General features: G+C 69.3%; 59 protein-coding genes and 3 pseudogenes (1 of these 62 cut by a window edge). 20 read left to right on the top strand and 42 right to left on the bottom strand.

The features are described from left to right. The 4 genes and pseudogenes from VMD50_RS25760 to VMD50_RS25745 form a co-directional block, all read right to left on the bottom strand. Nucleotides 1–490, bottom strand: the 5' end (the start) of a protein-coding gene (locus tag VMD50_RS25760) for an FAD-binding domain (RefSeq protein ID WP_325432081.1). The gene continues 695 nt to the left of window position 1, outside the view; only the first 490 of its 1,185 coding nucleotides appear in the window; the start codon lies at nt 488–490; the stop codon falls past the left edge of the window. A 287-nt stretch (nt 491–777) separates the two neighbouring features. Further along, nucleotides 778–2,148 (bottom strand): amino acid permease, encoded by a 1,371-nt coding sequence (locus VMD50_RS25755; RefSeq protein WP_325432079.1) that lies wholly within the window; start codon nt 2,146–2,148, stop codon nt 778–780. Between the two features lie 59 nt (nt 2,149–2,207). Further along, nucleotides 2,208–2,951: a class I SAM-dependent methyltransferase gene (locus tag VMD50_RS25750; protein ID WP_414686178.1), complete on the bottom strand. Its 744-nt coding sequence runs from the start codon at nt 2,949–2,951 to the stop codon at nt 2,208–2,210. Between the two features lie 112 nt (nt 2,952–3,063). Next, a pseudogene (locus tag VMD50_RS25745) lies at nt 3,064–3,210 on the bottom strand (MFS transporter); the annotation flags it as partial. Here VMD50_RS25745 and VMD50_RS25740 point away from each other — a divergent pair. Then, entirely contained in the window at nt 3,200–3,337 is a 138-nt protein-coding gene (locus VMD50_RS25740; protein WP_325432190.1) for a hypothetical protein, read from the top strand. The pseudogene VMD50_RS25745 and the gene VMD50_RS25740 sit on opposite strands and share 11 nt — an antisense overlap. On the opposite strand, the gene VMD50_RS25735 is transcribed toward VMD50_RS25740, so the two are convergent. Both VMD50_RS25735 and VMD50_RS25730 read right to left on the bottom strand, forming a co-directional pair. Next, nucleotides 3,334–4,488: an LLM class flavin-dependent oxidoreductase gene (locus VMD50_RS25735; protein WP_325432075.1), complete on the bottom strand. Its 1,155-nt coding sequence runs from the start codon at nt 4,486–4,488 to the stop codon at nt 3,334–3,336. The genes VMD50_RS25740 and VMD50_RS25735 overlap by 4 nt on opposite strands. An 87-nt stretch (nt 4,489–4,575) precedes the next feature. Continuing rightward, nucleotides 4,576–6,258, bottom strand: a complete 1,683-nt coding sequence (locus tag VMD50_RS25730) for a phospholipase C (RefSeq protein ID WP_325432073.1) — start codon at nt 6,256–6,258, stop codon at nt 4,576–4,578. 97 nt (nt 6,259–6,355) lie between these two features. Here VMD50_RS25730 and VMD50_RS25725 point away from each other — a divergent pair, with 97 nt between their 5' ends. Both VMD50_RS25725 and VMD50_RS25720 read left to right on the top strand, forming a co-directional pair. Further along, complete coding sequence (locus VMD50_RS25725) at nt 6,356–7,234, top strand: alpha/beta hydrolase (protein WP_325432071.1); 879 nt, start codon at nt 6,356–6,358, stop codon at nt 7,232–7,234. A 9-nt stretch (nt 7,235–7,243) separates the two neighbouring features. Continuing rightward, the gene (locus VMD50_RS25720) at nt 7,244–9,403 is read left to right on the top strand and encodes an acyltransferase family protein (RefSeq protein WP_414686170.1); all 2,160 of its coding nucleotides are present in this window, start codon (nt 7,244–7,246) and stop codon (nt 9,401–9,403) included. A gap of 243 nt (nt 9,404–9,646) precedes the next feature. Here VMD50_RS25720 and VMD50_RS25715 read toward each other — a convergent pair whose 3' ends face one another. Together VMD50_RS25715 and VMD50_RS25710 are read right to left on the bottom strand one after the other, a co-directional pair. After that, on the bottom strand, nt 9,647–10,345 hold the full coding sequence (locus VMD50_RS25715; RefSeq protein WP_325432069.1) for an Rv0518 family GDSL lipase: 699 nt from the start codon (nt 10,343–10,345) through the stop codon (nt 9,647–9,649). Between the two features lie 162 nt (nt 10,346–10,507). Next, nucleotides 10,508–11,752, bottom strand: coding sequence for an acyltransferase family protein (locus VMD50_RS25710; protein WP_325432067.1), 1,245 nt, complete (start codon nt 11,750–11,752; stop codon nt 10,508–10,510). Nucleotides 11,753–12,039: 287 nt separating this feature from the next. Between VMD50_RS25710 and VMD50_RS25705 the strand changes: the two genes are divergently transcribed. Beyond that, nucleotides 12,040–12,471 carry an STAS domain-containing protein gene (locus tag VMD50_RS25705; RefSeq protein WP_325432065.1) on the top strand — a complete coding sequence of 144 codons (432 nt, stop codon included), beginning with the start codon at nt 12,040–12,042 and terminating at the stop codon, nt 12,469–12,471. Here the strand turns inward: VMD50_RS25705 and VMD50_RS25700 are convergent. The 7 genes from VMD50_RS25700 to VMD50_RS25670 form a co-directional block, all read right to left on the bottom strand. Continuing rightward, nucleotides 12,455–12,721 (bottom strand): hypothetical protein, encoded by a 267-nt coding sequence (locus VMD50_RS25700; protein WP_325432063.1) that lies wholly within the window; start codon nt 12,719–12,721, stop codon nt 12,455–12,457. The two genes, VMD50_RS25705 and VMD50_RS25700, sit on opposite strands and share 17 nt — an antisense overlap. Further along, nucleotides 12,718–13,242, bottom strand: a complete 525-nt coding sequence (locus VMD50_RS25695; protein ID WP_325432176.1) for a DUF3093 domain-containing protein — start codon at nt 13,240–13,242, stop codon at nt 12,718–12,720. The genes VMD50_RS25700 and VMD50_RS25695 overlap by 4 nt, the downstream gene beginning before the upstream one ends. A 14-nt stretch (nt 13,243–13,256) precedes the next feature. Further along, nucleotides 13,257–14,246: a porphobilinogen synthase gene (hemB, locus tag VMD50_RS25690; protein ID WP_325432061.1), complete on the bottom strand. Its 990-nt coding sequence runs from the start codon at nt 14,244–14,246 to the stop codon at nt 13,257–13,259. Between the two features lie 244 nt (nt 14,247–14,490). Further along, a complete protein-coding gene (locus VMD50_RS25685; protein ID WP_325432174.1) occupies nt 14,491–16,155 on the bottom strand; it encodes a bifunctional uroporphyrinogen-III C-methyltransferase/uroporphyrinogen-III synthase in 1,665 nt (554 codons plus the stop codon). 41 nt (nt 16,156–16,196) lie between these two features. Further along, nucleotides 16,197–17,141 carry a hydroxymethylbilane synthase gene (hemC, locus tag VMD50_RS25680; protein ID WP_325432172.1) on the bottom strand — a complete coding sequence of 315 codons (945 nt, stop codon included), beginning with the start codon at nt 17,139–17,141 and terminating at the stop codon, nt 16,197–16,199. Between the two features lie 13 nt (nt 17,142–17,154). After that, nucleotides 17,155–18,525, bottom strand: coding sequence for a glutamyl-tRNA reductase (locus tag VMD50_RS25675; protein WP_325432059.1), 1,371 nt, complete (start codon nt 18,523–18,525; stop codon nt 17,155–17,157). A 99-nt stretch (nt 18,526–18,624) separates the two neighbouring features. After that, a complete protein-coding gene (locus VMD50_RS25670; RefSeq protein ID WP_325432057.1) occupies nt 18,625–18,894 on the bottom strand; it encodes a glutaredoxin family protein in 270 nt (89 codons plus the stop codon). Between the two features lie 60 nt (nt 18,895–18,954). Between VMD50_RS25670 and VMD50_RS25665 the strand changes: the two genes are divergently transcribed. The 5 genes from VMD50_RS25665 (at nt 18,955) to cmaA2 (ending at nt 22,043) form a co-directional block, all read left to right on the top strand. Next, on the top strand, nt 18,955–19,266 hold the full coding sequence (locus VMD50_RS25665) for a WXG100 family type VII secretion target (RefSeq protein WP_325432055.1): 312 nt from the start codon (nt 18,955–18,957) through the stop codon (nt 19,264–19,266). Then, nucleotides 19,259–19,549, top strand: coding sequence for a WXG100 family type VII secretion target (locus tag VMD50_RS25660; RefSeq protein WP_325432053.1), 291 nt, complete (start codon nt 19,259–19,261; stop codon nt 19,547–19,549). The genes VMD50_RS25665 and VMD50_RS25660 overlap by 8 nt, the downstream gene beginning before the upstream one ends. A 102-nt stretch (nt 19,550–19,651) precedes the next feature. Continuing rightward, entirely contained in the window at nt 19,652–20,569 is a 918-nt protein-coding gene (locus VMD50_RS25655; protein ID WP_325432051.1) for an HAD family hydrolase, read from the top strand. Nucleotides 20,570–20,613: 44 nt separating this feature from the next. After that, nucleotides 20,614–21,126: an FAS1-like dehydratase domain-containing protein gene (locus tag VMD50_RS25650; RefSeq protein WP_325432049.1), complete on the top strand. Its 513-nt coding sequence runs from the start codon at nt 20,614–20,616 to the stop codon at nt 21,124–21,126. Between the two features lie 11 nt (nt 21,127–21,137). Next, complete coding sequence (cmaA2, locus tag VMD50_RS25645) at nt 21,138–22,043, top strand: cyclopropane mycolic acid synthase CmaA2 (protein WP_325432047.1); 906 nt, start codon at nt 21,138–21,140, stop codon at nt 22,041–22,043. Between the two features lie 156 nt (nt 22,044–22,199). Here cmaA2 and VMD50_RS25640 read toward each other — a convergent pair whose 3' ends face one another. The 9 genes from VMD50_RS25640 to VMD50_RS25600 all read right to left on the bottom strand — a co-directional run bounded on the left by VMD50_RS25640 (nt 22,200) and on the right by VMD50_RS25600 (nt 29,706). Beyond that, on the bottom strand, nt 22,200–23,300 hold the full coding sequence (locus tag VMD50_RS25640; RefSeq protein ID WP_325432045.1) for a lysophospholipid acyltransferase family protein: 1,101 nt from the start codon (nt 23,298–23,300) through the stop codon (nt 22,200–22,202). After that, nucleotides 23,282–24,397 carry an SDR family oxidoreductase gene (locus tag VMD50_RS25635; RefSeq protein ID WP_325432043.1) on the bottom strand — a complete coding sequence of 372 codons (1,116 nt, stop codon included), beginning with the start codon at nt 24,395–24,397 and terminating at the stop codon, nt 23,282–23,284. Before VMD50_RS25635 ends, VMD50_RS25640 begins: the two co-directional genes overlap by 19 nt. Nucleotides 24,398–24,447: 50 nt before the next feature. Continuing rightward, nucleotides 24,448–24,549 (bottom strand): 30S ribosomal protein bS22, encoded by a 102-nt coding sequence (locus VMD50_RS25630; protein ID WP_003402602.1) that lies wholly within the window; start codon nt 24,547–24,549, stop codon nt 24,448–24,450. 125 nt (nt 24,550–24,674) lie between these two features. Next, entirely contained in the window at nt 24,675–24,932 is a 258-nt protein-coding gene (locus VMD50_RS25625) for a cell division/environmental response transcriptional regulator (protein WP_066966433.1), read from the bottom strand. Nucleotides 24,933–25,072: 140 nt separating this feature from the next. Next, on the bottom strand, nt 25,073–25,945 hold the full coding sequence (gene proC, locus VMD50_RS25620) for a pyrroline-5-carboxylate reductase (RefSeq protein ID WP_325432034.1): 873 nt from the start codon (nt 25,943–25,945) through the stop codon (nt 25,073–25,075). Between the two features lie 27 nt (nt 25,946–25,972). Next, a complete protein-coding gene (locus VMD50_RS25615) occupies nt 25,973–26,836 on the bottom strand; it encodes a thioesterase family protein (protein WP_325432032.1) in 864 nt (287 codons plus the stop codon). Between the two features lie 25 nt (nt 26,837–26,861). Further along, nucleotides 26,862–27,704, bottom strand: a complete 843-nt coding sequence (locus tag VMD50_RS25610) for a sugar phosphate isomerase/epimerase family protein (RefSeq protein WP_325432030.1) — start codon at nt 27,702–27,704, stop codon at nt 26,862–26,864. 29 nt (nt 27,705–27,733) lie between these two features. Further along, complete coding sequence (locus VMD50_RS25605; protein WP_325432028.1) at nt 27,734–28,693, bottom strand: hypothetical protein; 960 nt, start codon at nt 28,691–28,693, stop codon at nt 27,734–27,736. Next, complete coding sequence (locus VMD50_RS25600) at nt 28,690–29,706, bottom strand: Ppx/GppA family phosphatase (protein ID WP_325432026.1); 1,017 nt, start codon at nt 29,704–29,706, stop codon at nt 28,690–28,692. The genes VMD50_RS25605 and VMD50_RS25600 overlap by 4 nt, the downstream gene beginning before the upstream one ends. A gap of 163 nt (nt 29,707–29,869) precedes the next feature. Here VMD50_RS25600 and VMD50_RS25595 point away from each other — a divergent pair, with 163 nt between their 5' ends. Continuing rightward, nucleotides 29,870–30,655 (top strand): DUF3109 family protein, encoded by a 786-nt coding sequence (locus VMD50_RS25595; RefSeq protein WP_325432024.1) that lies wholly within the window; start codon nt 29,870–29,872, stop codon nt 30,653–30,655. A gap of 15 nt (nt 30,656–30,670) precedes the next feature. Here VMD50_RS25595 and VMD50_RS25590 read toward each other — a convergent pair whose 3' ends face one another. Beyond that, a complete protein-coding gene (locus tag VMD50_RS25590) occupies nt 30,671–31,393 on the bottom strand; it encodes a FadR/GntR family transcriptional regulator (protein WP_325432022.1) in 723 nt (240 codons plus the stop codon). A 40-nt stretch (nt 31,394–31,433) separates the two neighbouring features. Here VMD50_RS25590 and VMD50_RS25585 point away from each other — a divergent pair, with 40 nt between their 5' ends. Genes VMD50_RS25585 through VMD50_RS25575 form a run of 3 tightly spaced genes read left to right on the top strand, consistent with a single transcriptional unit; the run spans nt 31,434 to nt 34,575 of the window. Beyond that, on the top strand, nt 31,434–32,399 hold the full coding sequence (locus VMD50_RS25585; protein ID WP_325432020.1) for a hypothetical protein: 966 nt from the start codon (nt 31,434–31,436) through the stop codon (nt 32,397–32,399). After that, nucleotides 32,396–32,725, top strand: coding sequence for a hypothetical protein (locus tag VMD50_RS25580; protein WP_325432018.1), 330 nt, complete (start codon nt 32,396–32,398; stop codon nt 32,723–32,725). Before VMD50_RS25585 ends, VMD50_RS25580 begins: the two co-directional genes overlap by 4 nt. Further along, on the top strand, nt 32,722–34,575 hold the full coding sequence (locus tag VMD50_RS25575) for a GMC family oxidoreductase (RefSeq protein ID WP_325432016.1): 1,854 nt from the start codon (nt 32,722–32,724) through the stop codon (nt 34,573–34,575). Before VMD50_RS25580 ends, VMD50_RS25575 begins: the two co-directional genes overlap by 4 nt. 85 nt (nt 34,576–34,660) lie before the next feature. On the opposite strand, the gene regX is transcribed toward VMD50_RS25575, so the two are convergent. The 6 genes from regX to VMD50_RS25545 all read right to left on the bottom strand — a co-directional run bounded on the left by regX (nt 34,661) and on the right by VMD50_RS25545 (nt 40,660). Continuing rightward, nucleotides 34,661–35,344, bottom strand: a complete 684-nt coding sequence (gene regX / locus VMD50_RS25570; protein ID WP_066917713.1) for a two-component sensory transduction protein RegX — start codon at nt 35,342–35,344, stop codon at nt 34,661–34,663. Beyond that, a complete protein-coding gene (locus VMD50_RS25565; protein WP_325432010.1) occupies nt 35,341–36,561 on the bottom strand; it encodes a sensor histidine kinase in 1,221 nt (406 codons plus the stop codon). The genes regX and VMD50_RS25565 overlap by 4 nt, the downstream gene beginning before the upstream one ends. Nucleotides 36,562–36,711: 150 nt before the next feature. Next, complete coding sequence (locus VMD50_RS25560; protein WP_325432008.1) at nt 36,712–37,461, bottom strand: phosphoglyceromutase; 750 nt, start codon at nt 37,459–37,461, stop codon at nt 36,712–36,714. A gap of 10 nt (nt 37,462–37,471) precedes the next feature. After that, a complete protein-coding gene (locus VMD50_RS25555) occupies nt 37,472–37,981 on the bottom strand; it encodes a type III secretion system chaperone family protein (protein WP_325432006.1) in 510 nt (169 codons plus the stop codon). After that, the gene (gene mshA / locus VMD50_RS25550; protein WP_325432004.1) at nt 37,978–39,309 is read right to left on the bottom strand and encodes a D-inositol-3-phosphate glycosyltransferase; all 1,332 of its coding nucleotides are present in this window, start codon (nt 39,307–39,309) and stop codon (nt 37,978–37,980) included. The genes VMD50_RS25555 and mshA overlap by 4 nt, the downstream gene beginning before the upstream one ends. Before the next feature lie 52 nt (nt 39,310–39,361). Further along, nucleotides 39,362–40,660 carry an ROK family transcriptional regulator gene (locus VMD50_RS25545; protein WP_325432002.1) on the bottom strand — a complete coding sequence of 433 codons (1,299 nt, stop codon included), beginning with the start codon at nt 40,658–40,660 and terminating at the stop codon, nt 39,362–39,364. Nucleotides 40,661–40,835: 175 nt separating this feature from the next. Between VMD50_RS25545 and VMD50_RS25540 the strand changes: the two genes are divergently transcribed. Continuing rightward, the gene (locus VMD50_RS25540; RefSeq protein WP_325432000.1) at nt 40,836–41,585 is read left to right on the top strand and encodes an SDR family oxidoreductase; all 750 of its coding nucleotides are present in this window, start codon (nt 40,836–40,838) and stop codon (nt 41,583–41,585) included. Here the strand turns inward: VMD50_RS25540 and VMD50_RS25535 are convergent. Then, a complete protein-coding gene (locus VMD50_RS25535) occupies nt 41,569–42,942 on the bottom strand; it encodes a L,D-transpeptidase (protein WP_325431998.1) in 1,374 nt (457 codons plus the stop codon). The two genes, VMD50_RS25540 and VMD50_RS25535, sit on opposite strands and share 17 nt — an antisense overlap. A 40-nt stretch (nt 42,943–42,982) precedes the next feature. Beyond that, nucleotides 42,983–44,101 (bottom strand): UDP-N-acetylmuramate dehydrogenase, encoded by a 1,119-nt coding sequence (locus tag VMD50_RS25530; protein WP_325431996.1) that lies wholly within the window; start codon nt 44,099–44,101, stop codon nt 42,983–42,985. 26 nt (nt 44,102–44,127) lie between these two features. On the opposite strand from VMD50_RS25530, the gene VMD50_RS25525 reads away from it, so the two are divergent. From VMD50_RS25525 to VMD50_RS25515, 3 genes are read left to right on the top strand one after another with little or no spacing between them, the layout of a single operon-like run. Beyond that, complete coding sequence (locus tag VMD50_RS25525; protein ID WP_325431994.1) at nt 44,128–44,652, top strand: DUF2505 domain-containing protein; 525 nt, start codon at nt 44,128–44,130, stop codon at nt 44,650–44,652. 23 nt (nt 44,653–44,675) lie between these two features. Beyond that, complete coding sequence (locus tag VMD50_RS25520; protein ID WP_325431993.1) at nt 44,676–45,518, top strand: carbon-nitrogen hydrolase family protein; 843 nt, start codon at nt 44,676–44,678, stop codon at nt 45,516–45,518. After that, nucleotides 45,515–46,549, top strand: a complete 1,035-nt coding sequence (locus VMD50_RS25515) for an LmeA family phospholipid-binding protein (RefSeq protein ID WP_325431992.1) — start codon at nt 45,515–45,517, stop codon at nt 46,547–46,549. The genes VMD50_RS25520 and VMD50_RS25515 overlap by 4 nt, the downstream gene beginning before the upstream one ends. Before the next feature lie 23 nt (nt 46,550–46,572). On the opposite strand, the gene deoC is transcribed toward VMD50_RS25515, so the two are convergent. From deoC to VMD50_RS25485, 6 genes and pseudogenes are all read right to left on the bottom strand, one after another. Next, nucleotides 46,573–47,250 (bottom strand): deoxyribose-phosphate aldolase, encoded by a 678-nt coding sequence (gene deoC, locus VMD50_RS25510; RefSeq protein WP_325431990.1) that lies wholly within the window; start codon nt 47,248–47,250, stop codon nt 46,573–46,575. Further along, nucleotides 47,250–47,681 carry a DUF2599 domain-containing protein gene (locus VMD50_RS25505; protein ID WP_325431988.1) on the bottom strand — a complete coding sequence of 144 codons (432 nt, stop codon included), beginning with the start codon at nt 47,679–47,681 and terminating at the stop codon, nt 47,250–47,252. The genes deoC and VMD50_RS25505 overlap by 1 nt, the downstream gene beginning before the upstream one ends. Nucleotides 47,682–47,685: 4 nt before the next feature. Continuing rightward, nucleotides 47,686–47,955: a DUF2516 family protein gene (locus VMD50_RS25500; RefSeq protein WP_414686177.1), complete on the bottom strand. Its 270-nt coding sequence runs from the start codon at nt 47,953–47,955 to the stop codon at nt 47,686–47,688. Between the two features lie 121 nt (nt 47,956–48,076). Continuing rightward, complete coding sequence (gene hbhA, locus VMD50_RS25495) at nt 48,077–48,670, bottom strand: heparin-binding hemagglutinin HbhA (protein WP_325431984.1); 594 nt, start codon at nt 48,668–48,670, stop codon at nt 48,077–48,079. A gap of 252 nt (nt 48,671–48,922) precedes the next feature. Continuing rightward, nucleotides 48,923–49,343, bottom strand: a pseudogene (locus tag VMD50_RS25490) (helix-turn-helix domain-containing protein); the annotation flags it as partial. Between the two features lie 86 nt (nt 49,344–49,429). After that, the gene (locus tag VMD50_RS25485; protein ID WP_325431979.1) at nt 49,430–50,743 is read right to left on the bottom strand and encodes a DUF445 domain-containing protein; all 1,314 of its coding nucleotides are present in this window, start codon (nt 50,741–50,743) and stop codon (nt 49,430–49,432) included. Between the two features lie 189 nt (nt 50,744–50,932). On the opposite strand from VMD50_RS25485, the gene VMD50_RS25480 reads away from it, so the two are divergent. From VMD50_RS25480 to pcaA, 3 genes are all read left to right on the top strand, one after another. Further along, a complete protein-coding gene (locus tag VMD50_RS25480) occupies nt 50,933–51,649 on the top strand; it encodes a TetR/AcrR family transcriptional regulator (RefSeq protein WP_325431978.1) in 717 nt (238 codons plus the stop codon). Nucleotides 51,650–51,661: 12 nt separating this feature from the next. Further along, nucleotides 51,662–52,672, top strand: a complete 1,011-nt coding sequence (locus VMD50_RS25475; protein WP_325431977.1) for a prenyltransferase — start codon at nt 51,662–51,664, stop codon at nt 52,670–52,672. Between the two features lie 153 nt (nt 52,673–52,825). Continuing rightward, on the top strand, nt 52,826–53,689 hold the full coding sequence (pcaA, locus tag VMD50_RS25470; protein WP_325431975.1) for a cyclopropane mycolic acid synthase PcaA: 864 nt from the start codon (nt 52,826–52,828) through the stop codon (nt 53,687–53,689). A gap of 39 nt (nt 53,690–53,728) precedes the next feature. Here the strand turns inward: pcaA and VMD50_RS25465 are convergent, their stop codons facing one another. From VMD50_RS25465 to VMD50_RS25455, 3 genes and pseudogenes are all read right to left on the bottom strand, one after another. Then, complete coding sequence (locus tag VMD50_RS25465; RefSeq protein ID WP_325431973.1) at nt 53,729–54,589, bottom strand: cyclopropane mycolic acid synthase family methyltransferase; 861 nt, start codon at nt 54,587–54,589, stop codon at nt 53,729–53,731. Nucleotides 54,590–54,668: 79 nt separating this feature from the next. Further along, nucleotides 54,669–55,532: a 3-hydroxybutyryl-CoA dehydrogenase gene (locus tag VMD50_RS25460; protein WP_325431971.1), complete on the bottom strand. Its 864-nt coding sequence runs from the start codon at nt 55,530–55,532 to the stop codon at nt 54,669–54,671. Between the two features lie 216 nt (nt 55,533–55,748). Beyond that, nucleotides 55,749–55,924 (bottom strand): annotated as a pseudogene (locus tag VMD50_RS25455) (isocitrate lyase); the annotation flags it as partial.

Below are 55,924 nucleotides of genomic sequence, written 5' to 3'. Positions count from 1 at the left end.
CCAACTCTCGCACCGGAGAATGGATGCCACCCGCGCCGACGAGCAGGTCGAATCGTCGTGTCCGGCCGCGCTCGAGTGTGACCCGCACACCCGACGCGTCCTGCGTGATCGCCGAAACGCTTTCCCCGAAAAGGGTTTCGACGTGGTGGTCGACGGAGCGGTAGATCGCGGCCGCCAGATCGCCACGCGGCACGGTGACGAAACGGTCATCGAGGTTCCGCCGGAACAGCTCGGCCGAGAAGCCGCCCACCCGTCGCGAATTCCGGTCGACCAGTCGCAGCTCCTGTACCGCATATCCTGCGGCGTGCAATTCGGCGGTCAGTCCCATGCGCTCGGCAACGGCGTACCCGCCACCCCAGAAGTCCACGACATAGCCGCCCGTGCGGAGCCGCGGCGCCTTTTCGATCAGTGTCGGCTCGTGGCCATAGCGCGACAGCCAGTATGCAAGCGTGGGGCCGGCGATGCCGGCACCGACGATGGCGACCTTCATGCGCGCGCACCTCACTTGAGTGGAGTCGGCTCTATCATAGCATTATGCAACAGTTGCACTAGGAAGTAGAATCTATGGCGGGTCGGCCTCCGAGAGGAGGCCGTTGTGCTGAGGGAACTTTCGGGCATGCCGCCCGGAGTCCACGCCCTGAATGCCGTCGGGACGGTGACGGCGGCAGATTACGGGCGGGTGTCCGCACAGATGGTCGACCGGGCGCGGCGAAGCGGAAGTCGGATGCGGCCGCTCTACAGAGGCCGTCGGCCGCGCGGCACCGGCCGGTTGAGAACTCAATCCCCCGAGGGGATTTCGCGTTCGATGCGGATCCGGCCGCGGGCCCGGGCGAGGAAGTACAGCCCGATCACGACCGCCCAGGACAGCAGGCTGAGCCACAGTTGACTGCGCGCGGAGCGGTCGAACGCCATCTGCGCCAGCACGGCGGTGATTCCGGCCAGGGTGAGGATCGACAGCACCGGGAAGAACCACATCTTGACCCGCAGCTTTTCCTCGGGTGTGCGCCTGCGCAGGATGATCTGCGACAACGCGATCAACCAGTAGACGAACAAGATGATCGCGCCCGAGGAGTTGAGCAGGAACAGGAACACGGTGCCGGGTGCGAGCCACGCCATGATGACGCAACCGAAACCGACCGCCGACGAGCACACGATGGCCAGGTGCGGCACCCCGCGCCGGCTGAGCCTGACCAGCCGGGCCGGGGCCTCCCGCCGATCGGCGAGCACGAAGAGCATGCGCGACGCCGTGTACAAGCCCGAGTTCAGGCAGGACAGCACCGCGGTCAGCACCACGGCATTCATCACCTGATCCGCCCCGCGCAGGCCCATGTGCTTGAACGCGGCGACGTACGGCGAGGCGCCCAGTTCGACCGAATTCCACGGCAGGATCACCACGAGCAGAAACACCGAACCCACGAAGAAGATCCCGATGCGCGCCACCACCGATCTCGTCGCCCGCTGGACGGCGAGCTCCGGATCACGGCTTTCGGCGGCGGCGACGGTGACGATCTCGGCGCCGACCATCGAGAAGATCACCACGACGATGGCGGCGAAGACCGCCCCGACGCCCTTCGGGAAGAGTCCGCCGTGCGACGTGAGATTGGAGAAATCCGCGTGCTGGCCGGGGAGCAGGCCGAGCGCGAAGATCGAGCCGACGACCAGGAAGACGACGATCGTGGCGACTTTGATTCCGGCGAACCAGAATTCGAATTCGCCGAAGGACGACACCGAGAACAGGTTCGTCGCGGTCATCAGCACCATCAGGCACAGCGAGAGCAGCCACAGCGGCGCATGGAACCAGTAGTTGAGCACCTTTCCGCCGGCGACCGCCTCGAACCCGACCACGATCACCCAGAAGTACCAATACAGCCACGCCACCGAAAACCCCGCCCAGCCGCCCAGGGCCCGTGCCGCGTAATCGGCGAACGACCCCGTCGAGGGGTTGGCGGCCGCCATCTCGCCCAGCATCCGCATCACCAGGACGATCAGCAGGCCGCACAGCGCGTACGTGAGGAACGCGGCGGGCCCGGTGTCTTTGATCACCACGCCGGAGCCGACGAACAAGCCGGCGCCGATCACCCCGCCGAGGGCGATCATGCTGAGCTGCCGCTGCGACAGCCCTTGCCGCAGTTGCGTTGTGCCGGTCATGGTTAACCACAGCACATCGGCAGCCGGGGCACCACCCCGGCGCGTCGGTCGAAAGCGCGTCAGTCCACGCGGGTGGCGACCACGGACCAGACCGGCAGGTGCACCAGGCCGTCCTGCAGCAGCGGGCTCAGGATGTCCAGCTGGCGCTTCAGCGGCTGCATCTTCTCGACGGTGTCGCCCTGCTGCTCGGCCAGGATCTTGCTCATTGCCTCGAAGGTCGCGGGGCCGAAGCGGGCCAGGTAGGTGGTGCCGCCCAGGTAGTCCAGGCGCCACCCACCGTTCCCGAGCACGCGCTCGAAGTTGTCGGCGGGGATGCCCGTCCACTGCAGGCCGTTGACGTTGTGCGGGCTGAACTCGAACATGAACAGCCGCGCGCCGGGCTTGGTGGCTCGGTGCAGCGCCTGCGCGTAGCGGGTCTGCACCGCCTCGTCGTCCATGAACACGTGGTAAAAGGCGCTGTCCACCACCGTGTCGAACCGGCCCTCGAACCCATCCAGCCTGGTGGCGTCGGCCACCTGGAAGTCGACCCGCACCCCGGCCCGCTCGGCGTTGCGCCTGGCCCGCTCGATGGCGGTGGGCGACCCGTCGATTCCGGTGGCCGAATAGCCTTGGGAGGCATAGTGAATCGCGTGATAGCCGGGACCGGTTCCCGGGTCGAGCACCTCGCCGCGGATCGCCCCGTACGCCACCAGCTGCTGCACCACCGGCTGCGGGCCGCCGATGTCCCAGGGGATCAGGCCGTCGGTGTGTTCCGCCTCGCCGTACAACGGCTCGAATCCGGTAACGCTCGCGTCGGCTGTCATGGTCTTCGCCTCCATCTTGTAGACGTCGTCGTTCACTAATTGACCACCGTAGTCCTGGCGGCCAAGGAACACAATCGTGCACTGCAACCGGCACGGGCAGGCGCCGGTCAGCTCAGAGGTGGAGGTCTTGATCCCGGATGAGCGCAGTGGCGAACACGCTGATTATCACCGCCGTGGTCACCAGATAGCCACACGCGAGCCACGGCTCACCGCCGGCGGCCGCGATCAGCGCGGTGAGGATCATCGGGGTGACGCCACTCCACCGTCGTGCCGAGCAGGCTGGCCGCCACGACGGTGCGCAGGCGCCGACGTTGCTGCGCGGCGGATTCGTGGTGGGCACCTGCCGCGGCGACCGTCCCGACGGTCAGCGTCGGCGCCATGACTAATGCGCCGACGCGATCGCGAACGGCGTCGCCGGTGCAGGTTGCGACTGGCGGTTGGGGCTCTGCCACAGGCCTTTTCGCTCGAGCAGCGGCAGCACGCCCTCCCCGAACCAGTAGGCCTCCTCCAGGTGCGGATAGCCCGACAGGATGAAGTGGCTGATGCCCAGCCGCGAGTACTCGACCAGCCGTTCGGCCACCTCGGCGTGCGACCCGACCAGCGCGGTGCCGGCGCCGCCGCGCACCAGGCCGACCCCGGCCCATAAGTTTGGGGCGACCACGAGCCGGCCGCTGTCGCCGCCGTGCAGCTGCAACATGCGGCGCTGGCCCTCCGATTCGCTGCGCGCCAGGCTGGCCTGCACCCGCTCGACATCGGCCGGGTCGACGGCCGCGAGCAACCGATCAGCCTCGGCCCATGCCTGCTCGGAGGTGTCTCGGCTGATCACGTGAATCCGCAAGCCGTACTGCAGGATTCGTCCCGCGGGGCTAGCCTGGGCGGCCAGCCCGCGAATCCAGTCGAGTTTTTTGGCGACGGCCGCCGGCGGCTCACCCCAGGTCAGGTAGACGTCGGAGTAGTTGGCCGCGACCGGCCCGGCGGCCGCCGAAGAACCGCCGAAGAACACCGCGGGTATCGGGTCGGGTGGGTTGTTCGGCTGGGCGCCCTCGATGCGAATGTGGTCTCCGGCGAAGGTTACCGGCTCCCGCGCGGTCCACAGTTGCCGGACCACGTGCAAGAACTCGGCGGTGCGGGCGTATCGCGACTCCTTGTCCACGAAATCCCCGTAGGCCCGTTGTTCGTGCGGTTCGCCGCCGGTGACGACGTTGAGCAGCAGCCGGCCGTCGGAGTGCCGCTGGAAGGTCCCGGCCATCTGGGCGGCCAGGGTGGGGCTGAGCAGCCCGGGCCGGAATGCGACGAGGAACTTCAGCGTGCGGGTGCCCTCGATCAGCATCGCCGTCGTCAACCACGCATCCTCACACCACAATCCGGTCGGCGTGAGCACCGCCTCGAAGCCGTTGTCTTCGGCGGCCGCGCAAATCTGGTGCAGGTAACGCAAGGTCGCGGGCCGGTCGCCGTGCATCGCCGTGCCGTGCCCGCCCGCGACGAGGTTGCGCGAATCCCCGTACGTCGGCAAAAACCAATGAAACGCCAGGCTCATCCATCTCCCCTCTGATCTCTGGCATCCTCCGGGGGATGCGCGCGCCGCGCGAGGGTTGAAAACTTCCAGATTGGATCGCGCTCGGCGCTAGCGCGGGTTGCCGGTGTGTGGGTCGAGGGTCAGCGTCGGTTGGGCCGGACCGCCGAAATCGAACATCCCGGTGAGCGCGCCGGCGCGCTCGTCGAAGGAGTGATCACCGATGCGGCCGGTGCTCCAGTTGTCCTCGATGAACCGCAGGACCGACGTTTGGTCGATGAGCGTGTGATCGACGAAATTGGCTCTGGCATAAGGAGATAGAATCAGCAGCGGCAGCCGCGGGCCGTACCCGCACCGTCCCTGGTACGCGGCGGGCGCGGCGTCCGGATCACCGCAACGGCCCGGACCGTTCAGGGCGTCTTCCGGTGTCGCCGAGGACGACACGACCGACGAGGGCTTGTGATCGTACCAGCCGTCGGAGTCGTCGTAGGTGATGACGATCGCCATATCCCGCCACTCCGGCAGCCTCTGCAGATGGTTGACGGTCTCGACGAGGAACTGCTGCTCGTCGAGCGGATCGGAGTAACCGGCGTGCCCGTTCTGGTATGCCGGCGGTTTCAGGAAGCTCACCGCGGGCAGGTGACCGCCGTCGGCGGCGGCCCAGAAGTCCGACAGGTCGTATTGATGGTTGGCCTGGTCGCCAAGACCGATCTTGTCGGTGGCGCTCGGCGGCAGGTGGTGCGGATTGGCGGTGGACGGGTAGTACTGGAACGGCTCGTGATGAGGGACGTAATCCGGTTTGGTGCCGAACGGCAATGCGCCGGTCGTACCGGTCCCGCCCACGGCCGCGCCGATGTCGTGTGTCGCCCCGCACGCCGCCGCGCCGTTCGGTCCGCGGCCGGTGGGCTTGAAACCGCCCTGGAAATAACCCCAGGTGACGCCCTTCGCGTTGAGGAGATTGCCGACGTTCTTGTTGTCGGAGCCGAACTGCACCTGGTCGCGGGAGGAGCAGTCGTCACCGAGGGGTTGCGAATCGTCGATGAGGGTCCCCTGCCCGTTGCCGGTGTTGTCGATCACGTTGTGCGGCGGGAAGGGCTGGCCGCCCGGCATGAACTTGGCTGTCACGCCATGGGTTTGGCCCGACACCAGGTTGATGTGGCCGGGCGAGGAAGGGCCGAACGTGCTGTTGTAGAAGTTGTCGCTCATCGAATAGCGCTGCGCGTAGTTCCACAGCGCCGTCACCGTGTTGCCGTCGTAGTAGCCCATCACCAGGCCGTGGGCGTTGAAGGCCGGCGGCGCGCAGGGGTCGCCCTCGGTGTGCTCGACGAAGCGGTCCATCGCGCCGCCGTTGAACGCCGACTGCTCGGCTTGATAGGCGTGGTCCTGGTCGCAGGTGACCTGCTGGGCCGGCCCGCCAAGGCGCATCGGCTGGACCGCATTGGGGTTGTGCGCCAACAACTCTGGGGTGAGGCCGTCCACTGCGGGGGTGTCCGATTTGGCGGTGAACGGCTGGCCGTCGACGTTGGCCGCGCGCGGATAGGTGCCGAAGTAGTGATCGAACGACACGTTCTCCTCGAAGACGACGACGAGGTGGTGGATCGGCGTGGCGGTCGGGGGTTCCGCGGCCGGGGCCGCGGGCCGCTGCGCGCATGCGGCGACGAGACCGAGCACCGCGACGGGGACCGCCAGGACGGCGGAGCGCTGCATCACCATGCCGCAGAGGCCTACCGGGTCCAGGTCTTCAGCCGGTGCCCAGTGCGTTAACGGCGCACCAACAAAGGGCGTACGGCGCATCGAAGGTCTCCTGTTCGCGACCGGGAGATCACACGAGATCACACAATGCTTCCAAAACGGCGTGGCTTGGGCGAAAACGCCCGGTCGGCGGGGCATTATGACGCCTGTGCCTGACCTGAACCGCCGCGCGGTACTGCGTATGGGCGCCGGTGCCAGTGCGGCGGCCGCTGGCGCGTGGGTTTTGAGCGCGCTGCTGGATCCGCTCGAGCCGCACGCGGCGCCGCTCGCGCCCGCCCCCTTCGAGCCGTCGGCGGCCGGCAGCACCCTGCCCAACCGGTTGACCGGTTCCTTCGTCTCCGCGGCGCGCGGCGGCGTCAAGACCAACTGGGTGGTCGCCCTGCCCCCCGGGCAGAAGGCCGAAGCCGGCGCCCTGCGTCCGGTCATCGCGCTGCACGGCAAGGACGGCGACGCCAACATGGTGCTCGACTGCGGCGTCGAGAGGGCGCTGGCCCAATTGGTCAGGGAAGGCAAGCCGCCGATCGCGGTGGTGGGCGTCGACGGCGGCGCCAACAGCTACTGGCACCGCAGGGCCTCGGGCGAGGACCCCGGCGCGATGGTGCTCGAAGAGCTGTTGCCGATGCTGTCCTCGATGGGTTTCGACACCTCCCGGGTTGGCTTTTTGGGGTGGTCGATGGGCGGCTACGGGGCGCTGCATCTGGGCGCCAAGCTCGGCCCGTCGCGCACGGCTGGGATCTGCGCGATCAGCCCGGCGCTGTACACCTCGTTCACGGGCAGCGAGCCGGGAGCCTTCGACAGCTACGACGACTGGGTGCAGAACAGCGTTGTCGGTGTGCCGGCACTGAATTCGATTCCGCTGCGCGTGGATTGCGGCACCTTCGACCGCTTCTATTTCGCCACAAGACAATTCGTCAGCCAGCTGAAGACCCCGCCGGCGGGCAGCTTCTCCCTGGGCGGACACGACATCGGCTACTGGCGAACGCAATTGCCGGGCGAGCTGGCCTGGATGGCGACCTAGGCCACGCAGATGACAGTCCGGCAGGAAGACACCCCCAGCGGCCCACGTCGAGTGGAGCGGCGGGCTTCCCGGGACGGATTTCGCCCGGACATCGAGGGCCTGCGCGCCGTCGCGGTCATCGCGGTCGTGCTCTACCACGCGGGCATACCCGGCCTCGGCGGCGGCTACATCGGTGTGGACGTCTTCTTCGTCATCTCCGGCTTCCTCATCACCGGACTGCTCTGGCGCGAGGCCACCACCACCAATACCGTTCGCCTGGGCCGCTTCTACGGCGCACGGGCCCGGCGCCTGCTGCCGGCCGCGGCCACCGTCGGCGTCGCCACCGCCGTCGTGGCGGCCGCCGTGCTGCCGCCGCTGCAGGCGCGCAGCGTCTTCGTGGACGGCATCGCCAGCGCCCTGTACGTGGGCAACTACCGGTTCGCCACACAGCGCACCGACTACCTGTCCGCCGACCTTCCGTCGCCGTTCCAGCACTACTGGTCGCTCGGCGTCGAGGAGCAGTTCTATCTGGTGTGGCCGCTGCTGATCATCGGCACGGCGTGGCTCGTCGGCCGGGTGCGGCGCGGCGCCGCAGCGGGGCCCACGCCGTATGCGGCGGTGTTGGCGGTGGCGGCGGCGGCATCGCTGGCGGCCGACGTGGTGTGGACCCGCACGTCCCCCTCCTGGGCGTTCTTCTCGCTGCCCACCCGGGCCTGGGAGCTTGCGGCCGGTGGTCTGGTCGCCCTGTCGATTCGGCACTGGCGCAAGCTGCCCCCGCTGCCCGCCGCGATCGTCGGATGGGGTGGCCTGGCACTGATCGCGCTGACCTGCACCCAGCTGGGCCCCGGCACCCCCTACCCCGGCACCGCGGCGCTGCTGCCCGTGCTGGGGACCGCGCTGGTGATCGGCGGCGGTTGCGTTACCGGCGGCCTGGGCGCCGGCCGCGTGCTGTGCCGGCCGGCGATGCGGGCGATCGGGCGGGTGTCGTATTCCTGGTACCTGTGGCACTGGCCGGTGCTGCTGCTCATGCCGCAGCTGCTGGGGGAGCCCGCGGGGCTGCCGGCCAGGCTGACGGCCACCGCGGTGTCCGGCGGGCTCGCGGTGATCACGTTGCATCTGGTCGAAAACCCCGGCCGGTTCGCGGCGGCGTTGCGCCGATCGGTGAAGGCCAGCCTCGCGGCGGCCGCCGGCGCCAGCGCGGCGGCGGCCTGCGCGTGCGCGCTGTTGCTGACGGTGACACCGGTGCCCGCGGGCCACGGAGTCGCGGCCCCGAAGGCGAACATCGTCGCGCTGCCCCCGGCGAACGTCCCCGAGGTCAGCCCCCGGGAAGCGACGGTCCGCCAGGCCTTCGCGCAGGTGCGCGACGCCGTCGCGGCGTCGGCCGGCCTGCGCGCCGTCCCGTCCAACCTGGACCCGCCCCTCGCCCAGGCACCGGCCGACAAGGCGGCCGTCTTCGTCAACGGTTGCGTGCGCTCGTGGCGCGAGGTCGGCCAAAACAAGTGCGCGACGGGCGATATCGCCTCGCCGACGACGGTGGCCCTGGTCGGCGACTCGCACGCCGCCATGTGGGAGCCGGCGTTCCGGCGGGCCGCCGAGCAGCGCCACTGGCGACTGGAGACGCTGGCCAAGGTGACCTGCCCGCTGCAGGAACTGCCGATCCGCAGCCCGTATCTGGGCCGCGAGTACTCGGAGTGCGAACAGTGGCGCGCCCAGATCGTGGACCGGCTGAAGGCCGAGCACCCGCGCCTGGTGGTGCTGGACATGAGCCGACGCTACGGCGCGGATTTCGGCTTCGTGTCCTACGACCCGGCGTGGATCGACACCCTGGGGCGCGCGGTGACGCAGCTGCGGAGCACCGGCGCGACCGTCCTGGTCCTCGGGCCGGCGCCGGACCCGCACGGCCCCGTGCCCGCCTGCTTGTCGGCCCATCTCGACGACGCCACCGCGTGCGCGCCGGCGCGGTCGGCCGCGCTCGACGGCGGAGGTATCGGCGCCGAGCGGGCGGTGACCACCGGCGGGGGTGGGCAGTACGCCGACCTGACCGACCTGTTCTGCAGCCCCGACCGCTGCCCGCCGATCGTCGGCAACACCCTGGTTTTTCGCGACGACAACCACGTGACGACCGAGTACGCGCAACTACTGGCGCCCGTGATGGGTGCGCTGGCAGACCGCGCGCTGGCGGGCGGTTGACCCGTAATGAACTTCTCTCCCCGGACGAACGTCTTATCACCGAAGGGTTTTTGGAGGTTGTGAAATGACTTCGCTGCTGTTGGTCTGCATTGCGGCCATCGCGCCAATCGCCGGCATTGGCCTGATGCAGTTGCAGGCGCGCCTGGAGCGATGGGACTACGAGCGGCACGCGGAAGACTAGCCGCCGCAGCGTATTTCGCTAAACCCTTGCGGGGCTGGGGCTTTCGCTCTTGCGCCGAGGCATCACCGAGACAACTGCATGCCGATGAGCGGCGCGATCTCGTCCGCCAGATACTGATGCCCGGCATCGTTGGGATGCACGCCGTCCGGGCCGATCAGATCCGGCCGGTCGACGAACCAGCGGTCGCCGACCGGATCGACGAACACTGCTCCGGCGGCCCGGGCGGCCGCGTTGAGCACGTCGCGAATCTGCAGGATCGACCCGGGCACGTCCGCGGTCGGCCAGGGCGGCCCGATCACCAGCAACCGGGCGGACGGCGCGAACCGGCGCGCCAAGTTGAAGGCATCGCGGGCCTTTTGGGCAAGCAGCGCGGGATCCACGCCCTGGTCGTTGCGCGAACCGAAGAACACCACCAGCGCGTCGCCGGGCTTGACCGCCCTGGCGGTCAGGTCCTCGAAGATGCTGCCGTGGTCGCCGGGCACACCGTAGCCCGCCCTGCCCTCGGCCGCCACGTCGGCGGCGACCCGCACGCCCCGCTGGGCGAGCGCGCGCCAGGTCAGCGCGGTCCACGATTTCGGCCCGAGGCCGCCCTCGTCGGTGCCGGTGGTATACGAGTCGCCGACCACCGCGACGTGGTTGAGGCGCGAGTCCACGGTCAGCGGCTGGTAGGCCCGCACCCGCACCGGGCGCGCCGGGGCTCCGAAGAAGACGACGCCCAGGGTGAGGGTGAGGCCGACCATGATCGTGGCCAGACGAGTCACTACTACCACCCCCCGGGGAACTGCATCGTCGTGCGCCGTATCCGAACCAACGGAATCGTACGGGGACACGACGCGAATTCGGCGTCAAATCGCGGCCAGCCGCTCCGGCCATGGTATTCGAGGGATCCCGGGCACCGCACGAGCCGCGCGGCGAGGTGAACGTCACACCGCGCGGGCCGAAACCGCTTCCAGCCCACCGTCGATCGGGTGCAGCTTGGTGCCCGCCGGCTCCGCGGTCGCGGCCTTGTCGTCGGCGGGTCTGACATCGACCATCCTGCGCATCCAACGGCGGGCCGGCTCCTCGACGAAGTGGTACATCAAGGCCGAAAGACCGACGGCGATCGCGAGCAGCCCGATGACGTTCCATTTCCACGGGTTGTCCTGCTCCCACGGCGTGAGCTCGAACTGGATCACGGCCCAGCCCCAGGCGGTATGCACCAGCTCATGCACCATGTACAGGCAGAACGAGATCTGCCCGCCGTAAACCATCAGCCGCGTGGACAGCACCCTCGGCAGGCTGCCGACGCCGATGGCCAGGGCTATCACCAGCGGAACGAACAACACGTCGACCACGCCGCCGCTGTCGTTCTCCACGACTCCGGAGATCGGATGCGCGTGGAACCAGTACAGGACGCCCACCATGGCGGCCAGGAGAAGCAGGGAGGCGTAGCCGGCGACGCGGCGACCGCGATCGGTCAACCGCAACCTGCGCACGGCGGCACAGGCCAGGGCGCCGGCGGTGAACTGGGTCACGATTCGCGGCAGCCAGCTCCAGGGGGTGTAGAAGTGGCCACTGGTCAGCAGCATCACCACGGGCGGCAACGACGCCGCGAACGCCAGCAACATCAGGCTCCGCGCCCTCGTCGCCTGCTTCATCCGCAGAATCACCAGCACGAGCAGGCCGAAGAGCAGGTAGGCAAGCCACTCCGCGCTGATCGACCAGGCCGGGCCGTCCCAGCTGGAGTCGTCGAAGAAGGGCACGAACCACAGCTGCACCAAGAGGATCTGGCGCACGTAGCTGATCGCGGTGAGCTGACCGGCATCCGGCGACGGCACGTGACCGACGTGCAGGGTGAAGATCACCCATACCGCGGCCAGGTGCAGGGTGACCAGGTACACCGGCCACACCCTGGCCAGCCGCAGCCAGAGGAAGTGCAGGGTGGCGCGCGTCGACCACGAGCGGCCCATCCGGTCGAGGTAGTTCCAGGTCAGCACGAATCCGCTGAGGATGAAGAAGAGGTCGACGCCCTGGGCCCCGCAGTTGAGCACCGGCGCGAGGGCGTCGCGGAAGTCCGGTGAAACGTCGCTCACCATGGGCCGGAAGTGAAACAGCACCACCCACACCGCGGCGACGATGCGGAGTCCCGTCAGGGCCTTGATCTCTCCCCGGATCTCTGCGCCGCGCACGATGCTCTTTCCGTCTGACTTGCCGTTTCGTATCCGATTGGTCCGGCTGACCGGGCGATCGCAAGCCCCCCGACTGGCAACCGGCAGCCCACGAAGCCTAGCAGCGGGAGGCACGCGATGGCGTGATGGGCCGTGGCGTGGCACGCGTAAAAAGCCGCCGCGACGTTGCCCGGATCCCTTTCGAACCCCCCGAAATTCGCTTCTTAGCAAAGAGTTAGAGGCGGCTTTCGGTCTCCTTAGATTTAGCGGGCACCTTTAGAGGACAGGTTGAAGGGAATGGGGCGCTCATGACAGTCACCGCCGTCGCGACTCGGCACGGTTACGGCACCTTCGACTGCGATGGCGCCCACATCCGCGCCCACTGCCGTCACCTTGCGACCGTGGTGACCATTCGTGGCGACATCAACGCCGCCAATGTCGATCGGGTCAGCGAATACCTCTGGCGCTTCACCCTGGGGAGCAACCCGGTGGTGCTCGACCTGAGCGACGTGAGCCACTTTGCTGCGGCGGGTGTCTCGCTCGCGCACCGGCTCGACGAGGACTGCCGCGCCGCCGGGCTGGAGTGGACCCTGGTCGCGAGCCCGGCGGTGATGGGGCTGCTGAATGGCGAGGGCGAGTTTCCGGTCGCGCGCTCGGTGCGCGAGGCGCTGCGCAACCTGGCCGAAGCCATCGTGAGCCGCCGTCAGCTCGTCCTGCCGCTGATCAAGAAGACGGCGTAGTTTTTCTGGCGCCCCGCTCCCGTCGCAGCCGGGCGATCCCGATCACCGCCAGCACTCCGGCGGTCGTCACCAGCACCAGAGTCAGCAACAGCAGCTGAGGGTTGTACACCAGCGACGTCGTGAACGGCTGCCCGTCGGCGATGGGCGCGACACGCACCGTACGGCGCGCGTGCACCCAGCTGACGCCGGCGCCCACCAGCGCGGCGCAGGCCAGGACCAGCTCCACGAGAGCCCGGGACCGAGCGATCAAGACAGCGGCCCGCCTTCGAAGCCGTCGTCGCGATCGTCGTCGGCGACGTCGGATCCGGCGGGCTCCACCCGCTCCTGGACCAGCGGCGTCAGCGCCGCCCGAAGCTGACGATGACGGCGCGCCCAGGCCTGGGCGGTGCGGTCGCCGGTGAGCTTGAGGCCGATGCCGATCCGGTGGCGTGGCACCCCGACCAATTCGCCGAGCGCCCGCGACGACTGCCATTTCGCCAGCTCCTTGCCGGACGCCTCGTGGTGCTCGGGCTCGGGATACACCTTGACGATCTCGCGCACCAGGATGGTTTCGGTGCCCTGGCGCAGGGCGTCGCCAGTGAGCTCGACCGAGACGTGAATCCGCGCCGCCTTCACCTGCAACCCCACGAAGGCCGACACCAGGACCAGGAAAATCGCCGGGACCACGAGCGACACCGGGGCCCCGCTCCAGATTTCGATCAGGACCATGGCCGCCGCCGAAGCCGGCCCCAACGCCACCCACCACCAGCTGGCGCCGGGCTCGTAGAACAACGGCCGCGGTTCTGTCACGACAGCCAGCTTGCCGCATCCGCGGCCCAATAGGTGAGCACGATGTCGGCCCCGGCGCGCCGGATGCTCGTCAACGACTCCAGCGCGGCGGCGCGCTCGTCGATCCAGTTGTTGGTGGCCGCGGCGCAGATCATCGCGTACTCCCCCGACACCTGGTACGCGGCCACCGGCACCGGCGACATCGAGGCCGCCGCGGACACGACGTCCAGATAGCCCAGGGCGGGCTTGACCATCACGATGTCGGCGCCCTCGTCCAGGTCCAGCCGGACCTCGCGCAGCGCCTCCCGAAAGTTGCCGGGCTCCTGCTGGTAGGTGCGCCGGTCCCCGGACAGACTCGAGCTCACCGCCTCGCGGAAGGGCCCGTAGAAGGCCGAGGCGAACTTCGCGGCGTAGGCCAGGATCACCACGTCGATGTAGCCGGCGGCGTCCAGTCCGTCGCGGATCGCGGCGACCTGCCCGTCCATCATCCCGCTCGGCCCCACCACATCGGCGCCCGACTCCGCTTGTGCCACAGCCAGTTTGACGTAGCGGGCCAGGGTGGCGTCGTTGTCCACCCGGCCCCTGGCGTCCAGGAGCCCGCAGTGTCCGTGGTCGGTGAACTCGTCCAGGCAGGTGTCGGCCATCAACACCGTGGCGTCGCCGAGGTCCTTGGCCAGGTCGCGCAGCGCGACATTCAGGATGCCGTCCGGGTCGGTGCCGGCCGAGCCGGTCGAGTCCTTGTCCTGCTCGCGGGGCACACCGAACAGCATCAGCCCGCCCACCCCCGCGGCGACGGCCTCTTCGGCGGCCCTGCGCAGCGAATCCCGGCTGTGCTGAACCACTTTGGGCATCGACGCGATGGGCCGCGGTTCGTCGATCCCGTCGGCGACGAACATCGGCAGCACCAAATGCCTTGGCTCCAGCGACGTTTGCGCCACCAAGCGACGCAACGCGGGGGTCGAGCGGAGTCGGCGCGGGCGTTGCCGCGGATAGGCGCCCGTGCTCATCGCGCTTCGTAGCCGCGAGGGCGCGCAAAATGCCAGCCCCGACGGCGTGTCGGTGTACAAACACGCTCCCCCGCAAGCGGGTGGGGTCCCCGCGAAGCAGGGGAGTGCCCCCAGCTCGGCTGTCCGGCGGCCACTAGCGCCGATGCGTGTCGAGCCGCCGCGCCCGGCTTCGCCCTCTTGTGGCGACCCGCTGCGCCCTGCTCCGCCGCGCTTGCGATCGCCACGGCCGCGCTTGCGCTCGCCACTAGCGCCTGCGGCTCTTCTTACGCGGCGGCGGCAGCGTCCCCTCGGCGCGCAACCGCGCGGCGTGTTCGGCCAAGGCGTCGACCAGGGGGCCGACGGCGGCGGTGTCGGGCTGGACGTCCACTCGCAGGCCGAATTCCGCGGCGGTCTCGGCGGTCTTGGGGCCGATGCAGGCGATGATCGTCCGCGCGTGCGGCTTGCCGGCGATGCCGACCAGGTTTCGCACGGTCGAGCTGGAGGTGAAGCACACCGCGTCGAAGCCGCCGGTCTTGATCATCTCGCGGGTGGCCGCCGGCGGGGGTGCCGCGCGCACGGTCCGGTAGGCCGTGACGTCCTCGATCTCCCAGCCGCGCTCGCGCAGCCCCTCGGCGAGCGTCTCGGTGGCGATGTCGGCCCGCGGCAGCAGGACCCGGTTCACCGGGTCGAAAACGCTGTCGTAGGGCGGGAAGTCGTCGAGCAGGCCGAGCGAGGACTGCTCCCCGGCCGGCACCAGCTCGGGGCTGATCCCGAACGCACGAACCCGGTCGGCCGTCGACTCGCCGACACAGGCGATCTTCACCCCGGAGAACGCGCGGGCGTCCAGGCCGAACTCGCCGAACTTCTCCCACACCGCGCGCACCGCGTTGGTCGAGGTGAACACCACCCACTGGAAGCGGCCGTCGACCAGACCCTTGACGGCACGCTCCATCTGGGCGGGGCTGCGCGGCGGCTCGACGGCGATGGTCGGCACCTCGATCGGCAGCGCGCCGTACGACGTCAGCCGCTCGCTCATCTCGCCGGCCTGGTCCTTGGTGCGGGGCACCAACACGGTCCATCCGTACAGCGCGCGGCTTTCCCACCAGTTCAGCTTCGCCCGGCTGGCCACCGTCTTGCCGATGGTCACCACCAGCGGCCCGGTCATCGGACCGGCCGGGTCGGCCGCGCCGACGACGGCCGGATCGGTCAGGCCACCCAGCGTGGTCTCGACCGAGCGCTGCTGGCAGGTGGTGCCCTGCGCGGTCACCACGCAGGGGGTGGCCTCGGCCAGCTCGTGCTCGATCAGGGCGCGGGCCGCGTCGGCCAGATGCGACGCGGTGGCCTGCAGGATCAGCGGGCCGGGAGCCGCGGCGAGCGCGTCGAAGTCCACGTCGGCGCGCACGTCGGCGACCGTGTGCGACGAGCCCAGCGGCAGCCCCGCGTAGGTGGGGACGGCGCTGGTGGCGGCCAGCCCGGGCACGATCTCGAGGTGCAGGTGGCTGCGCGCGACGGCGTTCACCTCGGTGATGACCGCGTCCAGCGTCAGCGGGTCACCGGCCACCAGCCGCACCACGTCGACGCCGGAACGAGCCTCGGCGACAAGCGTTTTGGCAACCTCGGCGGGTTCCCCTAGCGCCGGGCGGATGTCGGGACCAGCGGTGATCACCGTGGGCGCGCCCTGGGCGCCATCCTCGCCCGCCCCTCGGCCATTGCCGTCGGCGTTGGCCTCCGGTCCGGCCGGCGCGGGGCCGGAGACCGGCGGCAGCTCCTTGCCGATCAGCGCGAGCACGGGCTCGGGCACATCGGGGTCGGTGAACACCAGGGCGGCGTTGGCCAGCACCGTGGCGGCCCGCGTCGTCAACAGTCCCGGGTCGCCGGGGCCGGAGCCCACGAACGTGATGTGGCCCGGTCTCGGCTTACGCCCTCGCATGCTTGGTTGGCGCGTCATTGTCGCTCCCAGTTCAATTTCACTTATCTTCCTCGTGCGGGGTCTTGCCGCGCTCCGCCAATCAGCTCTCCGGCCCCCAGCTCGAGTAGCTCGCCGGCGACCGAGAGCCCCAGCTCCCGTGCCCGACCGGGAGTGCCGATGCCGGACGCGCGGATCACGTCGGACCCGTCCAGCGCCGCCACGCAGCCGCGCAGCGACAGCTCTTCGAAGACGCGGCCCTCCTCATCGATGGACTCGACCACCTCGGCGATCGCGCCCACCGGTGCGGAGCAACCGGCCTCCAGTTCGGCCAGTAGGGCCCGCTCCGCGGTGACCGCCGCGCGCGTGTCGGCGTCGTCCAACTCCGCCAGCACCGCGGCCAGCTCGTCGCCGGCGCGGCACTCAACCGCGAGCGCGCCCTGAGCCGGTGCTGGCAACATCTGCACCGGCTCTAGCGTCTCGGTGACATCGTCGAGGCGGCCCAGCCGGGCGAGACCGGCCCGGGCGACCACAATCGCGTCAAGATCACCACTGCTTACCCTGTTCAACCTGGTATCTAGGTTGCCTCGTAGGGGGCGGATTTCCAAACCGAGACCCAATGCTCTAAGCTGTGCGGCCCTGCGCGGCGACGACGTGCCCACCAGCGAACCCGCCGGCAACTCCCCGAGCACCAGGCCGTCGCGGGCGACCAGCGCGTCCCGGGGGTCGTTGCGCGGCGGTATCGCGGCGACGGTGAACCGCGGGTCGTCGGTCGTCGGCAAATCCTTGTGCGAGTGCACCGCGGCGTCGACGCGGCCGTCTTCGATCGCCTCCCGCAGCGCGGTGGTGAAGGCGCCCACGCCCAGGCTCTGGATCGGGGCCGACGACCGGTCGCCGGCCGTGGCGATGGTCACCAGTTCGGCGGGATGGCCGTTGGCGATCAGGGCGTCTCTGACGACACCGGCCTGGGTGGTGGCCAACAGGCTGCCCCGGGTGCCTATCCGGATCACGTGCGCCAATCGGCTACTCGGCGGATGGTTGCGGCGTGCCGGGGTCGAATCCGGTCGGCACGACTGGCAATTCACCAGCGGCGACGGCGTCGACAGCGGTCTGGTCAAGTTCGAAGAGTTCGCGCAGCGCCTCGGCGTAGCTGTCGCCGCCCGGGGCGCTGGCGAGCTGTTTGATCCGCACGGTGGGCGCGTGCAGCAGCTTGTCCACCACCCGCCGCACGGTGCGCGCCACCTCCTCGCGGTGGGCGGTTTCCAGGCCGGGCAACCGGTTGTCGAGGCGCAGCAGCTCGGCCTCGACGACGTCGGCGGCCCGCTGGCGCAGCGCGGTCACCGTCGGGGTGACCTCGGCCATCCGCTGCCCCGCCAGGTAGGTGGCGACCTCGACCGCCACGATGTGGCGGGCGGCGTCGACGTCGGCGGCCGCGGCGTGGGCCGACGGCTCGTGCTGCACGCGGTCCACGTCGACGACCCAGACACCCGGCAGCCCGGCCACCGCCGGGTCGACGTCGCGTGGCATGCCCAGGTCGCAGATCACCAGCGGGTGTGCCGCCTCGTCCCGACGGGCCGCGGCCAGCGCGTGGTGCACGTCGGCCAGCGAGACGACCGGGCTGACCGCGCCCGTGCAGCTGACGACGGCGTCGGCGTCCGCCAGCGCGTCGGGCAAACGGTCCAGGGTGAGCGCCTCGGCCCGCACGCCGGATTCGCGGATCTTGCGGGCCAGCCGCTGAGCCCGGGACGCAGACCGGTTGACCACCGCCACATGCTCGATGCCGGCCCGGATCAGGTGCGCCGACGACAGCGCGCCCATCGCCCCGGCGCCGATGACCACGGCGGTCTTGCCCGCCAGCCCGCCCAGCCTGCGTTCGGCCATGCCCAGGGCGACCGACACCACCGAGGCGCCGGCGGCGTCGATGGCGGTTTCGGAGTGCACCCGCTTGCCCACCGACAGCGCCCGCTGGGCCAGCTCATGCAGCACCCGGCCGACCGTGCGGTTCGCCTCGGCGGCGGCGTAGGCGCGGCGCACCTGGCCCAGCACCTGCTGCTCGCCGATGACCGCGGAATCCAGGCCGCTGGCCACCGCGAACAGGTGCTCGACGGCGGCCTCGCTGTAGCGCACGTAGGCGTACTTGGTCAGGTCCCCCATCGACATCCCGGAGTGTTCCGACAGCACCTGCCCGACCACCGCCAACCCACCGTGGAACGCGTCGACGACGGCGTACACCTCGACCCGGTTGCAGGTCGAGAGCACCATCGCCTCGGTCACCAGCGGTGACTGCAACACCCGATCGACGATCTTGACCTGATCGGATTCGTCGATGCTGAGTTGTTCCAGGACGGAGACCGGCGCACTGCGGTGCGAAACCCCGAAGAGCAGGACGCTCACGGCAGCATCACCTGGCCAGCTCCCTTGCTTCCTCCAGTAACTGAACTGCTGTCCACGGTAATCGTTGATCAGCTGGGCTACCAAATAAGTGATTGCGCGCTACCGGGCCAGATCGGCGCGCAGCCGCGGCTCGTCGACCTCCCAGTAGCTGTGCTCGCGCCCGTCGAGCAGGATCACCGGCAGCCGATCGCCGAACTCGGCCCGCAAACCCGGGTTGCCCGCCGCCGCGGCGGCGTCGACGTCGGTCGTGACCAGCTCGAAGCCCAGCTCGGCGGCCAGTTCGGCCAGCCGGGCGTGCACTCGGTCGCAGATCGTGCAGCCGTCGCGAGTCAGCAGCTCCACCCGCGCCCGGCCGGTGCGCTCGGTCATGCCGACCAGTGTGGCATCGGGTGAATTGTGGGGCCGCGCCGCGGCGGTTAGGTTGCCGCTGTGGCTTCCGGGGACGCGGTGCGGGTCGACCCGCTGGCGATGCGGGGCTGCGCCGAGGCGCTGTCCGGTCGCGCCGAGGAGCTGCGGGCCCGGTTCGCGGAGCTCAACGCTCAGGTCGGCGACATGCTGGGCGGTTGGCGCGGGACATCGGGAAGTGCCTACGCCTCCGCATGGGAGCTGTGGCACCGCGGGGCCGGCGAGGTCGAGGTGGGCCTGTCGATGCTGGCCCGGTTGGTGGACGGGGCCGGCGGGCTCTACCAGGCGAACGACGCGGCATCCGCACACGCGCTGCGCGGGGTGCACCGTGGCTGAGGCGTTTCGCGTGGATCCGCAGGCGCTGGCCGACGCCGTGCGCCGGATGGCGGAGTTTGCCCGCTACGCCGAAGACATGCTGGCCGAAATCGATTCGCTGGTAGGCAACGTGCACTCGACCTGGACGGGCAGCGGCGCGGCGGCCCACGCCGAGGCGCATCGGCACTGGGCCCGCGGCGAGGCGATGATGTGCGAGGCCCTGGCCCGATTGCGGGCCGCGGGCGACACGGCGCACGGCAACTACACCGGCGCGATGTCGACGAATTTGGCCATGTGGTCCTGACCTGAGGGCTCAGGCACGCAAACCGCACCGAACCCCCGCCGGATAGGGTTGATACCGGTCATCCCATGGATTACCGGGCACAGCGATCTAGGAGGTTGAGCCTTGGCTTCATCGGCTTCCTCTGAGTCGGGCGGCGCGGGCCCCGCCGGCCGCGCCGACCTGGATGCGCTGGTCGACAACGCGAGCGCGGAACGCGCGCTGGAGGACCTGGCTGCGGCGGCCCCCGAAGAGGGCCGCCCGCAGCCACCAATCGACCTGACCGCGGCCGCATTCTTCGACGTGGACAACACCTTGGTGCAGGGCTCCTCGGCCGTGCATTTCGGCCGCGGCCTGGCCGCCCGCAACTACTTCACCTACCGCGATGTGCTCGGATTCATCTACGCCCAGGCCAAGTTTCAGTGGCTCGGCAAGGAGAACAGCGACGACGTGGCCGCCGGCCGGCGCAAGGCCCTCGCCTTCATCGAGGGCCGCTCGGTCGAGCAGCTGGTCGCGCTGGGCGAGGAGGTCTACGACGAGATCATCGCCGACAAGATCTGGCCCGGCACCCGCGAGCTCACCCAGATGCACCTGGACGCCGGCCAGCAGGTGTGGCTGATCACCGCCACGCCCTACGAACTCGCGGCGACGATCGCGCGGCGGCTGGGGCTGACCGGCGCGCTGGGCACGGTCGCGGAGTCGGTCGACGGCGTATTCACCGGCAGGCTGGTCGGCGAGATCCTCCACGGCCCCGGCAAGGCGCACGCGGTGCGCTCGCTGGCCATCCGGGAGGGCCTCAACCTCAAACGCTGCACGGCCTATTCCGACAGCTACAACGACGTGCCCATGCTGTCGCTGGTCGGCACGGCGGTGGCCATCAATCCCGACGCCCGCCTGCGGGCCCTGGCCCGCGAACGAGGCTGGGAGATCCGCGACTTCCGCACCGCCCGCAAGGCCGCCCGGATCGGGGTGCCCTCGGCGCTGGCCCTGGGCGCGGCCGGCGGCGCGCTGGCGGCACTGGCGTCCAGGCGCCAATCGCGCTGATAAGCTGCGCCGCTGAGACGTAAGCGAGCGGAGAGCACAGCGGCATGACAGTCCCAGAATCGGCCCAAGGGATCATCGGCAGCCATTACCGGGCACCCGACTACTTCCAGGTCGGGCGCGAGAAGATCCGCGAGTTCGCGCAGGCGGTCAAAGACGACCACCCGACGCACTACAGCGAGGCCGACGCCGCCGCCGCCGGGTACCACGCGCTGGTGGCGCCGCTGACGTTCCTGGCCATCGCGGGGCGACGCGTGCAATTGGAGATTTTCACCAAGTTCGAGATCCCGATCAACATCGCCCGCGTCATGCACCGCGACCAGAAATTCCAGTTTCACCGCCCGATCCTGGCGCACGATAAGCTCTACTTCGACACCTATCTAGACTCGGTGATCGAGTCCCACGGCGCGGTCGTCGCTGAGATCCGCAGCGAAGTCACAGACGCCGAGGGCAATCCGGTTGTCACCAGCGTGGTTACGATGCTGGGGGAAGCCGCACACCAGGACGCTGGCGCTGAAGAAACCGTCGCCGCGATCGCATCGATATCAGCCGGAAAGTAGGGGCGATTCCAATGTCACAAGGGGAAACGGGTGGCACCCAGCTGAAGCCGCCGGTCGAGGCAGTCCGGTCCCACTACGACAAATCGAACGAGTTTTTCAAGCTGTGGCTTGACCCGTCGATGACCTACAGCTGTGCCTACTTCGAAGAACGCCCCAACATGACGCTGGAAGAGGCCCAGTACGCCAAGCGCAAGCTCGCGCTGGACAAGCTCAACCTCGAGCCGGGCATGACGCTGCTCGACATCGGCTGCGGCTGGGGCGCGACCATGCGGCACGCGGTGGCCGAGTACGACGTCAACGTGATCGGCCTGACGCTGAGCGAGAATCAGTACGCCCACGACAAGGCCAAGTTCGAGGAGATGGACAGCCCCCGCCGCAAGGAGGTGCGAATCCAGGGCTGGGAGGAATTCGACGAGCCGGTGGACCGCATCGTGTCACTCGGCGCGTTCGAGCACTTCGCCGACGGCGCCGGTGACGCCGGGTTCGAGCGCTACGACACCTTCTTCAAGAAGTTCTACAGCTTGACGCCCGACGACGGCCGGATGCTGCTGCACACGATCATCATCCCGGACAAGGAAGAGGCCGAGCAGCTCGGCCTGACGTCACCGATGAGCCTGCTGCGCTTCATCAAGTTCATCCTGACGGAGATCTTCCCGGGCGGGCGGCTGCCGCGGATCTCGCAGGTCGACCACTACTCGTCCAACGCGGGCTGGAAGGTCGAGCGCTACCACCGCATCGGCAAGAACTATGTGCCGACGCTGAACGCCTGGGCGGATGCGCTCGAGGCCCACAAGGACGAGGCGATCGCCCTGAAGGGGCAGGAGACATACGACATCTACATGCACTACCTGAGGGGCTGCTCGGACCTGTTCCGCGACCACTACACGGACGTCTGCCAGTTCACTCTGGTCAAGTAGGCCCCAGCGGCTTGCACGCAAAGCGCCCCGGTGTCTCTAACCACGAGGCACCGGGGCCGCTGCGTTCTTGCTGCTAGTTCGCGAGCGTAACCGCACGGCCAAAAATCGCGCGCTTTTTCGCCGTTGCGTTACGCTCGCGGCGAATTAACCCGTGGCTCAGCCGAAGAAGATGTTGCGGCGCCCGGCCAGCAGGCGGTACAGCGTCTGCTGGATGGTCTCGCGCACCTGGTCGGTCAACTCGAAGGTGACCATCGGGTCCTCGGCGTCGGACGCGGCGTAGTCGTTCGTGTAAATCGGTTCACCGAACGCGATGCGCCACTTGGACGGCAGCGGCACCAGTCCCGCGGGCCCGGCCAGCGGGAACAGCGGGGTGATCGGGAAGTAGGGCAGCCCGAACAGCCGCGCCAGCAGCTTGACGTCGGTGAGCATCGGGTAGATCTCTTCGGATCCGATGATCGAGCACGGCACGATCGGGGCCTTGGTGCGCAGCGCCGCCGTCACGAAGCCGCCGCGCCCGAACCGCTGCAAGCGGTAGCGGTCCTCGAAGCGCTTGCCCAGCCCCTTGTAGCCCTCCGGGAAAACGGCGGTGAGCTCGCCGGCGGCCAGCAGGCGGTGCGCGTCGGTTGTGCAGGCCATGGTGTGGCCGGCCTTGCGGGCGGCTTCGCCGACCACGGGCAGGTCGAAGACCATGTCGGCGGCCAGCAGCCGCAGGTCCCGCTGCGCGGGGTGCTCATCGTGGACCGCCACCGACAGCATCAGCCCGTCGAACGGCAACACCCCGGCGTGATTGGCCACCACCAGGGCGGCACCCTCGCTCGGCAGGTTCTCGATGCCGCTGACCTCGACCCGGAACCACGACCGGAAGAAGAGCCGCAGCAAAGGCCGAACGATCGCGCTGTTGAAGTGCGGGTCGAACCCGAACTCGTCGACGGTGTAGTCGCCCATGAACCGCTGCCGCAGGAAGCCCGCGACCGCGGCGACCCGCTGCGCGAGCTCGTTGAGCGGTGCCTCGCCGGTCCGTGACATGCCGCCCGCGCCCGCGGCGCGACGGTGCTCGTCGATTTCGCGAACCACCGCGGCGATCTGTTCGGCCGACGCCCGACCGCGCGGATCAGAAAGCAACGAGGGATGTTGACGGGACGACTCCGCCCGTTGATCGGCTTTCCGGCGCGCTGCTACCCGACCCCGATTGGTATGTAGTGGTATGACGTTCGCTCTGGTTTCGCCAGCCACGATACCTACCTGCCCCCACCCCATGGAATTGGATTTCGGCTTCCCCAACGCTGCGCTAACGCTACGGCGCGACCCTCCACGGAGCGTACCCGATCAGGGTCGATTATGGGAGTCAGGCCGCGGCCGCGCACGTAGTCGTCGAACGCCTCGGCCGTCGTCCATTTCGGATGGTAGCCGAGCTCCGTCCGCATTCTCGTGGTGTCCATGACGCGGCCGTAACTCAAATAATCAAACTGATCGCGAGTGATCTCGGTGTAACGATTGGCCCGTCGCAGCGAATCCAGCGCCCATACGCCAAACCCGGGCACGGGCAACGGGATTCGGCCGGCCCGCCGGATCGCCTGCGAGAGCATGATGATGCCGTCGGCGCCGATGTTGAACGTGCCGGCCTTGCCCGCCATCGCCGCACGCTCCAGTGCGCCCAGCGCGTCCTGCTCGTGCAGCAGCTGCAACCGCGCGTCGCGGCCGAACATCGTCGGGACCAGCGGCCCGGCCAGATACCGCGACAGCGTGGTGTCCATCGCCGGGCCGATCATGTTGGCCAGCCGCAGAATCGTCACCGCGATGTCGGGGCGCCGCCGGCCCAGCCCGCGCACGTAACCCTCGATGTCGAGGCTGTCCTTGGCGAAACCGTCGCGGAAGGGCCGACGGCTGCTGCTGTCCTCGGTGAACATGACGGGATCGTGCGCGCTCGAGCCGTACACCTCGGAGGTCGACTTCAACACGACGCGGCGCACCGAGGGCGCCTTCTGGCACGCCGCGAAAAGCTGCATCGCGCCCATCACGTTGATTTCCTTCAGCGCCGCGCTGCCGCCGGATCGCGGCGCATACGACGCCGCCGCGGCATGCACCACCGTGTCGACGTCTCCGTTGCGAATCACCTTGGCAATGAAGGGATTTCGAATGTCGGCACGAACGAACTCGGCGCGCCCCATGCGGCGCAGCATGTCCTTGCTGGGGGCGATCGCATCCACCGCGATGACCCCTTTGATCAACGGGTTCTGCGCGAGCCGGGCAGTCAGATAGCCGCCCAGAAACCGGCACGCACCGGTGACGAGCACAACTTTGGGGTAGTGCACGGTGCCGCCTGTGCCGGCACCTTCCCCACTCGACTGATCCACCTGAACAGCTTAACGGGCGGGCATTACGGCGACGCGACGGTCGACTGGGCTTACTTGCCAAGTTTTCTGCGCTGCACCCGCGTGCGACGCAGCAGCTTGCGGTGCTTCTTCTTCGACATACGCTTGCGCCGCTTTTTGATTACTGAACCCATGAACTCCGCTATCTGACCGGTGACCTGCTCCTACTTGACCCGGACACTTTACCCGGCTGTCAGCGTGGAACACCAAACCGGCGGCGCGTGACGACCCGCCGGCGCCCGGCGCGGCAGGTAGTAGGTCAGCCCGCGTCGAAGTACGAAGTCTCCAGCATGTCGTGGACGGCCTTGGCGTGCACCCGGAAGGACCGCCCGACCCGAACCGCGGGCAGCTCGCCGTTGTGCACCAACCGGTACACCGTCATCTTGGAGACGCGCATCAGTGCTGCCACCTCCGCGACGGTGAGAAATTGTGTCCTGGCCTGCTGGCCATCGCCGGAACCGGAGTCCCGCCCCTTACCAGCGGAATCTCGTGCCGATGGCCCGTTCGTAGACGTCATCGCAACCCAATCGTGTCAGGCTCGCGCAATGCCAGCGGCTTCCCCTCCGCTGGCACCCACACGTGCATACAATGAGGAGAATAGCGGGACTAGTGGGGTTAATGGTACTGGTGAGGGACAATCCGTCCGGAAATCTCGAATTATTCGGATGTAATTCTTAGCTGCTCAGAGCGCCTTTTCGCGGCCTGAACGGCCGCGTCGACGGCCACCCGCAAACCGCCTCGTTCCAGTTCGCGCAGCGCGGCGGCGGTGGTGCCGCCGGGCGAGGTGACCGTCGCCCGCAGCTGTGCGGCAGTGGCGTCCGCGCGCACCCCCAGCGCCTCCCGCCCGGCCGATGGGTCGGAATCCATCCGTTCGAGCAGCATCGCCGCCGAGCCGGCCATCGTCTGCGCCGTCAGGTCGGTGGCGACCTGGCGGCTCAGACCCGCGGCGACGCCGGCGTCCACCAGCGCCTCGACCATCAAGAAAAAATAGGCCGGACCGGATCCCGACAATGCCGTCACGGCGTCCATCTGGGATTCCGGGACGGTCAGCACCCCGCCGACCGAGTCGAACAGGGCCGAGACCTCTTCCAGCTGTGGTTCGGTGACGAAGCGGCCCTTGGCCAGCGCGGTCACCCCCGCGCCCACCAACGCCGCGGCGTTGGGCATCGCCCGGACCACCGGGGTTCCGGCCGGCAGCCTGGATTCGAAGTAGCCGATCGTGATGCCCGCCGCGACGGTGACGAAAACCTGTTCGGCGCTGTCGGTCTCGGCTTCGGCGGCGGCGCGGGCCAACTCCCCCATCACGGTCTCGATGTCGGCGGGCTTCACCGCCACGACGACGAACGTCGCGTTGTCCACCGCGTCGCTAACCGATGCCACGCGCACCGAATAGGTCTCCGCCAGGTACTCGGCGCGCTCGGGCATCCGTTCGGCCACCACCAGGTCTTTGACCTGCCGGCCCGCGCGCAGCAGGCCCGACAGCAATGCCTCGCCGATGCTGCCGCCGCCGATGATCGCGATTCGTGCCATGCCGGAAAGCATTCCAGACACCGCCCGTCAGCGAGCGGCGGGCACCATCGCCAGCTGCCGTGCCTGCACCACCAGGCGGCCCAGGTGATCGACGACGATGTGGTCCTCGTCGAACCAGTCGTGGCCGATCTCCATGCAGGTCGCGATGATCCGCAACCAGCCGTCGGCCGGCAGGGCGCGCAGGAAGGCCGTCAGCTGGATCGTGGGCGCCCACCCCGTGCGGTCCACGGCGAAGGTCACCGGCGCCGACAGGTCGCCGCACATGAGCGCGAACAACGCGTCGGGGGCCACGCCCCGGGGGCGCGCCCACATCTGGATCATCGGCGGGTGCCCGTTGCTGGGCCGCATCGTCGACAGCAGCGGTCGCACGTCGCAGCCCTCGCCCAGGTGCACCAGCCCGGCCAAGGGGTGGCCGGGCCCGATGGGCTCGGCGTCGTCGGGCGGTTCGGGTGCCATCAGGTCGGCGACCGGGTTCGCCGACAGCAGCGGCGTGGCTGCGGCGCCGGAGGCGCCACAAGGGGGATAGTGCTCCGGCTGCCCGAGGTTGACCACGGCGTGCACGGCGGTGCGCTCGCCCTGCATGAGCTCGACATCGACGACGCTGATCCGGCGGCCGCGCTTGCGGAAGGAGGTCACCAGCCGCATCGGCCCCGGATCGGGCGCCCACAGGAAGCTCGCCGATACGGCGACCGGTTCCAGGACCGGCCCGGGCCCGTCCGGTTGCCCGCCGCACGCGGTGCGCGCGGCGTTGGCGCACAGCGCCAGCATCGCCCCACCGTGCACCTTGGGCCCGATGGTCCAGTGCTTGTCGAGCTCGCCCTCAAAGACGCCGTCATGCACGCCCGAGCCGACCTCCCGCAAGGTCATTGCGGCGGTGAACAACGCGTTCAAGGTTCTCCTGGGTCTTCGGGGGCTGTCAGCGCAGCAGGTGTGTGCGCGCGAACTGCAACGATTCGGCCAGCATGCTTTCGCGCTCACTGGCGCTGCGCGCGCTCGACGTGGACACCTCGAGGATCACGTGGCCGGCGAAGCGGCCGCCGGCCAGCAGCTGGCACACCTCGGCGGTGGGTTGGGTGCCGCGCCCCGGCACCAGGTGCTCGTCGGCGGGCAGGCCGCTGCCGTCGCAGAGGTGCAGGTGGGTCAGGCCCTCGCCCATCCGCTGGGCCATGTCCAGCGAGTCCGTGCCCGCGGTCGCCGTGTGGGACAGGTCGAGCGTGTAGTGCGCGTGGTCGCCGTCCAACGGGTCGTAGGACGGTGAGAACGCCGAGATCGCCGGCCCCGGTCCGCCGCCGCGCTTGCGCATCCGTTCCCGGGACTGGCCGGACCCGAAGAACCGGTCCGCCCGGAACGGGAACATGTTCTCCACGGCGACTTTTACGTCGCTGGACGCTTCCAGGGCCGCGACCTGGTCGCTGAACCCCTCGGCATAGCGACGTTGCCAGCGAAACGGCGGATGCACGACGACGGTCTGCGCGTCGAGCTGTTCGGCGGCGCGCACGCTGCGGTCCAGCTTGGGAATCGGGTTGGCGCCCCACACCCGCTGCGAGATCAGCAGGCAGGGCGCGTGGACGGACAGCACCGGGACGCGATAGCGCCGCGACAGCTTCTTGACGGCGTCGATGTCCTGGCTGACCGACTCGCTCCACACCATCAGCTCGACCCCGTCGTAGCCGAGCCTGGCCGCATACTCGAAGGCGGCCTCGGCGCGCAGTGGATACACCGAGGCCGTCGACAGGCCGACTTTGATTGCTGGGCGCAATGGTCTGTGTGAGCTCTGAATGGATCCGGCTAGCCCGACTGCAACGACAGGGCCAACGGCCCCAGGGTGATCAGCGCCCCAACCGCAACGGCGATCAACGTGCTCGCGATGTCCTCGGTTTTGCGCACCACGCGGACCCCCACCACCAGGCCGAGGATGACCAGCACCGACAGCACCAATGCCACGATGCTGTTCCAGCGCCACAGCTCGTCGAACGCGACGAACAGCCCGGCGCCGAACGCGACGGCCAGGATCGACTGCAGCACGACCAGGCAGCCGCGCCACAGCGCCTCGAGCCGGCCGGGCCCCTCGTGCAACTCCGTGTCGGCGCGCTCGCCGATGCCGAGGTGGTCGTCGTCGAGCTCTTCCGTCAGCGAGTCCGCGGGAGGCTCCGCGCCGCGCCGCCGGGCCACCTCGTCGGCGAGCGTCTGCCCGCCGAACAGCGTGGAATCCGACAAGAAGGAGCGGACGAAGGCCGAATCCTCGGACTCGGATTCGGCGTCGAGCACCTCGGAGTCCGTCACGTCCACGGGGAGGTCGGCGTAATGGTCCAGCGGGTCCGGGCTCATGTCCTCGGCGCCGGACTGGGCGGCATCGACGGGGGCCTCGGCGTGCGGCAGGGGCCGCGGGTAGGCGCTGCGCTCCGGGCCCGACAAACGTTTGGGTTGGGGGGGTGACTTGGGCCAGCGGGGCTCGGGTTCGGACCAGTACGCGGTCGTGCGCCGGTCCTCGGCGGCCTGCTCGGTGGCCGGCTCGGCGACCTGGATCGTCCCGGTGGCGGCCTCGTCGGTTACGTGGTGGTCGTCGTCACGGATGGCCGGAATCTCACCGGTGAGCTCGGCGACCGTGACCGCGTCGCTGTCGCCGCGCCGACGGCGGCGCCGCCGGGTGACCGCCGGGGCGCCGACCGTCCCATTCCTGGCCAGCAATTCGGCCACCGAGATCGGCCGGGTGCCGGGGCTCTCGGTCTCGGAGTGTGGTCCGGTCATGATTTGTCGCCTCTCGATCGGTTCGCGTTCCGATCAGCTTTCTGACCTCCAGCATCGCGCACCGAACTGTCGAAGAGCGCAGTTCCATCGGCTTCGCTGTCGAGTTTGCGCAAGATGAGACCTTCCCGTAATGCCCACGGGCAGAGATCCACCGCTTCGATCGACAGCGCTCGCATACTTGCCTCCGCCACCAGCGCGCCCGCCACGATCTGCGGTGCCCGCTCGGCACTCACTCCTTCCAATTCGGCCCGGTCAGCGGTGGTCATCCTAGAGATGAAAGCTATGAGTTGCCTGAGGCCGTTTTCGGTCAGCGTCCGCTTGACCCGCGGCCCGGCCGCCGACGGCGCCGCCCCGGTCAGCCGTGCCAGCGAACGGAACGTCTTCGACGTGGCGACCGCAAGGTCGGGGGCGCCGGCCTCGAGCACCGTCACGGCGGCCTCCGCCAGCTCGGCGTCCAGCCAGTCCCGCAGCATCGCCACCCGGCGGCGCCCGGGCGGATCGTCGGGCAGCCATTCCCGGGTCAATCGCCCCGCACCCAGCGGCAACGACAACGCGACGTCGGGCTCCTCGTCGACGCCGCTGGACAATTCCAGCGAGCCGCCGCCGATGTCCAGGTTGATGATGCGCCCGGCGCTCCACCCGTACCACCGGCGCACAGCGAGGAAGGTCAGCCGCGACTCGTCGACCCCGGTCAGCACCTCGAGTTCGACGCCGGCTTCTTTGCGCACCCGGGACAGGACGTCGTCGGAATTCTCGGCGTCCCGGACCGCCGAGGTGGCGAAGGCCATCAGCTCCTTGCAGCCGGAGCTGTCCGCGATCTTGGCGAACTCTTTGATGGTGGAAACCAGCTTGTCGGCGCCGCGCTTGGTGATCTTCCCCGAGCTGTCGATCGACTCGGAGAGCCGCAGCGTGGCCTTGGTCGAACTCATGGGCGTGGGATGCCCACCGCGGTGGGCATCAACCACCAACAGATGAACCGTGTTGCTGCCCACGTCGAGCACGCCTAACCGCACAGCAACAACCTAGCCGGGCGACGATGCGCGCCGCGACGCGGCGCGAGAAGGAGGCCGGCCATCGGCGCTGCCGGGCGACGGCACAGGGCGCGTTGCGACCTGCTGACGAGTCCTCTCGCGTCAAAGCGCCAGGCAGCCGGAATCGTGGTCTAACGTTGGCGACGTGGCGAATTCGCACCCGGAACCGGGGCAAGAGGTCGAGTTGGACTTCGCCCGTGAATGGGTGGAGTTTTACGACCCGGACAATCCCGAGCACCTGATCGCGGCCGACCTCACCTGGCTGCTCTCCCGCTGGACGTGCGTCTTCGGCACTCCCGCGTGCCGGGGCACGGTCGCGGGCCGGCCGGACGACGGGTGTTGCTCGCACGGCGCGTTCCTGTCCGACGACGACGACCGCGCCCGGCTCGACGATGCGGTCAAGACGCTGACCGACGACGATTGGCAGTTCCGGGAAAAGGGCTTGGGCCGCAAGGGTTACCTGGAGCTCGACGAGCACGACGGCCAGCCGCAATACCGCACGCGCAAATACAAGGACGCCTGCATCTTCCTCAACCGGCCCGGCTTCGCCGCCGGCGCCGGATGCGCACTGCACACCAAGGCCCTCAAGCTGGGCCTGGCCCCGCTGACCATGAAGCCCGATGTCTGCTGGCAGTTGCCGATCCGGCGCAGCCAGGAATGGGTGACCCGGCCCGACGGGACCGAGATCCTCAAGACCACCGTCACCGAATTCGATCGCCGCGGCTGGGGCTCGGGCGGTGCGGACCTGCACTGGTACTGCACCGGCGACCCGGCCGCCCACGTCGGCGCCAGGCAGGTGTGGGAGAGCATGGCCGACGAGCTCACCGAGCTGCTCGGCGCGAAGGCCTACGCCGAGCTCGCGGCGATGTGCAAACGGCGCAGCAAGTTAGGGCTAATCGCCGTGCACCCGGCCACCCGGATCGCCGAATAGCGCGGCCTCGCACTTTCAGGTGGCCCGGGTTTTCTTGTAGGACAACACCATTCGCAGGGCACTGGCGTTGAGGTAGCCCTCGACCGCGGCGGCCGCCGCGTCCGCGTCGCGCGCCAGCACGGCGTCGGTGATCGCCCGCAGGTCGGCCAGCACGGCGGCGGCGTCATCGTAGGCCCCGGTGAGCTCGTGCTCGCGGCCGCCGAACGCGTGCTCGACCCAGCGATACAGCAAGCCGAGCGCGCGGTTGCGGGTGCTGTGGATGAGCACCCTGAAGTAGTCGAGGTCGCCGGCCTGGCGCGCCGCCGAGCCGTCGGCCCCGCGCACCGCCGTAAGCGCGGCGCGCAACGACTCGGCGTCCTCCGGCGTGCTGCGTTGGGCCGCCAGCCGGCCGATCATCGGGCCCAGCGCCGCCCGGATCTCCAGCAGTTCGGCCAGGAACTCGGGGCCGAGTTTGCGGACCAACGCCTCGACGACGGCGGGATGCGTGAGCGCCTCGGGGTCGCACACCACGTTGCCGCTGCCATGCCGGGCCTCGATGAGGCCCATCTGCTGCAGGCGGGCCAGCCCCTGGCGCAGCGACGTGCGGTTGACGCCGAGCTGCTCGGCCAGCTCCCGTTCGGGCGGCAGGGTCGAGCCGGGCGGGAAGGCGCCATCGAGGACGGCGTCGGCGATCGAGGCGGCGATCTGTTCGTCGACCCGCTGGCGATCGGGCGGCTGCAGCGCACTTGACTGGTTCATTGGCTCAACCAATATAGTGGACCGACCGGGAGGTGAGCACATGGACGACGAGCTGCGATCGGCCTGCGCCCCACGCTGGCGGGGCAAGGCCGGCCGGCTGGAGGTCTGGTATGCGACCCTGTCGGATCCGCTGACGCGCGCCGGGCTGTGGATCCACTGTGAGACGGTGGCCCCGTCGCATGCCGCGGACGCCCCCTACGCGCACGGCTGGGCGACCTGGTTCGCGCCCGACGGCCCGCCGCGCACCGAGCGGTTCGGGCCCGAGCCCACCGCGCCGGCGTCGGGCACCGCCTGGTTCGACGGGGCGGGGGTGCGCGTGGCCTCGGAAAAGCTGGCCGGGCGCGCCGGATCGCTCGCGTGGGACCTGTCCTGGAAGGACGCCGGCACGCCGCTGTGGACGTTTCCCCGGGCGGCGTGGGAGCGCGAGTTGCTGCCGGGCGCCCAGGTGGTCATCGCCCCCACCGCCGATTTCACCGGCACGCTGACCTCGAAATTTCAAGCCGATGCCGCCGCGCCCATCGAGGGGTGGCGCGGCGGCGTCGCCCACATCTACGGCCACGGCAACGCCAGGCGCTGGGGTTGGATCCACGCCGACCTCGGCGGCGGCGACGTCATGGAAGTCGTTGCGGCGGTCTCCAATAATCCGGGGCTGCGCAGGCTGGCGCCGATGGCGTTCGTTCGCTTTCGCGTCGACGGAAAGGATTGGCCCGCAAGCCCTTTGCCGTCGCTGCGGATGAAAACGACGCTGGGCCTGCGGCACTGGCAGTTGGAGGGGCGCATCGGCGGCCGCCAGGTGCTCATCCGGGTCGACCAGCCTCCGGAGAGGTGCGTGAGCCTGGGATACACCGACCCCGACGGCGGCCGCGCCGTCTGCACGAACACCGAGCAGGCCGACATCCACGTCGACATCGACGACCGGCACTGGTCGGTGCTGGGAACCGGGCATGCCGAAGTCGGCCTGCGCGGTGCCGGGGCGCCCGAAATCAACGAGAGGATCCCGTCGTGAGCTTTGCCCTCGACCCGCCGCTGCTGTTCGCCGCCGGAGTGCTCATCGAGCGGCGGCTGCCCTCGGACCGCCGGGATGTCGCCGAGGCCGCCACGCTCGGCGTCTTCTTCGGCGGGTCGTTCGGGCTCTACAACAACGTGCCCGGCCTCGGCGTGCTGTGGCGGCCCTTCCGCGCCCAGAACGGGCGCGACTTCATGTGGAACAGCGGCGTTTTCGGCGTCGACACGGCGAAGGCGGGCTGGCCGCTGCACGCGGCGGCGGGCGCCATCTTCGCGACCTATCCGTTCTTCATCAAGCTGGGGCGCCGGGTCGGACGTTTCCTATGAGCCGTCTCGCCGCGTCGTTCGGCGCCGCGCTGCTCCCCGAGGAGCACGGCGGCCCGGCACCGGCGGAGCTCGTCGCCCGCGTCGACCGCTACCTGGGTCAGCTGCCCGCGACATCACGGGCGGCCGTGCGGGCCGGGTTCCTCTCGCTGGTCGCGGCGAGTTACCTGACCACCGGCCGCTCCCTGCCGCGGCTCAGCCCCGGCCGGCGGGACCGGGTGCTGCGGCGGGTCGCCGCGCTCAGCCCGGACGCCGGCGCGGCCGTCGAAGCCATGAAGGCGATCGTGTTGCTGGCCAACGGCGCCGAAACCTATGCGCCCGAACTGCTTTCGCGCGCTCAGGAACACGGCGTGGCGCGCCCGGACGCGCCCCTGACCGTGACGGCCTCGGCCGAGAGCGGCTCCGTCGTCACCGCCGACGCGGTCATCGTGGGGTCCGGCGCCGGCGGGGCGATGGTGGCCCGCACCCTGGCGCGGGCCGGCCTGCACACCGTCGTGCTCGAGGAGGGGCGGCGCTGGACGGTCGGGGAATTCCGCACTACTCACCCCATCGACCGCTACGCCGGGCTGTACCGGGGTGCGGGGGCCACCGTTGCGCTGGGGCGCCCGTCGGTGGTGCTGCCGATCGGGCGCGCGGTCGGAGGCACCACCGTGGTGAACTCCGGCACCTGTTACCGGCCGCCGCCCGCCGTGATGCGGCGCTGGCGTGACGGTTTCGGCCTCGGCGTGGCCGATCCGGACCGCCTGGCCGAGCGCCTGGACGACGTGGAACGCACCCTGCGGGTGGCGCCGGTCCCGCTGCAGATCATGGGGCGCAACGGGCGGCTGCTGCTGGATGCCGCCGCGACGCTGGGCTGGCGGGCGGCGCCCATCCCGCGCAACGCGCCGGGCTGCGAAGGCTGCTGCCAGTGCGCGATCGGCTGCCCGCGCAACGCCAAGTTCGGCGTGCACCTCAACGCGTTGCCGCAGGCGTGTGCGGCCGGGGCGCGGATCATCTCGCAGGCCCGCGTCGAGCGGGTGCTGCACCGGAACGGACGGGCCCGCGGCGTGCGGGCCCGCCGGCCCGACGGCACCGCCCTGGACGTCCTTGCCGACACGGTCATCGTCGCCGCGGGCGCCACCGAGACTCCGGGGCTGTTGCGGCGCAGCGGATTTGGCGCGCACCCGCGCCTCGGCCGTAACCTCGCGCTGCATCCGGCCACGATGCTGGCCGGTCGATTCGACGACGACGTCGTCGCCTGGCACGGCGTGCTGCAAAGCGCGGCGGTCCACGAGTTCCACGAGTCCGAGGGCGTGCTGATCGAAGCGACCTCCACGCCGCCGGGGATGGGTTCGATGGTCTTTCCCGGCTACGGCACCGAGCTGCTCGGCTGGCTCGACCGTGCGGCCCGGGTCGCGACGTTCGGCGCCATGGTGGCCGACCGGGGCGTCGGCTCGGTGTCCTCGCTTCGGGGCGAGACGCTGGTGCGCTACAACATCGCGCGGGCCGACGTCGCCAAGCTGAGGGTGGCGATCGAGGCCATGGGCCGGCTGCTGTTCGCCGCGGGCGCCGTCGAGGTGCTCACCGGTTTGCCGGACGCGATGACGGTGACGTCGCTGCCCGCGCTGCGGGATGCGCTGAGCCGAAGCGACCCCAAAAGCCTGCATTTGGCCGCCTTCCACCCGACGGGCACGGCGGCCGCGGGCGCCGACGAGCAGCTTTGTCCCGTCGACGAGACCGGACGGCTGCGCGGCGCCGACGGCGTGTGGGTCGCCGACGCGTCGATCCTCCCCAGCTGCCCGGAGGTGAACCCGCAGCTGTCGATCATGGCGCTGGCGCTGGGCGTGGGCGACGAGATCGTCGCCGCCCGTTGATCCTGGGCATCGAGTGTGCGTCCAGGGCGCCCTGAACGCACAGTCCCCGCCCTGGCGTCACACTCGCCGGCCTTGACAGCCCGGTTCAGCCCTCGAGCTTGTAACCCAATCCCCGCACCGTCACCAGGTGCACGGGGTTGGCCGGGTCCGCCTCGATCTTGGACCGCAGCCGCTTGACGTGAACGTCGAGTGTCTTGGTGTCACCGACGTAATCGGCACCCCAGACCCGGTCGATCAGCTGGCCGCGGGTCAGCACCCGCCCGCTGTTGCGCATCAGGTATTCGAGGAGGTCGAATTCCTTGAGCGGCAACGTGATCGTGTCGCCGTTGACCGAGACGACGTGGCGCTCGACGTCCATCCGGACCGGCCCGGACTCCAGCACGCCGTCGCTGATCTCGGAGTCGTCGTCGCCGCCCCGGCGCAGCACCGCACGGATCCGGGCGATCAGCTCACGCGCCGAATAGGGCTTCGTGACATAGTCGTCCGCACCCAGCTCGAGGCCGACCACCTTGTCGATTTCGCTGTCGCGCGCGGTCACCATGATCACCGGCACGCTGGAACGGGCCCGCAGCTGCTTGCACACGTCGGTGCCCGACATGCCCGGCAGCATCAAGTCGAGCAGCACGATGTCGGCGCCGGCGCGATCGAACTCCGCGAGCGCGGCGGGGCCGTCGGTCATCACAGTGGCCTCGAAGCCCTCCTTGCGCAACAGGAATGCCAGCGGATCGGCCAGCGACTCCTCGTCCTCCACGATCAAGACACTGGTCATCTACTCAGTTCTTCCTCTCGTTGTGACCTGTTGGGCCGCACCTCACGGCCAAGCGGTTGCCCGGGTTCGTCGTCGCTGTCCTTGTACGCCGGAATCGACAGGGTGAACGTCGACCCGGTTCCCGGCTTGCTCCACACGCCGATGCTGCCGTTGTGGTTGGCCGCAACGTGTTTGACGATGGCCAGGCCCAGCCCGCTGCCGCCGGTGGCCCGTGACCGCGCCTTGTCCCCTCGGAAGAATCGCTCGAAGACCCGCTCCTGGTCTTCCAGGGGGATCCCGATGCCGCGGTCGGTCACGGCGATCTCAATGTTGTCGCCCCGGCGGCGGCGGCTGATCGACACCGGCGAGCCCGGGGGCGAATAGGCGATCGCGTTGGATACCAGGTTGGCCAGGGCGGTCACCAGCAGCCCTTCGTCGCCAAGCACCCGCAGGCCGCTGGGCGCGTCGGTGCGGACCGCGATATCGGCGTTGTCGGCGGCCACCTTGTGGCGCGAAATCGCTTCGGAGACAACGGTGTCCACCTCGACCTCGGTCACGTTGGGCAACCGCTCGGCGCCCTGCAGCCGGGACAGCTCGATCAGCTCGGCAACCATGTCCCCCAGCCGGTTGGCCTCGACGAGGACCTTCTCGGCGAAGCGGCGGACGGTTTCGGAGTCATCCGCGGAAGCCAGCAGCGCCTCGGCCAGCAGGGCCATGGCTCCCACCGGGGTCTTGAGCTCGTGGCTGACGTTGGCCACGAAATCGCGCCGGGTCGCCTCCATGCGGGCATAGTCGGACTGGTCGTGGACGAACACCACGGCGAACCGGCGGTCCTCTTCGCTCAGCAGCCGCGCCTGGCCGTGCACCGAGAGCCCGGACCGGCCGGGGCCGCGTTTCGCCGGCCGCAGATCGAACTCGACGTCGACGCCGGTGAGCGCCTGCTGTGCGGCCTGCCAGGCCTGGTTGTCGAGCTGACGATCGCGCACCAGGCCCAATTCCTTGGCCCGTTCGTTGAGATAGACGACGTCGCGGTGCGAATCCACCACCGCGGCGCCCAGCGGCATCAGCGCGACGATGCGTTGCAGCATCTGCGCGACCGTGATCCCCGTCCATTCGGTGGAGGATTGCTGCCGCCGCTGGACCGCCCGCGGCGCAAACCGGGCCCCGACCGCAACTCCTACGGCCAGCGCCAGCACCGACAAGACCCCGGCCAGCAACAGCGCCGAGAACACAGTCACATACAAAATCCTACAAATCTGGTGAACGCTGCCCTAGCGCAGCGAGGCCAAAATCGGACAAGTCACACCTTACGCAACAGGTGTTCCGCTTCCGTTCACACGATGTTTGGCAAACAGGCCTTTAAACCCCCGCCTGGGCCGCGCGCCAGGTTACGCCCTTCCTTGGCCGGCAACCGCGGCGGCACCCGCCGCGGCCGCCTCGGGGTCGAGGTAGGTACCGCCCGGCAGCACCGGCCGCAGGTGGGCATCCAGGTCGTAGCGCAGCGGAACCCCGGTCGGGATGTTGAGCCCGACGATCTCGTCGTCGGACATCCCGTCCAGGTACTTGACCAGGGCGCGCAGCGAGTTGCCGTGCGCGACGATCAGCACGGTCTTGCCGGCCCGCAGGTCCGGGATGATGACGTCGGTGAAATACGGCAGGAAACGCGCCACTACGTCGGCCAGGCATTCCGTCAGCGGGCCGCCGCCGATGTTGGCGTAGCGGGGGTCGGCGTCCTGGCTGAATTCGCTGCCCGGCTCGATCGGCGGGGGTGGCGTGTCGTAGCTGCGCCGCCACGCCATGAACTGCTCCTCGCCGTAGCGCTCCTTGATGTCGGACTTGTTGAGGCCCTGCAGCGCGCCGTAGTGGCGTTCGTTGAGCCGCCAGCTGCGCCGCACCGGGATCCACAGCCGGTCGGCGGTGTCCAGCGCGAGGTGCGCGGTGGTGATCGCCCGTCGCAGCAGCGAAGTGTAGAGCACGTCGGGCAGCAGGCCGTGTTCGACCAGCAGCTCGCCGCTGCGCACCGCCTCGGCCCGACCCTTTTCGGTCAGATCGACGTCCACCCAGCCCGTGAACAGGTTGAGGGCATTCCAGTCGCTCTCGCCGTGGCGCAGCAGCACCAGCGTGGCCGTGTCTCCCATGTCGGCTAGCTTATTCGTCGTCTTCGTCGATCAAATGGGCGAACGCCTGCAGGTTCTTCAGCGACTCCCCGCGGGACACCCGCCACTCCCACTCTTTTTGGATCGACGAGCGAAAACCCAACTCCAGCAACGTATTGAAGTCGGAGTCCACCGCCTCGAGCACCTGGCCGAGCACCCGGTCGATCTCGTCGGCGTCGACCGACGCCAGCGACATGCGGCCCACCAGGTAGATGTCGCCGGCGTTGTCCAGCGTGTAGGCCACCCCGTACAGGCGCCGATTGCGCCTGAGCAGGAACCGGTAGACGCCCTCGTGGTTCTCGTCGGGCTTGCGGCACACGAACGCCTCCACGCGCACCGAATGCTCGCCGATGCTCAGGATGGTGTTGGTCTTGAGCTTGCGCTCGCCGGGCAGCTCAACCACCAGGCCCGGCAGCCCGCCGTGCGCCCCGGGGAATTCCGAGTACGTCAGCCCGCTGGCCTGCAGCGTGTGCTCGATCACGGCCTGCACGGTCGAATTCATGCGCCCACCCCGCGGCGGGTCGTCCAGCGCCGGGGCTTGCGCATCGCGGCCCGGTCGCGGAACCGGCGCTGGCGCAAGGCGGTGAAGTCACCGATCGCGCGCCGATAGCTGGCCAGCAGCGCGTCGGTGGTGTTCTCCCACGAGAAGGTGGCCGCGTGCGCGGCGGCCGCGCGGCTCATCGCGTCGGCCTGCGGCGCGGGCAGCCGCAGCAGCCGGTCCAGGGCATCCGCCCAGTCGCCGACGTCATGCCCGGGCACCAGGGTGCCGGAGATCCCGTCGCGCACCGCCACCGGCAGACCGCCCACCGCCGCGGCCGCCACGGGGGTGCCGCAGGCCTGCGCCTCGACGGCAACCAGCCCGAACGACTCCGAATAACTGGGCACCGCAACAAGATTGGCGGCCTGGAACAGGGTCGCCAGGTCGGGGCGGGACTGCGGCGGCAGGAACATCACCCGGTCGGAGATGCCGAGGTCATCGGCCAACCGGACCAGACCGTCCGGGGAGGCCAGGCCGCTGCCCGACGGGCCCCCGGCCACCACGATGCGCACTCCGGGTAGTTTGGCCGCGGCGCGCAGCACGATGTCGGGGGCCTTCAGCGGCTGGATCCGCCCGACGAAGGCCACCAGGTCACCGTCGAGCGGCAGCCCGAGCGCTGCCCGGGCCGCCCGGCGGTCGCCCGGACGGAACACGTCCAGATCCACCCCGGGGTGGACCACGTCGATTCGGCCCGGATCGGCGTGGTGGATCGAAACCAATTGCGTGGCTTCGTCATCCGTGTTGACGATCAGCCGGTCGGCTTCGTCGACGACCTGCTGCTCCCCCACCGTGCGCAGTGGCGGCTCGGGCGCATCCCCGTCGGCCAGGGCGGCGTTTTTCACCGCGGCGAGCGTGTGCGCGGTGTGCACCAACGGCACCGCCCAGCGGTCCCTGGCCAGCCAGCCGACCTGCCCGGACAGCCAATAGTGGGAGTGCACGATGTCGTAGTGACCCGGTTCGTGGGACGCCTCGGCGCGCAGCACCGCGGCCGCGAACGCGCACAGCTGAGTTGGCAGGTCGTATTTGTCCAGGCCCTCGAACGGCCCCGCCACCACGTTGCGGACCAGCACGCCCGGCGCCACGTGGGTGACCGGCGGATCGGCCGACGCGGTGGCCCGGGTGAAGATCTCCACCTCGATGCCCCGCCGCGCCAGGTGCAACGCGGTCTGCAGCACGTAGACGTTCATGCCCCCGGCGTCGCCGGTCCCCGGCTGGGCCAGGGGCGAGGTGTGCACCGCCAAGACTGCGACCCGGCGCGGGTCGCTGCGCCGGGGAGCGTCGTCGTGCCGCACTCCTTCATCTTTACAGCACCGCCCGCGCCCCGGCCCAAGCGCGCCGTTCGCTCTACGCGGACGACTCGTCGGCGGTGACCTCCCGCAGCCGGGACTCCAGCGCCCCGGCGCGCCGCATCGCACCCAGCGGATCCGCATACAGCCCGCCCAGCGACACCGTCCCGGCGCCGGCCTCCTGGACCCGGTTGCCGAAGGCGGTGACGCGGATATCACGCGGGGCGAGGACGGAGCGCGCGGCGAACGCCGCCTCAACCTGCGCCATCGCCTCCGGGTATTCCGTGAAAGCCTGGCCGCCGACCACCAGCTCGTCGGGGTTGAGCATGTCGCGCAGCAATGCGACCGCTTCGCCCAGCACCCGGGCCCGCTCGGCCAGCAGGTCCTTGGCCTGCGGATTGCCGGCCCGAGCCACCCGCAGCAGGTCGGCCATCGCGGTCGCCGCCCCGGAGGTGCGGTTCCCGGGCAGGATCTTCCGCCGGCGCGCGGCGGCCAGCACCGCTTCGTCGCTGACTGTGGACTCCAGCTGGCCGGTGCCGCCGAGCAGCTCGGAGTGGGCCGGCAGCGCCGCGATGGTGCCCGGCCCGCTGGCCGGGCAGTGCACCCGGCCGCCGATCACCAGCGCATAGCCCACGGTCTCGCGCGCGTACACGTACAGACTCGTCGGCGAGCTCGGCGCGAAGCGCCGCATGCCGAGCAGCAGCTCGGCGCCGGCCATCGCGTCGACGTGCGAAGCCACCGACAGCGGCAACCCCAGTGCGTCGGCCAGCACGGGGCCGACGGGCGCCTGGCGCCACCCGAGCCGGGGGTGGTCGACGAGGCCGGTGGCGCCGTCAACGGTGCCTCCGATCGCCACCCCGACCCAGAGCGGCCGGCGCCGGTGCCAGCGTTGCAGGTACCGGGAGGCGCTTTCGGCCAGCGACGCGAGCGCGGGCCCCGCGGGTGACAGCGGCGTCGGGGTCTCGACGGTGTCCAGCGTGCGGCCGAACAGGTCGGTGGCCACGATGCTGGTGGTGCGCGCCCCGATGTGGATGCCGAGCGTCACGAACGGTTCATGGTTGATCTCCACCGGCACACGCGGGCGCCCGATGGCCCCGGACACGGCCAGGTCGGCGCGTTCCCGCAGCAGGCCCGCGTCCAGCAGGGCGATGACCTGGCGGTTGACCGTGGCGATGCTCAGCGAGGTGACGGCCGCGATGACGTCGCGGCCAACGGGGCCGCGCAGCCGGACGGCCCGGAAGACGGATGCCGCGGCCGAGTCCGAGATGTGTAGCGCCGGAGGCAGGATCTGGCGGTGCATCCGCGGGTGGCCCTTGCGGCTGAGGGAATGGTGGCTACGGGTAAGGGTAGTGCGCATGAGTGTCCTTTGTGCGAGTTCGGAGATGGCCGGCTTCGGCCACACCTGAAAGTCAGGAGCGGCAAAGTGCGCGGCAACAACACGCACTCGCCGCGCACAGACACGCGGCAGTGTTGTCGAACACGGCGCTAAGGAGCACCCCGAGAACTTAGCACGTTCATTAGAGTTGTTCGGTGTGAACGCAGCAGGGGGGCACCAACGGGTCGCGGTGGTTACCGGCGCCAGTTCGGGCATCGGCGAGGCGACCGCCAAAACCCTTGCCGCACAGGGCTTTCACGTGGTGGCGGTGGCGCGCCGGGGGGACCGGCTCAACGCGCTGGCCGAAAAGATCGGCGGCACCGCAATTGTGGCCGACGTCACAGACGACGGTGCGGTGCAGGCGCTGGCAACCCAATTGAGCCGGGTCGACGTGTTGGTCAACAACGCCGGTGGCGCGTGGGGGCTGGAATCGGTCGCCGACGCCGACCTCGGGCACTGGCAATGGATGTGGGAGACCAACGTGCTGGGCACGCTGCGGGTCACCCAGGCGCTGCTACCCAAGCTGATCGACTCCGGTGACGGCCTCATCGTCACCGTCACCTCGGTCGCGGCGATGGAGACCTACGACGGCGGCGCCGGCTACACCGCGGCCAAGCACGCGCAGGGCGCGCTGCACCGCACGCTGCGCGGTGAGCTACTGGGAAAACCGGTGCGGCTCACCGAGATTGCGCCCGGCGCGGTCGAGACCGAGTTCTCGCTGGTGCGCTTCGACGGCGACCAGCAGCGCGCGGACGCCGTCTACACCGGGATCACGCCGTTGGTGGCGGACGACGTCGCCGAGGTGATCGGGTTCGTGGCCTCGCGGCCGTCCCACGTGGACCTCGACCTGATCGTCATCAAGCCGCGCGACCAGGCCAGCGCGACGCGGTTCAACCGCCGGGGCTAGGCGATGGGCTCGTGGTCGTCGCTGGAGTAGAAGTGGGCGTGCCCGACAGCGTCGGCGCGGTGGACGGGGTGACCGGCGCGGTGACCGGAATCTGGGTGGCCGGCGGATGCGCCGTCGGGGGCGGCAGCGCCGACATCGCCACCCAGGTGTCCCAGTCCACGGCCCAGTCCCAGATGTCGCCATCGGAGTAGGACAGCTGGATCGAGCTTCCGGTCACCTCGACCGGGTCGCCGTAGATCGCGGTGCGGTAGTACTGCTCGGCGTCGGACGTCGACAGGTTGATGCAGCCGTTGGTCACGTTGCTGTTGCCCTGCGCGCCCGCGCTCGACGGGTTGGCGTGGATGAACTCGCCGTTGTTGGAGATCCGCACCGCCCAGCGCTCGTGGGCGTTGCTGTAGCCGGCGGCCGGGTTGGACATGTAGAAGTCGGAGTACTTCTCGGTGACCACGTGGATGCCGTTGCGGGTGACGTTGCGCGCCTTGTCCGCCTCGCCGTAGCTGCACGGAAAGTCCATGATGACGCCGGCGTCGGTGGCGACCTGGATGCGGTGCGAGGAGACCTCGGCCTTGACCACCTGCCGGCGGCCGATCTGGATGTGCAGCGAGATGTCGTCGGCGCCGTACGCACCCTCGCCGATCGGCAGCCCGTACAGCTTCGCGTTGACGTCGACGGTCGTGCCGGCCGGGTAGTACTCGCGGGTGCGGTAGTGCACCCGGGCGCCCTGCCGCTCGTCGGGCAGCCACGCCCAGCTGCCCTCGACGGGCGGGTCGGTGGTGACGGTGAGCGCCTTCTCGACGGCGGCCTTGTCGCTGATCGGTGCGTCGAACTGGATGATGATCGGGGCGGCGACGCCGACGGTCTGGCCGTCGGCCAACTGGAAGGCCCCGCTGATCTTCTTGGTCGGCGACACCGTGGTGAACTTGCCGCTCACCGGGACCGCCTTGCCGTTGTGGCCGACGGCCGAGCCGCTCCAGGTGTAGGTCGCGTCGTAGCCCAGCGGCTCGGTGGTGGTGTAGACGGTGCGGTCGGAGTTGAACGACCCGGCGACCACCTTTCCCGACGAGTTGGTCAGCGCCACCTTCTGGAACCAGCCGTCGGCGACCTGGACGCTGATCGGCGCGATCGGGACCACGTCCGCCGCGGAATCGGCCGGCTGGAACTTCAGCTGCGGCGCCGGCGGCTCCTTCTTCTCGGCCTGTTTGTTGGACACCGTGCCGGCGCAGGCGGCCAATACGCTGGGGGCGAACACGCCGAGCCCCAGGGCCGCCAAGGCCATGCGCCGGTTGACCGGCGGAGGGGAACTGGAGGCGCTCACGACAGTTAAAGATACCGTGAGCGAAGACCCCGACCCCGCCATGACAATTCGGGCCCGGCGTGCCGATTCTGCGAATTTGCCGCTACAGGCTGCAACCGACCAGGACAGGCTCCGGTTCCAGTGTGATACCAAACACAGTGCGGACTCCGTCACGGACGGTGCGGGCCAACGCGATCACGTCCCCGGTGGTGGCGCCGCCGCGGTTGGTCAGGGCGAGCGCGTGCTTGGTCGACAACCGGCACGGCGCTTGGGGGCCGCCGGGTTCCGGATCGGGATAGCCCTTGTGAAAGCCCGCCCGCTCCACCAACCAGCCCGCGGCCAGCTTGATGCCGTCCGGCGCCGGGTAGTGCGGCAGCGGGCCGTCCACACGATCGGTCAGCCGCTGGTAGACCTCCGGGGAGACCACCGGGTTGGTGAAGAACGACCCCACGCTCCAGGTGTCGTGGTCGGAGGCGTCGAGCACCATGCCCTTGGCCGACCGCAGCCTCAGCACCGCCTCGCGGACGGCTTTCGGGTCCGCGCGTTCGCCGCTGACCGCGTTCAGCGCGGCCGTCAGCTCGCCGTAGCGCAACGGCGCGCTGCGGCCCGAAGCGTCCAGTGCGAACTCCACTTCCAGTACGACAGAGGGGATTTCACGGCCCGACCGGTTGGCCCGCTTGAGCGCGCTGGTGCGGTAGCCGAAGCCCAGCTCGTCGCCGGGCACCCAGCGCACCACGCCGGTGCCGCGATCCAGCACCCGGACCCGGGTGATGGTGTCGGACACCTCCGCTCCGTAAGCTCCGACGTTCTGCACCGGGGTGGCCCCGGTCGACCCGGGGATGCCGGACAGGCATTCCAGCCCGCCCAAACCGTGCTCGACGGCCGTGACCACGACGTCGTCCCAGACGGCCCCGGCCTCCGCGCGGACCACGTTGCCGTCGACGGTGATGCCGTCGTTGGCCAGGCGCACCGCGGTCAGATCGGACAGCGTGTCGGCGATGACCAGGTTGGAGCCGCCGGCAAACACCAGCACCGGCCCGCCGCCGGCCGCCTCGGCTTCCGAGTCCAGCTGCCGCAGCACGGCGACCACCTGCTCGGTGCTGGTGCAGGTGATCAGGCGTCGCGCGACCGGCCCGACCCGCAGCGTGGCCAACGGCGCCAGTGGCACCGCCTCGGCGACATGCGCACCGGCGAAGAGCGAACTGACACCGCTCTTTTTCATGGCCCGTAACGGTAGCCTGGCCAGCTATGCCGCGTTCATTCGACTTGTCGGCCGACTACGAGCAGACCGTCGAGGAGATTCACCGGGCTTTCCTGGTGGAGGGGTACTGGCAGGCCAGGCTGGCCGACATCCCCGTCGACGAGGCGAGGCTGGAGTCGATGCGGGTCGGCGGCGGGTCGGGCAACGACGGGACCGTCGACGTGGTCACGCTGCAGGTGGTGCACAGCCACAACCTGGCCGCCCTCGTCAAGCAACTGCACCGCGGCGACCTCCGCGTCAGGCGGGAAGAGTCGTGGGGCCCGGTCACCGACGGCACCGCGACGGCCTCCATCGCGGGCACGATCGTGGGCACCCCGGTGCACGTCTCGGGCAGCGGGGAGCTGTCACCGCTCGCCGAGTCCGGCGGCGCGCGGATCACCTACCGGGTCGTCGTCAAGGTGCGGGTCCCGCTCATCGGCGGCAAGGTGGAGCGGCTCATCGGCGCCCAGCTCGCCGAACTCGTCAGCCGCGAACAGCGCCTGACCGCGGAATGGATCGCCAACAACGCCTAGACCGCCGGCCTAAGCTGGCGCCCATGCGAATCGCGCTGGCGCAGATCCTCAGTGGCAGCGATCCCGCGGCGAACCTGCAGCTGGTCCGCGAGTACACGCGCGGGGCCGCCGGCGAGGGTGCCACGCTGGTGATATTCCCGGAGGCAACCATGTGCCGGTTCGGCGTCCCGCTGGCGCCGGTCGCCGAGCCGGTCGACGGGCCCTGGGCGGACGGCGTGCGCCGGATCGCGACCGAGTCCGGGATCACCGTGATCGCCGGCATGTTCACCCCCGCCGGCGACGGGCGGGTGACCAACACGCTGATCGTGGCCGGGCCGGGCCACCCCAACCGGCCCGACACCCACTACGACAAGATCCACCTCTACGACGCGTTCGGGTTCACCGAGTCGCGCACCGTCGCGCCCGGCCACCAGCCGGTGGTGGTCGATGTCGACGGGGTACGGGTGGGGTTGAGCGTTTGCTACGACATCCGCTTTCCGGCGCTCTACACCGAATTGGCCCGGCGCGGCGCCCAGCTGATCGTCGTCTGCGCGTCCTGGGGCTCCGGGCCCGGCAAGCTCGAGCAGTGGACGCTGCTGGCGCGGGCGCGGGCGCTGGATTCGATGAGCTACGTCGCCGCCGTCGGTCAGGCCGACCCCTGGGACGCCCTGACCAGGTCGGGGTCCGGCTCGGGCGCGCCGACGGGGGTGGGCGGCAGCCTGGTGGCCTCGCCGCTGGGCGAGGTGGTCGCCTCGGCGGGCGACAACCCGCAGCTGGTGGTCGCCGACATCGACGTCGACCGGGTGGCCGCGGCCCGCGAGAGCATCGCGGTGCTGCGCAACCGCTCCGACTTTGCTCAGCTGGATAGGGCAGAATCGGTTGGGTGACGAATCCACAGGGCCCGCAGGGACCACCTAACGAGGGCCCGTCGACGTGGGCCCGTCCCGGCAAGCAAGGCCCCTTCGGCCAGCCCCCCACTGAGCGGCCCACCGAGCGCATCAGCACCGGCGGTCCGGCCCAGGCGCCGCCGCCGGCCGCTCACGGCCAGACCGAGAAGTTGGGTGTCGCGAATCCCAACCCGCAGCGACCCGGCTACGCCCCTCCGCCCATCCCGCCCGCGGGCCCGACGGAAAAGCTGGCCACTCCCGACCAAGAGCCGCCACCGGTGAAAAGAAAACGACGCTTCCTTCGCGACCCGCTGTCCATCCTTTTGATCTGCATCATCGTGTTCGCGCTCATCATCGCGGGGCTGATCGGGGCCGAGCTCTACATCCGTCACGTGGCGGACACCAAGGTCGCCCAGGCGGTGGCGTGCGAGGTCAAGGACCAGGCCACCGCCTCCTTCGGCGTGACACCGCTGATGCTGTGGCAGCAGATGACGAAGCATTACACCAACATCTCGGTGCAGACCGCCGGCAACAACATCCGCGACGCCAAGGGCATGAAGCTCAACCTCAACATCCGGGACGTCCGGCTTCAGTCGAGCGCCAACTCGAAAGGCACCATCGGCTCGCTCGACGCCACCATCACCTGGACCAGTGACGGCATCAAGCAGTCGGTGCAGAACGCGATTCCGGTCCTGGGTCCGTTCGTCACCAACAGCGTCACCACTCACCCGGCCGACGGCACCATCGAGTTGAAGGGCATGCTCGACAACATCACGGCCAAGCCGGTGGTGTCCGGCACCGGGCTGCAACTGCAGATCGTCAGCTTCAACGCGCTGGGCTTCACCATGCCAAAGGAATCGGTGCAGTCGACGCTGGACGACTTCACCGCGCAATTCACCAAGAACTACCCGCTGGGCATCCACGCCGACAGCGTGAAGGTCACCGATACCGGTGTGACAACCCACTTTTCGACGCAGAACGCCAGCATTCCCAACGACAACACCACCGACCCCTGCTTCGCCAACCTCTGAGGGTTATCGCGAACCTCTGAGGGTTAACTGAGCCCGTCGAGCACCGCACGGGTGCCCGACAGACCGAGCCGGGTCGCTCCAGCGTCCACCATCGCCAGCGCGTCCGCGGCGGTGCGGATGCCGCCGCTGGCCTTGACCCCCAGCCGCCCGCCGACGGCGTCGGCCATCAGCGCGACGGCCTCCACCGACGCCCCGCCCGCGGGATGAAACCCGGTCGAGGTCTTGACGAAGTCGGCACCGGCGTCCTCGGCGGCGTGACACACGTCCGCCAGCCTGCGCCCGTCCGCCCGGCTCAGCAGCACCGCCGACTCGACGATCACTTTGAGCACGGCCCGGGGCGCCGCGGCCCGCACCGCCTCGATGTCGGATCGCACGGCGACGAGCTCGCCGGCCAGCGCGGCGCCGACGTCGATGACCATGTCGATCTCGCTGGCACCGCACGCCACGGCGCGCGCGGCCTCGTGCGCCTTGACCTCCGACACGTGCTTGCCCGACGGGAAACCCGCCACCGCCGCCACCGGCATGGTGGCGCCGGCCTCCAAGGCCGCCGCCACCATCGACGGCGAGACGCATACCGCGTACACGCCCAGCTCGGCGGCCTCGCCGATCAGGGCGGCGACATCGGCGCGGGTGGCCTCGGGTTTGAGCAGGGTGTGGTCGATCAGGGCGGCCAGCCGGGCCCGCGTGGGTTGGCCCGCCACTAGAACGCTTCTTCCGGACCGCCGGGGTTACAGCCGGTGGCGATCATTTCGGCGTCGTCGACCACTGGGCGCCAGGGCTCCAGGTTCCAGCTGGTCTTGCCCGGCTGCGCCAGCTCGGCGAACCGCCAGTGACAGACGAACTGCGCGCGCATGCCGGCGGTGTCGGCGTCCGGCGACAGCGCCAGCACCTCGGCCCAGGCCTCGTCCGCGTCGGTCGCCACGAAGGGCCGCCTGGCGGCCATCCGCCCCGACGGTGTCGGAAAGACCCGCAGGCTGGGCAGGCCCCGCCAGTCCGCCCACTGGGTGTGGTCGATGAAGGGGGGTGACGGGGCGGGTGAATCGGCCCGCGCGGAGGGCGCCGCCGGCGGCCACGCCAGCAGGGCCCCGAACGTCGCGGCCACCGCCGCCGGCGCGGCCAGCAGGGATTTCATCCCTTTAGCGCGACTTACCCTGAATCTCAAGCAGTTTGGGCCGCACGTCCACCAGATACACCCCGGCCGCGCAGGCGGCGATCGCTATGCCGAGCACGCCGAAAACGAAACTCAGCAGCGATGTCAGCAGGACGGCCAAGCCGAGGATCACCAACCACACCGGCTTTGTCAGCTTGTCAACGGCCGTATAAGCGTCCGACCGTTGCAGCGCCGCGTGGACCAACGCGTACACCGCCGTCAGCGCGACGGCGATCTGCAATACCCACATGACCATACCTATGGTGTTCAACACGCCTTAAGCGTATGCGGGCACCGTCCAAAACGTCGACTCCGAGTCGCCCCGGAGGGCAACTCGGAGCCGAGCGTCTTGTCAACGAGTCCGACTCGGCGCCGGACTACTTCTGGGTGACCTTCTTGGCAGACGCCTTCTTGGCCGGGGCCTTCTTGGCCGCAGCCTTCTTCGCGGGCGCCTTCTTGGCGGCAGCCTTCTTGGGCGCCTCGGCCTTCTTGGGCAGCTCGATGCCGACCAGCTTGGCCGCCCGCTCACCGACCGCGCGGGTCTGCGACGCGACGGTGCCGAGCGCCTCCTGGGTCAGCTCGACGGCCTGGTCCACATAGCCCTCGGCGCGCGCCGACGCGTCCTCGAAGGGCCGCTGGCTGCGCAGCCGCTCCAGGGCGGCCTCGCCCCGCTCGACGAGCTCGTTGTACCGGCTGGTCGCCGCCTCCAGGTAGCCCTCGGCAGCCTTGCGCAGCTCCTCGGAGGTGAACCTCTCGCGCAGCTCGGTGAACTGCTCGGGCAGGTCCTCCTGCAGCTTGGACAGGCGCGCGCGGCGCTCCTCGACCCGGCTGCGGGTCTCGGTGCGCCTCTCCTCGGCACGCTCACGCAGGCCGGCGATCAGGTCGTTGACGGTGGCCAGAGCCAGGTCGGCGGCGCCCAGCGCCGCCAGCAACGGGGCCCGCAGGTCATCGACGTTCGGGTTTTCAGCCATAGTGCTTCCTTTCATGCTTTCATGGTTTGTCTTTTATCGGCCTTACTACTTCGGAACTGGGAAAAAAAGGGGCAAGTGTCGCTTCTCTCGGGGAGTAGTCAAGACCCGCGGATTGACATGCACTCAACTTGCCGGGAAACCTCCTGATCGATCGGGTCGGCTGGTCGAGTTCGCATCGCGGCTGGGCGCCACCCAACCTTCGGCGCGATGCGAAAGCCCTCTGCCGGCCTCTGGCGGCCGACCGCACGGGCAGTCACTCGTTGCTGTCGGATTCGCTAGGACACTCCTCCAACATTGGTTCGTTCTGCTGGGTGAACGACGCGTAGATCTCCAGCAGGATCTGCTTCTGATGCTCCGTGATCGAGGTGTCGGTGATGATGGCGTCGCGCACCTGACTCTTGTCGCTGGGCTCGAGCATCCCGGCCCGCACGTAGAGCACCTCGGCCGAAACCCGCAGCGCCTTCGCGATCTGGCTCAGGACGTCGGCGGACGGCTTGCGCAATCCGCGCTCCACTTGGCTCAGGTAAGGATTGCTGACACCGGACCGTTCGGCGAGTTGGCGCACCGAGACCTGCGCGTTCTCACGCAGGTCCCGGATGAAGCTGCCGATGTCGGAGGCCACCTCAGAAGCCGCCGTGGACACCTTGGCGGAGAACTTCTCCTCCGGCGGCATCGCGTACTCCTGGGGTCGGGTGGGCCATCCTTACGGGCCCTAGGGTACGGTCAAGTGCTTGCTGTTGCAAGCGCTTGTTAGCACCCCTAGAAAAGTAGCTGCGCGACGGCGTAGATGATCAGCCCGGCCAGGGACCCCACGACGGTGCCGTTGATCCGGATGAATTGCAGGTCACGCCCCACGTACAGTTCGATCCGCCGGCTGGCCTCCTCGGCATCCCAGCGCTCGATCGTGTCGGTGATGATCGCGGTGATTTCCAACCCGTACTGGGAGACCAGGTGCTGGGCCGCCCGCACGATCCAGTTGTCGACCTTGTCGCGCAGGTCGGCGTCGTCGCGCAGCGACTCCCCGATCCGGACGACGGTGTTGGCGATGCGCGTGCGCAGCGTGCTGGACGGGTCGTCGACGCCCTCGAGTACCAGCCGTTTCAGCGTCCGCCACGCGGTCGCCGCGGCGTCCGCGATCTCGTCCCGCGCCATCAGCTGCTCCTTGACCGCCTCGGCGCGCGCGATGGTCTCCGGGTCGTTCTGCAGGTCGTCGGCGAACTCGAACAGGAACCGCGTCGCCGAACGGCGCAATTCGTGGTCGGGGTTGCGGCGCACCTTGTCGGTGAAGTCCATCAACTCGCGGTGGATACGGTCACCGACGAGATGGTCGATGAACCGGGGTGACCAGCTGGGCGAGTCACGCTCGACCACCCGCTGGATGACCTCTCCGGCGTTCAGCGACCACTGGAACGCCCGGTCGGCCAGCAGCTGGATCAGGGCCTCCTGGCGGTTCTCTGCCAGCAGCGTCGACAGCACGCGGCCGACCGGCGGACCCCATTGCGGTTCGGCGATGCGGCGCACGATCATCCGGTCGATCACCTGCTGGACATCCTCGTCGCGCAGCAACTCCACCAGCACCCGCAGCACCGTCGCCGTCTCGCTCGCCACCCGCGCGGCGTGTGTGGCATCCGCGAGCCACTTGCCGAGCCGGCTGGACACCTGCGCGTCGCGCAGCTTCGTCTCGACCACCGGCGGCGACAGGAAATTCTCCCGCACGAACGTCCCCAGGCCCTCGCCCAGCTGGTCCTTCTTGCGCTTGATGATGGCGGTGTGCGGGATCGGTATGCCCAGCGGGTGCTTGAACAGCGCGGTAACCGCGAACCAGTCGGCCAGCGCACCCACCATGCCGGCCTCCGCGGCGGCGCCGACGTAGCCGATCCAGGCCGCCGTGTGGCCGTGGGCCTGGGCCCACCGACAGGCAAGGAACAGGCCAGTGGCGCCGACCAGGAAGCCCAGCGCCACCAACTTCATCCTGCGCAGCGCCACCCGTCGCTCCGCGTCGGCCTCCGGATCCGCCCCGGCGAAGGATTCGGCCAGGGATGGTCGAGCCCTGCCGGCCGACGGCGCGATCACATCCGGGTCCGCCGCCGCGGGGGCGGACCGGTTCGGCGCTTCGGCTCTGTCCGAGGCTCTGTGTACCACCACACCATCATCTATCGTCGCGAGCGGTTAGTGTTACCGCCCTGCGTGCGGCCCCCGCAGATGCGCAGCCCATCCGCCGAAACGGGCCCCGCAAGCCGTAGTATCGGGGGCGTCTGATGAGTGGGAAGCGGCGAGAGTGGAAAAGCGAATCCGGCGGTGACCGTTAAGACGGATGGTCGCAAGCGGCGCTGGCACCAACACAAGGTGGAGCGCCGGAATGAGCTGGTCGACGGCACCATCGTGGCAATTCGCCGGCACGGCCGCTTCCTGAGCATGGACGAGATCGCCGCCGAGATCGGGGTCTCCAAGACCGTGCTGTACCGCTACTTCGTCGACAAGAACGACCTGACCACCGCGGTGCTGATGCGCTTTGCGCAGTCGACGCTGATCCCCAACATGGCGGGCGCGCTGACATCCAACCTGGACGGCTTCGACCTGACCCGCGAGATCATCCGGGTGTACGTCGAAACCGTGGCGGAGGAACCCGAGCCGTATCGGTTCGTGATGGCCAACAGCTCGCCGACCAAGAGCAAGGTGATCGCCGACTCCGAGCGAATCATCGCCCGCATGCTGGCGATGATGCTGCGCCGGCGCATGCAGGAGGCCGGGATGGACACCGGCGGCGTGGAAACGTGGTCCTACATCATGGTCGGCGGCGTGCAGCTGGCCACCCACTCCTGGATTTCCGACCCGCGGATGAGCGCCGACGAGCTGATCGACTACCTGACCATGCTGAGCTGGAGCGCGATCTGCGGAATCGTCGAGGCGGGCGGCTCGCTGGAGAAGTTCCGCGGACAGCCGCATCCCTCCCCAATCCTGCCACCCCGAGAGCCATGAGGTGGCGCCCGGATGCCTGACGTGAGCGTGGGCTCACGGCTCAGGTCGTGGGCCTACGCGCTTCGCACCACCAACCCGCCCCCGGACGGGCCGGTGGACACCGTCACGCGGTGGTTGGTGGTCACCCGCGCGGCGGTGCTGCCGATGACGCTGGTATCCGGCCTGGTGGCGGCGCTGCTGGCGATCGGCGAACCCGGGCTGGACTGGCGCTGGCTGGTGCTGGCCGTGGTCGGCATCACGCTCGCGCACACCGCCAACAACCTGATGAACGACCTCTACGACACCCGGGTCGGCACCGACAGCGCCAACTACCCGCGCGCGCTCTACGCTCCCCACCCGGTGCTGTCCGGGCTCGTCAGCCGCCGCACGCTGGGGCTCGCGATCCTGCTCGTGAACGTCGCAGACCTGGCGATCCTCGTCACGCTGACGTGGGCGCGCGGCTGGCCGGTGGCCGGCTTCGCACTCGCCGGCTTCGCCCTGAGCGTCGCCTACACCGCGCCACCGCTGCGGCTGAAGAAGCGCGGGCTCGGCGAACCCGACGTCTTCGTCGTGTGGGGCCCGCTGATGGTGTGTGGCACCTACTACTCCGCGGTGGGCCGGGTTGGTTGGGACGTGGTGCTGGCATCGCTGCCCTACGGCCTGTTGTGCACGACGGTGCTGATGGGCAAGCACATCGACAAGATCCCGTACGACGCGCCGCTCGGCATCCGCACGCTGCCCGTACTGCTCGGTGAGGCGCGGGCACGGGCGGTGACGCTCGGCATGGCGGTCGGCTTCTATGCCCTGGTGGCGGTGGCCGTCGCGGCGGGGGCGATGCCGTGGCCCGCGCTGGTCGTCGGGCTGGCCTTGCCCCGGTTGGCCAAGGTATGGCCTTATTTCCGCCGACCGAGGCCCGACGAGCCGCCACCGGAGTTTCCCGTGTGGCCGCTGTGGTACGCGGCGCTGGCCTGGGTGCACGTGCGCCAGGCCGGGGCGCTGCTGGTGGTGGGCCTCGCGGTGGGCGCCGCGCTGCGCGCCTTGTGACCGGTGTGTGACGTAGAGCCAAGCTTTCAAAGGCTTCGAAAGGCGACTTAGACAGCCTTAACAGCTAGCATGCAGGGGATGCATCGGGGGTGAACCGGGGCGCAAGGCGCCAGGAAGCCCGGAACCTCGAGATACAGAAAGGCCTAACTTCTCATGTCTGTGCAGCTCACGCCGCATTTCGGAAACGTGCAAGCACACTACGATCTCTCGGACGACTTCTTCCGGCTTTTCCTGGACCCCACCCAGACCTACAGCTGCGCCTACTTCGAGCGCGACGGCATGACGCTCGAGCAGGCCCAGATCGCCAAGATCGATCTGTCGCTGGGCAAGCTCAAGCTGGAGCCGGGCATGACGTTGCTGGACATCGGCTGCGGCTGGGGTGCCACCATGAGGCGCGCCATTGAGAAGTACGACGTCAACGTCGTGGGCCTGACGTTGTCGGAGAACCAGGCCGCCCACGTGCAGAGGACGTTCGACGAGATGGACACTTCCCGCACGCGGCAGGTGCTGCTGGAGGGCTGGGAGAAGTTCCACGAGCCGGTCGACCGCATCGTCTCCATCGGCGCGTTCGAGCATTTCGGGCGGCAACGCTGGGGCCGCTTCTTCAAGATGGCCTACGAAGTGCTGCCGTCCGAAGGCATCATGCTGCTGCACACCATCTCGCGTCCCACCTTCAAACACGCCAGGGCGCAGGGCAAACCGCTGACCCACGAAATCGTGCACTTCACCCAGTTCATCCTGGCCGAGATCTTCCCGGGGGGCTGGCTGCCGACGATCCCGTCGGTGGAGGAGCACGCCGACGCGGCCGGCTTCAAGGTGACCCGGATTCAGTCGTTGCAGCTGCACTACGCACGGACGCTGGACACGTGGGCCGCGGCCCTCGAGGCCAATAAGGACAAGGCCATCGCCATCCAGTCCGAAGAGGTCTACGACCGCTACATGAAGTACCTCACCGGCTGCGCCAAGCTGTTCCGAGAGGGCTACACCGACGTCAACCAGTTCACCTGCGAGAAGTGACCGGGCGCCGAAGGGCGCTCCGGCGCGTCGGGGCGGACGCTACTTGGTCAGGGTGAACTGCCCGACGTTGCTGATGCCTTTCAGGAAGAAGTTTTCGCACCCGGTCAGATAGTGCATATAGCGGTCATAGACCTCTTCGGACTGGATGGCGATCGCCTTTTCCCGGTTGGCCTCTAAATTCGCCGCCCACATATTGAGCGTGCGCGCGTAGTGCTCCCGCAGCAATTGCACCCTTTCGACGGTGAATCCGGCCGCCGGTGCTAATTTCAGTATGTCTTCCTGCGCCGGCAACTGCCCGCCCGGAAAGATCTGGGTGTAGATGAATCGCGTGAATCGTACGTCGCTCATGGTCAGCGAGACGCCGAGCTCGTGCAGCTGTTTCTGGGAATGCGCGACAATCGTGTGCAGCAACATCCGGCCGTCGTCGGGAAGGATCTCGTAGGCCCGTTCGAAAAACGCGGGCCAACGCTCCGCTTTGAACGCTTCAAAGGCGCCGATGGTGACGATGCGGTCGACGTGGTCCTCGAATTCCTCCCAGCCCTGCAGCCGGACCTCGACGCTGCGCTCGGTCGGGACCTTCGCCAGCCTCGCCTTGCTGTACTCGAACTGGTTGCGGCTCAGAGTGATTCCGATGACGTTGACGTCGAACTTCTCGACCGCTCGTTGCAGCGCCCCGCCCCAACCGCAACCGATGTCGAGCAACGTCATCCCGGGCTCGAGGTTCAGCTTGCCCAGGGCCAGGTCGAACTTGGCGTTCTGCGCCTCCTCGAGCGTCATATCGTCACGCTCGAAGTAGGCGCAGGTGTAACCCATCGTCGGATCGAGGAATAGCGCGAAGAATTCGTCCGAAACGTCATAGATCGATTGCGATTCTTCGTAATACGGCTTCAGCGCAGTCATGGATTCCCGATACCTCTCGATTGTTGAACGCGAGGATAATATCGGATTTGCCCAATTCCTGCTACCCGGACCCGGGATTTTAGTAGGTGTAGAAGCCCCGGCCCGACTTCTTGCCCAGCCGGCCCGCCTCGACCATGCGCAGCAGCAACGGCGGCGGGCCGTATTGCGGTTCTTTGAATTCCTCGAACATTTTATCCGCGATGAGCTTGAGGGTGTCCAGGCCGACGAGGTCGGACAGCCGCAGCGGGCCCATCGGGTGCGACAGCCCCGCGACCACCGCCTTGTCGACGTCATCGACGCTGGCGAAGCCGGTCTCCACCATCCGGATCGCCGACAGCAGGTAGGGCACGAGCAGCGCGTTCACCACGAAGCCGGACCGGTCGGAGCAGCGCACCACCTGCTTGCCCAGCACCGCGCCGGCGAACTGCTCGGTGCGCGCGGCGGCGGCTGGGTCGGTGACCAGCGTGCTGACCAGCTCGACCAGCGGCAGCACCGGGACGGGGTTGAAGAAGTGCAGGCCGAGCACGCGTTGGGGATTCTTCGTGGCCGCGGCGATCTTCATGATCGGGATGCTGGAGGTGTTGGACGCCAGCACGGCGTCGGGATCGGTGATCACCCGGTCCAGGTCGGCGAACACCTGCGCCTTGACGGCCTCGTCCTCGATGATGGCCTCGATCACCAGCTGGCGGTCGGCCAGGTCCTTGAGGTCGGTGGTGAACGTGAGCTTGCTCAGCGCGCGGTCGCGCTCCCGCTCGGTCACCTTGCCGGCGCTGACGCCGCGCTCAAGCGACTTCACGATGCGGTTGCGCCCCGCCGTGATCAGCGGCTCGGTGGTCTCGAACACGGTCACGTCGACACCGGCTCGGACGGCGACCTCGGCGATGCCGGAGCCCATCTGCCCGGCCCCGACAACTCCCACTCGCTGGATCGCTGCGTCGCTCACTGTTTTCGCCTCCCGAGTCGTATTGTCATGCACCGCAATAGGCCCCGCCCAGGATGGCTGGGCGGGGCCTATGCTACTTCAGCCGCTTCAGCCGCGAGCAGACGCAAAGGCCCGCATTACGGGGCGCAAAAGGGTGCCTTTGCGTCTGCTCGCCAGAGGATCAGTGCCTCAAGCCGTCGGTTCCACTTCGTCCTCGCGGGCCAAGCCCGCTCGTCCTCAGTGGAACTGGCCCTCTTCGGTGGAACCGGTCAGCGCGGTGGTCGACGAGCTGGGGTCGACCGTGGTGGCGATGCGGTCGAAGTACCCGGCGCCGACCTCGCGCTGGTGCTTGGTGGCGGTGTAGCCGCGCTCCTCGGCGGCGAACTCGCGTTCCTGCAACTCGACGTAGGCGC

The sequence above is a fragment of the Mycobacterium sp. genome, from assembly GCF_035506235.1.
Lineage (GTDB): Bacteria > Actinomycetota > Actinomycetes > Mycobacteriales > Mycobacteriaceae > Mycobacterium.
The sequence above is the reverse complement of the archived record's forward strand: the minus strand, read 5'-3'. Positions and strand labels throughout refer to the sequence as shown.

Bases quoted from the DNA above. Each gene is read 5' to 3' on its own strand.
- VMD50_RS25755 (WP_325432079.1), bottom strand. From the start codon at position 2,148: ATGACCGGCACAACGCAACTGCGGCAAGGGCTGTCGCAGCGGCAGCTC.
- VMD50_RS25750 (WP_414686178.1), bottom strand. From the start codon at position 2,951: ATGACAGCCGACGCGAGCGTTACCGGATTCGAGCCGTTGTACGGCGAG.
- VMD50_RS25735 (WP_325432075.1), bottom strand. From the start codon at position 4,488: ATGAGCCTGGCGTTTCATTGGTTTTTGCCGACGTACGGGGATTCGCGC.
- VMD50_RS25730 (WP_325432073.1), bottom strand. From the start codon at position 6,258: ATGCGCCGTACGCCCTTTGTTGGTGCGCCGTTAACGCACTGGGCACCG.
- VMD50_RS25725 (WP_325432071.1), top strand. From the start codon at position 6,356: ATGACGCCTGTGCCTGACCTGAACCGCCGCGCGGTACTGCGTATGGGC.
- VMD50_RS25720 (WP_414686170.1), top strand. From the start codon at position 7,244: ATGACAGTCCGGCAGGAAGACACCCCCAGCGGCCCACGTCGAGTGGAG.
- VMD50_RS25705 (WP_325432065.1), top strand. From the start codon at position 12,040: ATGACAGTCACCGCCGTCGCGACTCGGCACGGTTACGGCACCTTCGAC.
- hemB (WP_325432061.1), bottom strand. From the start codon at position 14,246: ATGAGCACGGGCGCCTATCCGCGGCAACGCCCGCGCCGACTCCGCTCG.
- VMD50_RS25685 (WP_325432174.1), bottom strand. From the start codon at position 16,155: ATGCGAGGGCGTAAGCCGAGACCGGGCCACATCACGTTCGTGGGCTCC.
- VMD50_RS25670 (WP_325432057.1), bottom strand. From the start codon at position 18,894: ATGACCGAGCGCACCGGCCGGGCGCGGGTGGAGCTGCTGACTCGCGAC.
- VMD50_RS25650 (WP_325432049.1), top strand. From the start codon at position 20,614: ATGACAGTCCCAGAATCGGCCCAAGGGATCATCGGCAGCCATTACCGG.
- cmaA2 (WP_325432047.1), top strand. From the start codon at position 21,138: ATGTCACAAGGGGAAACGGGTGGCACCCAGCTGAAGCCGCCGGTCGAG.
- VMD50_RS25640 (WP_325432045.1), bottom strand. From the start codon at position 23,300: ATGGGGTGGGGGCAGGTAGGTATCGTGGCTGGCGAAACCAGAGCGAAC.
- VMD50_RS25630 (WP_003402602.1), bottom strand. From the start codon at position 24,549: ATGGGTTCAGTAATCAAAAAGCGGCGCAAGCGTATGTCGAAGAAGAAG.
- VMD50_RS25625 (WP_066966433.1), bottom strand. From the start codon at position 24,932: ATGACGTCTACGAACGGGCCATCGGCACGAGATTCCGCTGGTAAGGGG.
- proC (WP_325432034.1), bottom strand. From the start codon at position 25,945: ATGGCACGAATCGCGATCATCGGCGGCGGCAGCATCGGCGAGGCATTG.
- VMD50_RS25605 (WP_325432028.1), bottom strand. From the start codon at position 28,693: ATGACCGGACCACACTCCGAGACCGAGAGCCCCGGCACCCGGCCGATC.
- VMD50_RS25590 (WP_325432022.1), bottom strand. From the start codon at position 31,393: ATGAACCAGTCAAGTGCGCTGCAGCCGCCCGATCGCCAGCGGGTCGAC.
- VMD50_RS25585 (WP_325432020.1), top strand. From the start codon at position 31,434: ATGGACGACGAGCTGCGATCGGCCTGCGCCCCACGCTGGCGGGGCAAG.
- VMD50_RS25575 (WP_325432016.1), top strand. From the start codon at position 32,722: ATGAGCCGTCTCGCCGCGTCGTTCGGCGCCGCGCTGCTCCCCGAGGAG.
- regX (WP_066917713.1), bottom strand. From the start codon at position 35,344: ATGACCAGTGTCTTGATCGTGGAGGACGAGGAGTCGCTGGCCGATCCG.
- VMD50_RS25560 (WP_325432008.1), bottom strand. From the start codon at position 37,461: ATGGGAGACACGGCCACGCTGGTGCTGCTGCGCCACGGCGAGAGCGAC.
- VMD50_RS25555 (WP_325432006.1), bottom strand. From the start codon at position 37,981: ATGAATTCGACCGTGCAGGCCGTGATCGAGCACACGCTGCAGGCCAGC.
- VMD50_RS25545 (WP_325432002.1), bottom strand. From the start codon at position 40,660: ATGCGCACTACCCTTACCCGTAGCCACCATTCCCTCAGCCGCAAGGGC.
- VMD50_RS25535 (WP_325431998.1), bottom strand. From the start codon at position 42,942: ATGGCGGGGTCGGGGTCTTCGCTCACGGTATCTTTAACTGTCGTGAGC.
- VMD50_RS25530 (WP_325431996.1), bottom strand. From the start codon at position 44,101: ATGAAAAAGAGCGGTGTCAGTTCGCTCTTCGCCGGTGCGCATGTCGCC.
- VMD50_RS25525 (WP_325431994.1), top strand. From the start codon at position 44,128: ATGCCGCGTTCATTCGACTTGTCGGCCGACTACGAGCAGACCGTCGAG.
- VMD50_RS25520 (WP_325431993.1), top strand. From the start codon at position 44,676: ATGCGAATCGCGCTGGCGCAGATCCTCAGTGGCAGCGATCCCGCGGCG.
- VMD50_RS25505 (WP_325431988.1), bottom strand. From the start codon at position 47,681: ATGAAATCCCTGCTGGCCGCGCCGGCGGCGGTGGCCGCGACGTTCGGG.
- VMD50_RS25500 (WP_414686177.1), bottom strand. From the start codon at position 47,955: ATGGTCATGTGGGTATTGCAGATCGCCGTCGCGCTGACGGCGGTGTAC.
- hbhA (WP_325431984.1), bottom strand. From the start codon at position 48,670: ATGGCTGAAAACCCGAACGTCGATGACCTGCGGGCCCCGTTGCTGGCG.
- VMD50_RS25475 (WP_325431977.1), top strand. From the start codon at position 51,662: ATGCCTGACGTGAGCGTGGGCTCACGGCTCAGGTCGTGGGCCTACGCG.
- pcaA (WP_325431975.1), top strand. From the start codon at position 52,826: ATGTCTGTGCAGCTCACGCCGCATTTCGGAAACGTGCAAGCACACTAC.
- VMD50_RS25465 (WP_325431973.1), bottom strand. From the start codon at position 54,589: ATGACTGCGCTGAAGCCGTATTACGAAGAATCGCAATCGATCTATGAC.